21 protein-coding genes (1 of these 21 only partly in view) are annotated in these 44,938 nt (G+C 72.0%); 8 read left to right on the top strand and 13 right to left on the bottom strand.

The window, feature by feature from the left end:
- Both E0H26_RS20225 and E0H26_RS20220 read right to left on the bottom strand, forming a co-directional pair.
- A partial coding sequence (locus E0H26_RS20225) for a beta-ketoacyl synthase N-terminal-like domain-containing protein (RefSeq protein ID WP_476703378.1) occupies window positions 1–894 on the bottom strand: 894 nt, incomplete at its 3' end.
- On the bottom strand, window positions 854–14,155 hold the full coding sequence (locus E0H26_RS20220; protein WP_131305953.1) for a type I polyketide synthase: 13,302 nt from the start codon (window positions 14,153–14,155) through the stop codon (window positions 854–856). The genes E0H26_RS20220 and E0H26_RS20225, both read right to left, overlap by 41 nt.
- 219 nt (window positions 14,156–14,374) lie before the next feature.
- Between E0H26_RS20220 and E0H26_RS20215 the strand changes: the two genes are divergently transcribed.
- A complete protein-coding gene (locus tag E0H26_RS20215) occupies window positions 14,375–14,773 on the top strand; it encodes a YybH family protein (protein WP_240742277.1) in 399 nt (132 codons plus the stop codon).
- Between the two features lie 10 nt (window positions 14,774–14,783).
- Window positions 14,784–16,343 carry an aspartate aminotransferase family protein gene (locus tag E0H26_RS20210; RefSeq protein WP_131305950.1) on the top strand — a complete coding sequence of 520 codons (1,560 nt, stop codon included), beginning with the start codon at window positions 14,784–14,786 and terminating at the stop codon, window positions 16,341–16,343.
- A gap of 170 nt (window positions 16,344–16,513) precedes the next feature.
- Here E0H26_RS20210 and E0H26_RS20205 read toward each other — a convergent pair whose 3' ends face one another.
- The 8 genes from E0H26_RS20205 to E0H26_RS20170 all read right to left on the bottom strand — a co-directional run bounded on the left by E0H26_RS20205 (window position 16,514) and on the right by E0H26_RS20170 (window position 28,064).
- On the bottom strand, window positions 16,514–17,059 hold the full coding sequence (locus tag E0H26_RS20205) for a flavin reductase family protein (protein WP_131305946.1): 546 nt from the start codon (window positions 17,057–17,059) through the stop codon (window positions 16,514–16,516).
- Window positions 17,060–17,129: 70 nt separating this feature from the next.
- Entirely contained in the window at window positions 17,130–17,549 is a 420-nt protein-coding gene (locus tag E0H26_RS20200; protein ID WP_131305943.1) for a YybH family protein, read from the bottom strand.
- Between the two features lie 111 nt (window positions 17,550–17,660).
- Window positions 17,661–19,232, bottom strand: a complete 1,572-nt coding sequence (locus tag E0H26_RS20195; protein ID WP_131305941.1) for a GMC family oxidoreductase — start codon at window positions 19,230–19,232, stop codon at window positions 17,661–17,663.
- 50 nt (window positions 19,233–19,282) lie between these two features.
- Window positions 19,283–20,692 carry a flavin monoamine oxidase family protein gene (locus E0H26_RS20190; RefSeq protein ID WP_131305938.1) on the bottom strand — a complete coding sequence of 470 codons (1,410 nt, stop codon included), beginning with the start codon at window positions 20,690–20,692 and terminating at the stop codon, window positions 19,283–19,285.
- A 33-nt stretch (window positions 20,693–20,725) separates the two neighbouring features.
- Window positions 20,726–21,880: an acyl-CoA dehydrogenase family protein gene (locus tag E0H26_RS20185; protein ID WP_131305935.1), complete on the bottom strand. Its 1,155-nt coding sequence runs from the start codon at window positions 21,878–21,880 to the stop codon at window positions 20,726–20,728.
- Window positions 21,877–23,130 carry a cytochrome P450 family protein gene (locus tag E0H26_RS20180; RefSeq protein ID WP_131305933.1) on the bottom strand — a complete coding sequence of 418 codons (1,254 nt, stop codon included), beginning with the start codon at window positions 23,128–23,130 and terminating at the stop codon, window positions 21,877–21,879. The genes E0H26_RS20185 and E0H26_RS20180 overlap by 4 nt, the downstream gene beginning before the upstream one ends.
- A complete protein-coding gene (locus E0H26_RS20175; protein ID WP_165521930.1) occupies window positions 23,127–24,683 on the bottom strand; it encodes an aspartate aminotransferase family protein in 1,557 nt (518 codons plus the stop codon). The genes E0H26_RS20180 and E0H26_RS20175 overlap by 4 nt, the downstream gene beginning before the upstream one ends.
- A gap of 189 nt (window positions 24,684–24,872) precedes the next feature.
- Entirely contained in the window at window positions 24,873–28,064 is a 3,192-nt protein-coding gene (locus E0H26_RS20170; protein WP_131305930.1) for an AfsR/SARP family transcriptional regulator, read from the bottom strand.
- Window positions 28,065–28,251: 187 nt separating this feature from the next.
- On the opposite strand from E0H26_RS20170, the gene E0H26_RS20165 reads away from it, so the two are divergent.
- The 3 genes from E0H26_RS20165 to E0H26_RS20155 all read left to right on the top strand — a co-directional run bounded on the left by E0H26_RS20165 (window position 28,252) and on the right by E0H26_RS20155 (window position 33,082).
- On the top strand, window positions 28,252–29,148 hold the full coding sequence (locus E0H26_RS20165; RefSeq protein WP_131305927.1) for an NAD(P)-dependent oxidoreductase: 897 nt from the start codon (window positions 28,252–28,254) through the stop codon (window positions 29,146–29,148).
- Window positions 29,149–29,198: 50 nt separating this feature from the next.
- Window positions 29,199–30,713, top strand: coding sequence for an MFS transporter (locus E0H26_RS20160; protein ID WP_165521929.1), 1,515 nt, complete (start codon window positions 29,199–29,201; stop codon window positions 30,711–30,713).
- Between the two features lie 122 nt (window positions 30,714–30,835).
- Complete coding sequence (locus E0H26_RS20155; RefSeq protein WP_131305924.1) at window positions 30,836–33,082, top strand: ATP-binding protein; 2,247 nt, start codon at window positions 30,836–30,838, stop codon at window positions 33,080–33,082.
- A 402-nt stretch (window positions 33,083–33,484) separates the two neighbouring features.
- Here the strand turns inward: E0H26_RS20155 and E0H26_RS20150 are convergent, their stop codons facing one another.
- The 3 genes from E0H26_RS20150 to E0H26_RS20140 form a co-directional block, all read right to left on the bottom strand.
- Window positions 33,485–35,434, bottom strand: a complete 1,950-nt coding sequence (locus tag E0H26_RS20150; protein ID WP_131305921.1) for a WD40 repeat domain-containing protein — start codon at window positions 35,432–35,434, stop codon at window positions 33,485–33,487.
- Between the two features lie 771 nt (window positions 35,435–36,205).
- Window positions 36,206–36,592, bottom strand: a complete 387-nt coding sequence (locus E0H26_RS20145) for a hypothetical protein (protein ID WP_131305918.1) — start codon at window positions 36,590–36,592, stop codon at window positions 36,206–36,208.
- Window positions 36,593–36,885: 293 nt separating this feature from the next.
- The gene (locus E0H26_RS20140; protein ID WP_131305915.1) at window positions 36,886–38,166 is read right to left on the bottom strand and encodes a cytochrome P450; all 1,281 of its coding nucleotides are present in this window, start codon (window positions 38,164–38,166) and stop codon (window positions 36,886–36,888) included.
- Window positions 38,167–39,238: 1,072 nt separating this feature from the next.
- Here E0H26_RS20140 and E0H26_RS20135 point away from each other — a divergent pair.
- The 3 genes from E0H26_RS20135 to E0H26_RS20125 all read left to right on the top strand — a co-directional run.
- A complete protein-coding gene (locus E0H26_RS20135) occupies window positions 39,239–43,654 on the top strand; it encodes a golvesin C-terminal-like domain-containing protein (protein WP_131305912.1) in 4,416 nt (1,471 codons plus the stop codon).
- Window positions 43,655–43,736: 82 nt separating this feature from the next.
- Window positions 43,737–44,684 (top strand): RICIN domain-containing protein, encoded by a 948-nt coding sequence (locus E0H26_RS30700; RefSeq protein WP_131305909.1) that lies wholly within the window; start codon window positions 43,737–43,739, stop codon window positions 44,682–44,684.
- 229 nt (window positions 44,685–44,913) lie between these two features.
- On the top strand, window positions 44,914–44,938 hold the 5' portion of the coding sequence (locus E0H26_RS20125) for an XRE family transcriptional regulator (protein WP_165521927.1). The gene runs 986 nt beyond the window's last position; 25 of the gene's 1,011 nt are visible here — the first part of the coding sequence; its start codon is at window positions 44,914–44,916; its stop codon lies beyond the right edge, outside the window.

Here is a 44,938-nt window from a genome sequence, read left to right as displayed (position 1 = left end):
CGACAACCGCTCCACCAACAGCAACCCCACACCCTCAGCCCAACCAGTCCCCGCCGCACCCGCCCCAAACGACCGACACCGACCATCCACCGACAAACCACGCTGACGCGAAAACTCCACAAACGCGACCGGCGACGCCATCACCGTCACCCCGCCGACCAGCGCGGCCGAGCATTCGCCACGGCGCAGCGCACTCACCGCCAGGTGCAGGGCGACCAGCGACGACGAACACGCGGTGTCGACGGTCAGCGTCGGGCCCTCCAACCCGAACACGTACGCCAGGCGGCCGGAGGCGACGCTGCCCGCGCTGCCGCTGAACAGATAGCCCTCGGCCTCGCCGGGCAGTCGCGGCCGGGCGCCGTAGTCGTGGTACATGCTGCCGAGGAAGACGCCGGTGTCGGTGCCGCGCAACGACTCCGGGTCGATGCCGGCGTGTTCCGCGGTCTCCCACGCCACCTCCAGCAGCAACCGCTGCTGCGGGTCGATCGCCTCGGCCTCCCGGGGCGAGATGCCGAAGAAGTCCGCGTCGAACCGGTCGGCGTCGTACAGGAAGCCGCCCTCACCCGCGTACGACTTGCCCACCGCTTCGGGGTCCGGGTCGACCAGGTCGGCCGGCCAGCCCCGGTTTTGCGGGAACGGGCCGACCGCGTCGCGCTCGGCCAGCACCAGGTCCCACAGTTCGTCGGGTGAGGTGACGCCGCCCGGGTAGCGGCAGCCCATGCCGACGACCGCGATCGGTTCCCGATCCTGGTCCTCGGCGGCGCGCAGCCGGGCCCGCAGGTCCTGCGAGTCGGCGATGGCCCGCTTGAGGTACTCGCGCAGCTTCTGCTCGTCGGCCACGGTCGTCTCCCGCTCAGTCGAGGTCGTCGACCAGCGCGAACAGCGCTTCGTCACTGGCCGTGTCGAGGTCAACGGCGGCCGGGGATTCCGGCGCCGCCAGGGTGAGCAGCTGTCGCAGCCGGTCGGCGACCATTGCGTCGCCGGGTCCGCTGTCGCGCAGCAGGGCCTCCAGCCGGTCGAGTTCGGCGTGCACGCCGTCGTCCGGCGGACTGTCGGTCAGCAGGTCGTCCAGGTAGCGGACCAGCGCTGCCGGGGTGGGGTGGTCGAACGCCAGCGTCGCCGGCAGCCGGTGCCCGGTGGCCGTGCCGAGCCGGTTACGCAGCTCGACCGCGGTGAGCGAGTCGAATCCGAGGTCGGTCAGGGCGCGGTCCAGGTCGATGCCGTCCGGGTCGGTGCGGCCGAGCACACCGGCGACCTGTGCCCGTACCAGACCGGTAAGCAGGTCGCGGCGTTGTTCCGGGGAGCGGCCGGCCAGTTGTGCGGCGAGGGTGGGCCGGTCGGCGGCGACGGCCGCGGAGGCCACCGGCAGGGCGGGCGCGGCCAGGTCGCGCAGCACGGCTGGCGGGTCGGTGAGGCGGCGTACGTCGAAGCGGGTGACCGCGAACGCCGGGCCGCCGTCGGTGAGGGCGGCGTCGAACAGCCGCATCGCCTCCTCGCCGGCCAGTGGCCGCAGTCCCAGCCGGGCCACCCGCTGCCGGTCGGTGTCGGACAGGTGCCCGGACAGGGCGCTGGTCTGTGCCCACAGTCCCCAGGCAAGGGAGACGGCGGGCAGGCCGGCGGCGCGGCGGTGCTGCGCCAGCGCGTCGAGGAAGGCGTTGGCGGCGGCGTAGTTGCCCTGCCCGGCGGTGCCGAGGGTGCCGGCGACCGAGGAGTACAGCAGGAACAGCGCCGGTGGTCGGTCGGCGGTCAGCTCGTGCAGGTGCCAGGCGGCGTCCACCTTGGGCGCCAGCACCTGGTCGAGGTCGTCGCCGGTGAGTGCGGTGACGGTGCGGTCGCGGGTGGTGCCGGCCACGTGGGCAACCGCGGCGGGTGGCCGGTCGAGGCCGTCGAGCACGGCGGCGAGGGCGGCACGGTCGCTGACGTCGCAGGCGAGGGTGCGTACGGTGGCGCCGAGACCGGTCAGTTCCACCGCGAGCCGGTCGGCGTCGGGGGCGGCCGGTCCGCGCCGGCTGAGCAGCACCAGGTCGGTGGCGCCGTACGCGGTGACCAGGTGTCGGGCCAGAACCGCGCCGAGCGTGCCGGTGGCCCCGGTGACGAGCACCGGCCCGGTGGACAGGTCCGGCCGCGTTTCGGTGCCGGCCCGGGTGACCGGGGCCAGGCGGGGTGTCAGCAGCCGGCCGGCGCGGATCGCCGCCTGCGCTTCGGTGGTGGCGGCGACCTCGGCGAGGACGGCCCAGGAGGCGTCGGTGCCGTCCACGTCGACCAGCCGGAACCGGCCCGGCTGTTCGGCCTGCGCGGAACGGACGAGGCCCCACAGCGCGGCCTGGACCGGGTCGGGGTCGGCGTCGTCGGTGGTGGCGACCGCGTGCCGGGTCACCAGCACCAGTTCGGTGCCGGTGTCGTCGGCCAGCCAGCGGCGCAGCAGATCGAGGGTGCCGGTCAGACTCTGCCGCGCGCGTTGCGGTGCGGCTGCGGCCGGGTCGCCGTCGGGTGCGGCCACGAACACCACGGCTGTGGCGGGCAGGTCGCCGACCGTGGCGTAGCTGGGCAGCCCGGTGGTGTCCGGCAGTCCGACCGTGGCCGCCTTCACCGCCGCGCCGTGGGGTGTGGGCAGGGGACGCCAGGTGAGCCGGTGCAGCCCGTCCGGGACGGCGGCCGGGCCGGCGGTGCGGGGCAGCAGCCGCAGCCGGTCCACGGTGAGTACCGCGACGCCGGCCGGGTCGGTGGCGGTCAGCGACACCACGGTGCCGTCCTCGCCGGTGTCGTGGACGGTGAGGGCGACCCGCAGGGTGGACGCGCCGGTGGCGTGCAGCCGTACCCCGGTGAACGCGAACGGCAGCACCTCGGCGCCGACCTCGTCCGGCGCTGCGGCCACCAGGGGCAGCAGTGGGTGCAGCGCGGCGTCGAGGAGCGCCGGGTGCAGGGCGTAGCCGGCGGCCTCGGGTAGCTGGTCCTCGGCCAGGGTGACCTCGGCGAACCGTTCGCCGGGGCGGCGCCACACCCGGGTCATCCGCCGGAACGCCGGCCCGTAGTGGTAGCCGAGGCCGGCCAGCCGGTCGTAGACGTCGTCGAGGGCGACGGGTTCGGCGTCCGTCGGCGGCCATGGGCCCGGCGGCGGGGCGGGTGCCGCTGCGGGGGTGAGCAGGCCGTCGGCGTGCCGGGTCCACGGGTGTCCGGCGGGGGCGTCGGCCGGTCGGGCGTGCACGGCGGCCGTACGGCTGCCGTCGTCGGCTGGGGCGCCGACCACCACCTGCACGGCGACCGGTTCGCGCCCGTCGAACGGCAGCGGGGTGGTCAGGGTCAGCTCGGCCAACTGGTGGCAGCCGACCTGTGCGCCGGCCCGCAGCACCAGGTCGGTCAGCGCGCTGCCGGGCACCAGCGGGACGCCGCCGGGGCGGTGCTCGGCCAGCCAGCTGCCGCTGGCGGCGTCGAGCCGGCCGGTGAGCACGGCGGTGTCCGAGCCGGCCACGTCGACGGCCGCGCCGAGCAGCGGATGGGCGGTGTCGTGCTGCCCGGCTGCGGTCGGCCCGGCGCCGCGGGCGTCGAGCCAGTAGCGGCGGCGCTGGAAACGGTAGGTGGGCAGCGGCACCGGGCGGGCGTGGGGGTGCACCTGGTCCCAGTTCACCGGCAGTCCCCGCCCGTGCAGCAGGGCGAGCGCGGTGAGCATGGTTTCCGGTTCGTCCCGGCCGGCCCGCAGCACCGGGACGACGAGGCCGGGCAGGTCGCCCAGCGTGGCTGCGGCTAGTCCGTTCAGCACCGCGTCGGGGCCGATCTCGACCAGGTCGGTGACGCCGGTGCGGTGCAGGGTGCGGACCGCGTCGGCGAAACGCACCGGCTGCCGTACGTGCCGTACCCAGTAGTCGACGCTGCCGAGTTCGCTGGCGGTGGCCGGGTCGCCGGTGGTGTCGGAGATGACGGTCAGCGTGGGTTCGCGGAAGGTGATTGCGTCGATCGTCCGGCGGAACCGGTCCAGCACGTCGTCCATGTGGTGGGAGTGGAAGGCGTGGCTGACCGGCAGTGCGGTGGCCCGCCGGCCGTGGGAGCGCCAGTGACCGACGGCGTCCTGGGCGGCTGCACGGTCCCCGGCGACGACGATGGACCGGGGGGCGTTGACCGCGGCCACGGTCAGGTCGGTGCGGCCGGCCAACCAGTCGCGGACCTCGTCCTCGGTGGCGTCCAGTGCGACCATCCCGCCGTCGTCGCGGGCGGCCTGCATGGCGTGGCCACGGGCGGCGATCAGCCGGGCCGCGTCGGCCAGGTCGAACACGCCGGCGACGTGCGCGGCGGTGACGCCGCCGACGGAGTGGCCGAGGACGGTGTCCGGTCGTACCCCGCAGGCCTCCATGTGCCGGTAGAGGGCGACCTCGGTGGCGAACAGGGCGGCCTGGGTGAACACGGTCTGGCCGAGCAGGGCCGCGTCGGCGCTGTCGGGGTCGGCGAACAGGATGTCGCGCAGTGGCCGGTCGAGGCGCCCGTCCAGGTGCGCGCAGACGTCGTCGAGGGCGTGGCGGTACGCCGCCGACCGGTCGTACAGGGTGCGGCCCATGCCGGTGCGCTGGCTGCCCTGCCCGGTGAACAGGAACGCGAGCCGGCCACGCGGACCGGTGGGGCCGTGGGTCAGGCCGGCTGCGGATCCGCCGGTCGCCAGGGCGTCGAGGGCGGCGGCGCGGGTGTCCGGGTCGGTGGCGGTGACCACGGCCCAGCGGTCCAGGACGGTGCGGCGGGTCAGGGCGCGGGCGATCCCGGTCGGGTCCGGGGGTTCGGGGCCGGTGACCAGGTCGTGCAGTGCGCGGGCCTGGCCGCGCAGGGCGGCGGGGTGGTGCCCGGACACCACCCAGGCGACCGGGGTGCCCGGTTCCGGTTCGGCGGCCGGTTCGGGTGCGGTGGATGCCGGGGCCTGTTCGAGGATGACGTGGGCGTTGGTGCCGCTGATGCCGAACGACGACACGGCGGCGCGGCGGGGACGGCCGGTGTCCGGCCAGTCCTGCCGGGTGGACAGCAGGCGGACGGCGCCGGAGTCCCAGTCGACCATTGGCGACGGCTCATCACAATGCAACGAACGCGGCGCCACCCCAGCCCGCATCGCCTGCACCATCTTGATCACACCACCAACCCCCGCCGCCGCCTGCGCATGACCAATATTCGACTTCAACGACCCCAACAACACCGGCCCACCAGCAGTACGGGCGCCGTAGGTGGCCAACACCGCCTGCGCCTCGATCGGATCACCCAACGACGTACCCGTACCATGCGCCTCCACCACATCCACATCAGACAGAGACAAACCAGCAACACCCAACGCAGCACGAATCACCCGCTCCTGGGCGGGGCCGTTGGGGGCGGTCATGCCGTTGGAGGCGCCGTCGGAGTTGACCGCGCTTCCGCGGACCACGGCGAGGATCTGGTGGCCCTTCGCCTGGGCCACCGAGAGCCGCTCGACCAGCAGCAGACCCACGCCCTCGGCCCAGCCGGTGCCGGCGGCATCGGCGGCGAAGGATCGGCACCGGCCGTCCGGGGCCAGGCCGCGTTGGCGGGAGAACTCCACGAATGCCGTCGGCGACGCCATCACCGTCACCCCGCCGACCAGGGCGGCCGAGCATTCGCCACGGCGCAGCGCACTGACCGCCAGGTGCAGGGCGACCAGCGACGACGAGCAGGCGGTGTCGACGGTCAGCGTCGGGCCGTTGAGGCCGTACACGTAGGCGAGGCGGCCGGAGACCGCGCTGGCGGTGTTGCCGACCAGCAGGTAGCCCTCCAGGTCGGCGGGTGGGCGGGCGGCCCGGGCGGCATAGTCGTGGTACATGACGCCGGTGAAAACGCCGGTGTCGCTACCCCGCAACGACCGCGGATCGATCCCCGCATGCTCGAACGTCTCCCACGCCACCTCCAACAACAACCGCTGCTGCGGATCAGTAGCCAACGCCTCCCGCGGCGACATCCCGAAAAACTCCGCATCAAACCGATCCGCCTCATACAAAAAACCACCCTCACCGCAATACGAACGACCCACCGCCCCCGGATCCGGATCAACCAAATCCGCCGGCCAACCCCGATTCCCCGGAAACGGACCCACCGCATCCCGCTCCCCCAACACCAACTCCCACAACCCATCCGCCGACACCACCCCACCCGGAAAACGACAACCCATACCAACAATCACCACCGGATCACCGTCGACAACCACGATCGGAGCCGGGGCCGACTCGGCGGGCCGGCCGCCGACAGTTCCGGCCAGGTACTCGGCGACAGCAGTCGGGGTCGGGTGGTCGAACACCAGCGTGGCCGGCAGCGGCAGGCCGGTGACGCCGGAGAGGCGGTTACGCAGGTCCACCCCGGTCAGCGAGTCGAACCCGGCGTCGCGGAACGGCACCTCGGGCGCCACGCCGGCCGGACTGTCGTGGCCGAGTACGGCGGCGACAGCCTTCCGGACGGTGTCCAGCGCGTACGCGTGCCGGTCCGGCTCGTCCAGCCCGGCCGCATGCGTCGCCCAGTCGCCGGCCGGGATCGCCGCTACCCGGCGTGGGCGGGTCGGCGCCAGCGCACGCAGGGGTGCCGGTAGCGGATCGTCGGTGCGCAGCCGGGCCGGTTCCAGGGCCACCGGCACGAGAACCGGTTCGGGTGAGCGCAGCGCCCGGTCGAACAGGGCGAGGCCGTGCTCGGGGGTGAGCGGGTCGATGCCGAGCCGGGCCCAGCGGGCGATGTCGGTGTCGCGCAGCGCCGCGCCCATCCCGGTGGTGGTGTCCCACAGGCCCCAGGCCAGTGCGGTGGCGGGCAGCCCGGCGGCGTGCCGGTGCATGGCCAGCGCGTCGAGGGCGCAGTTGGCCGCCGCGTAGCCGGCCTGCCCGGCCGTGCCCAGTACCCCGGCGATCGAGGAGAACAGCACGAACGCGGTCAGCGGCCGGTCGGCGGTCAGGTCGTGCAGGTGCCGGGCGCCGTCCGCCTTGACCCGCCACACCCGGTCCAGCTGCTCGTCGGTGAGAGCGGCCACGGTGGCGTCATCCACCACCCCGGCCGCGTGCACGACCGCGGTGAGCGGGTGTGCGGCCGGGACGGCGGCCAGCACGGCGGCGACGGCGTCGCGGTCGGTGACGTCGGCGGCTACCACGTGGACCTCGGCACCGGCTTCGCGCAGCGCGACGGTGGTCGCGGTGGCCTCGGGGGCGTCCGGGCCGCGCCGGCTGACCAGGACGAGGTGGCGCACCCCGTACGTGGTGACCAGGTGCTCGGCGACCAGCCGGCCCAGCCCGCCGGTGCCGCCGGTGATCAGGACGGTGCCGGTGGGGTCGATCGCCGGCGACTGCCCGGCTGCGGGTGCCGGGCCGAGGCGGGGCGCCAGCAGTGCGCCGGCGCGGACGGCGACCTGCGGTTCGCCGGTGGCGACGGCGGCGGCCACCGCGTCGGGACCGGCGCCATCGTCGAGGTCGACCAGGGTGACGTCGGGATGTTCGGCCTGGACACTGCGGAGCAGGCCCCAGACGGCAGCGCCGGCCGGGTCGGGGGCAGGGTCGCCGGGTGTGCTGACCGCGTGGCGGGTCACCACGGTGAGGGGGCCGGTGAGTCGGTCGCGCACCGCGTGCAGGGCGGCGCGGACGGCGGGCAGTGGGTCGTCGCCGCCGAGGGTGATCGTCTCCCCGGGGTCGGCCGGGCTGGACGGGGCGGACAGTGGCTGCCAGCCGAGCGTCCAGAGCCCGCCGGTGCCGCCGGTGGCGGCGGCCAGGTCGCGGGTGTCCACCTCACGCAGGGTGAGCCCGCCGATCCGGCCGGCCGGGCGGCCGGTGTTGTCGGTGAGGGTGATGGTCACCGTGTCCGGGCCGGCCGGGGTGATGCGGGCCCGCAGTGCGCGGCCGGGTGTGCCGATCAGGTCGGCGTCGGTGACGGTGAAGGGCAGCCGGATGTGTCCCGGGGCGGTACGGGTCGCGGCGTGCCGTACCACCGGGTGCAGGGCGGCGTCGAGCAGCGCCGGGTGGATGCGGTAGCGGGTCGGGTCGGTGTCTTCGGGCAGTTCGAGCTCGGCGCAGATGTCGTCGCCGACGCGCCACAGCCGGCGAACCGCGGTGAAGTCGCCACGGTAGTCGTAGCCGGCCTCGGCGAGGCGGGTGTAGAGATCGCCGACGGATTCCTCGACCGCGCCCGGCGGCGGCCACGGCGCGTCCACCGGCCCGGCGTCGGTGACGCTGGCCGGGGTGAGTCGGCCGGTGACGCAGCGCCGCCAGGCGTCCGGGGCCGCGCCGTCCTCGGCCCGGGCGTGCACGGCGAACCGGCGAGCGCCGTCGGGGTCCGGCTCGGCCACGCTGACCTGTACGTGCAGGGCGCCCTGGGCGGGTACGGCGAGCGGCGCGACCAGGGTCAGTTCGTCCACCCGGGTCGCGCCGGCCCGCTCGCCGGCCATGCGGGCGATCTCCAGGAACGCGGTGGCGGGCACCAACGCGGCGCCGTTGATCACGTGGTCGGCCAGCCACGGCAGGTCCGACCGGGACAGCTCCCCGGCGAGGACCAGGCCGGCCCGGTCGGCCAGGTCCACCGTGGTGTGCAGCAGCGGGTGCGCGGTCGGGTCGGCGGAGGTACGCGGGGCCAGCCAGTAGCGGTCCAGGTGGAACGGGTACGTGGGCAGACCGGTCGGCGGCGATCCGGCGCCGAGCGGGGCCGGGTCGAGCGGGGCGCCGGCGGTGTGTGCGGCGGCCACGGCCAGGATCGCGGTTTCCGGTTCCGGACGGCCGGCGCGGCCGGTGGCGATCACTGTGGCGTCGGTGTCGCCCAGCGTTTCGCGGATCGCCGGGACCAGTGCGGTGTCCGGTCCCACCTCGACGAAGACGGTGGCCCCGAGGGTACGCAGGCTGGTCACGGCGTCGGCGAAGCGGACCGTTCCGCGTAGCTGGCCGGTCCAGTAGCCGGGGTCGGCCAGCCGGTCGTCAGGGAGCCGGTCGCCGGTGGCGGTGGACACGAACGGCAGTTGCGGCGCGGTGAACTCGCGGGCCGCGGCCACCTCGGCGAACTCGGTCAGGATCTCGTCCATATGGGCGCTGTGGAAGGCGTGGCTGACGCGCAACCGCCGGGTACGCCGGCCCCGGGCGGCCCAGTGCGCGGCCGCCTCCACGATCGGGTCGGGGTCGCCGGACAGCACCACCGACGTCGGCCCGTTGACCGCGGCCAGGCTCAGCTGCGGGTACGCGGCCAGGGTGGCCGCCACCTCCTGCTCGCTGGCCTGTACCGCCAGCATCGCCCCGCCGGCGCGGGCCCGGTCCATCAGCCGGCCTCGGGCGGCGACCAGGGCGGCCGCCTCGGGCAGGGTCAGCGCCCCTGCCACGTGTGCGGCGGCCACTTCGCCAACCGAGTGGCCGGCGACCAGGTCCGGCCGCAGGCCGTGGTGGGCCAGCAACCGGGCCAGGGCGACCTCGACGGCGAAGAGCGCCGGCTGGGCGTACCGGGTGCGGTGCACGTCCTCGGCCGCCAGCACGTCGGTCAGCGCGCGGTCCAGGTGCGGGTCCAGGGCGGCGGCCACCTCGTGCAGGGCGGCGGCGAAGACGGGGAACGTGTCGGCCAGTTCGGCGCCCATGCCGGGCCGCTGGGCGCCCTGGCCGGTGAACACGAACGCGACGCGGGCGGGCCGGTCGGCGTGGCCGCGGACCACCCGGGCGTCGTCGGTCCCCGCGGCCAGGTTGGCCAGGCCGGCGAGCAGGTCGCCGTGGGTGCTGCCGACGACCGCGGCGCGATGCGGGAACCGGGTCCGGCCGGCCAGCGCCCGGGCCACGGCGGCGGGGTGGGGTTCGTCGGCCGCGGTCAGCGCGGCGTGTAGCCGACCGGCCTGCCGGGCGATGCCGCCCGGGTCACGGGCGCTGATCAGCCAGGGTACGGGCGCGTCGGCGGAAGGTTGCGGGTCCGGGTCGTCAGGCGCCTGCTCCAGGATCAGGTGGGCGTTGGTGCCGCTTATGCCGAAGGAGGAGACGGCGGCCCGTCGGGTGGGGCGGGCCGGCCAGGGGCGGGCTTCGGTGAGCAGGCGCAGCGGGCCGGCCGCCCAGTCGACCCGGGGGGTCGGTTCGTCCACGTGCAGGGTGCGTGGCAGGGTGCCGGAGCGTATGGCCTGTACGAGTTTGATGACACCGGCGACGCCGGCGGCGGCCTGGGTGTGGCCGATGTTGGACTTCAGCGAGCCCAGCCAGAGCGGGCGGTCGCGGCCGGGCCCGTACGCGGCGGCCAGCGCCTCGGCCTCGATCGGGTCGCCGAGGGCGGTGCCGGTGCCGTGGGCCTCGATCGCGTCGACGTCGTGCGGGGCCAGCCCGGCGTCGGCGAGCGCGGCGTGGATCACCTGGCGCTGGGCCAGGCCGTTGGGGGCGGTCAGCCCGTTGGAGGCGCCGTCGGAGTTGACCGCGGAGCCGCGGATGACGGCCAGCACCGGGCGGCCGGCGCGGCGGGCGTCGCTGAGCCGTTGCAGGACCAGCAGTCCGGCGCCCTCGGCCCACGCGGTGCCGTCGGCGGCGGCGGCGAACGACTTGCACCGGGCGTCCGGGGCGAGGCCGCGCTGACGGGAGAATTCCAGGAACATGCCCGGGGTGGCGAGCACGGTGACGCCGCCGGCCAGGGCGGTGTGGGATTCTCCGCTGCGCAGTGACCGGACGGCCAGGTGCAGGGCGACCAGCGAGGACGAGCAGGCGGTGTCCACGGTGAGGGCCGGGCCGGCCAGGCCGAGGTGGTAGGCGATGCGCCCGGACATCACGCTGGGTGTGGTGCCGGTGAGGATGTGCCCTTCGCCGGCGGTGCCGCCGTCGTGCATTCGGGGGCCGTAGTCCCCGGCGGTGCCGCCGACGAACACTCCGGTGCGGCTGCCGCGCAGGGTTTCCGGGTCGATGCCGGCGCGTTCCAGGGCTTCCCAGGCGGTGAGCAGCAGCAGCCGTTGTTGTGGGTCCATGGCCAGCGCCTCGCGGGGCGAGATGCCGAAGAAGGCGGGGTCGAACGCGGCGGCCTCGGGCAGGAAGCCGCCCTCGCGTACGTAGCTGGTGCCGGGGTGTTCGGGGTCGGGGTGGAACAGGGTGGCGGGCCAGCCGCGGTCGGTGGGGAACGGGCCGATGGCGTCGCGTTCGTCGGCGACCAGCCGCCACAGCGCGTCCGGGGTGTCGGCGCCGCCCGGGTAGCGGCAGGCCATGCCGACGACGGCGATCGGCTCGTCGGCGACGGCCCGGACCTCGCTGCGCGCGGTAGCGGGGGTGGCAGTGGCACCGGCGAGGTGGGCGGCGAGGGCGTCCGGGGTGGGGTGGTCGAACAGCAGCCCGGTGGGGAGCGTGGTGCCGGTCGCGGCGGCCAGCGCGTCGCGCAGTTCGACGGCCATCAACGAGTCGACGCCGAGGTCACGGAAGGTCGCCTGCCGGTCGACCAGGTCGGGGTCGGGCACGCCGAGGACTGCCGCGACGTGTGCGGCCACCAGTGTCGGCGTGTCGAGCCCCGGTGTTCGGGCGGGTGCTGCCGTCGGGGTGGGCGGCGCAGCCGGGACGGCCGCGGGTACCGGCGCGGCGGCAGGGCCGGTGCCGAAGTCCTGCCGCTGGAAGGCGTACGTGGGTAGCCGTGGTCGCCGTCCGGTCGGCGGCGCCCAGCGGCTCGGGTCGGTGTGGACGCCGCGGACGTGTAGCCGGGCCAGTGCGGTGCGGGCCGAGCGGGTCTCGTCGGTTCCGGCGCGCAGCAGCGGCACCGCGACGGCCGTGCCGTCGTCGAGCCCGCAGCCGGGCACCAGGGCCGCGCAGACGCCGTCCGGGCCGGCTTCGATCATGGTGGGTGCGGCGTCGGCGGCGGCGCGGACGGCCGCGGCGAACAGCACGGGTTCGCGGACCTGGGCGACCCAGTGGTCCACGGTGGCCAGGTCGTCGGCGGCCAGTGCGCCGGTGCGGGTGGAGACCACCGGCAGTCGCGGCGGTCGCAGGGAGAGCCCGGCGACGACCTGGCCGAAGGTAGGCAGCATCGGCTCCATCAGCGGCGAGTGGAAGGCGTGGCTGACGGTGAGCCGTTTGACCCGGTGCCCAGCGGCGCGCAGGGCCTGGGCCGCCGCGTCGACCTGCGCGGCGGCGCCGGAGAGTACGGTGGCCCGTACCCCGTTGACCGCGGCGACGGCCAGCCGATCGGGGGCGGCGTCGGCGAACGGGCGCAGCCGGTCCGGCGGGGCGTCCACTGCGATCATGGCGCCGCCGGTGGGCAGGTCGCGCATCAGCGCGCCGCGGGCGGCGACCATGGTGCAGGCGTCGGGCAGCGACAGCACTCCGGCGACGTGGGCTGCGGCGATCTCGCCGATGGAGTGGCCGATCAGCCGGGTCGGGGTCACCCCCCAGGACTCGATCAGGCGGTAGGCGGCGACTTCGACGGCGAACAGGGCGGGCTGGGCGAGGTCGGTGCCGTCGAGCCCGTCGCCGGTGCGGATGATGTCGGCCAGTGGGCGGGGCAGCAGCGGGTCGAGGTGGGCGCAGACCTCGTCGAAGGCGGCGGCGTACGCGGGGAACGCGGCGCGTAGGCCGAGGCCCATCCCGGTGCGCTGGGCGCCCTGCCCGGTGAACAGTACGGCGGCGCCGGGGTGGACGGCGGTCTCGCCGGTGCTCACGTGGGCCGTGGGTGTGCCGTCGGCCAGGGCGGTGAGGGCGGCGGTCAGCTCGGTGTGGTCGGCGGCCCATATGGCGGCCCGGTGCCGGAAGGTGGTACGGCGGGTGGCCAGCGCGTGGGCGAGGTCGGCCGGGGTGGCGCCGGGGTGGCGGCGGGTGTGCCGGAGCAGCCGGGTGGCCTGGTCGCGCAGCGCCGGGGTGGTGCGGGCGGACAGGGTGACCAGCGCGGGATCGGCCGGGCTGGGCGCCGGCTCGGGCGTGGGCAGCGGCGGAGGTTCGCCGATCACCACGTGGCAGTTGGTGCCGCCCATGCCGAAGCTGCTCACGCCGGCGATCAGTGGCCGGTCGGGGTGCGGCCACGGGCGGTGGGTGGTGGCGACCCGCAGCCGTAGCTCGGACAGGGGGATGGCCGGGTTGGGTCGAGTGAAGTGCAGGCTGGGCGGCAGCATCCGGTGCCGGATGCTGAGTACGGCCTTGACCAGTCCGGCGATGCCGGCGGCGCCTTCCAGGTGGCCGATGTTGGTCTTCACCGAGCCGACCAGGAGTGGGTCGGCCGGGTCACGGCCGGCGGCGAAGACGGCGCCGAGTGCGGCCGCCTCGATCGGGTCGCCGACCGGGGTGCCGGTGCCGTGCAGTTCCACGTACTGCACGTCGGCGGCGCCGATGCCGGCGGCGGTGTGGGCGCGGGTCAGCATCCGTTGTTGGGCGTCGGCGCTGGGCACGGTCAGGCCGGGGGTGGCGCCGTCGTTGTTGACCGCGCTGCCGTGCAGGACGGCGAGGACGTCGTCGCCGTCGGCTCGGGCCTGTGCCAGGGGTTTGAGGACCACGACGGCGGCGCCCTCGCCACGGACGTACCCGTTGGCGCGCTCGTCGAAGGTGTGGCATCGGCCGTCCGGGGAGAGTCCGCCGAAGCGTTGGGCGGTGTGCACCCCGTCGGCCAGGAGGTTGAGGTTGACCCCGGCGGCGACGGCGAGCGGGACGGTGCCGGCACGGACGGCTTCGGCGGCCAGGTGCACGGCGACCAGTGAGGACGACTGGGCGGTGTCGACGACCATGCTGGGGCCGCGGAGGTCCAGTGTGTACGAGACGCGGTTGGCGATGAGTCCGCGGTGGGTGCCGGTGTTGGTGTGGCCGGTGACGGCGTCGGGTCCGGCCCGGTGGATGAGGCCGGCCCAGTCGTCGCGCAGTGCCCCCACGTAGACGGCGGTCTGCGTGCCGGCCAGTTCGGTGGGCACGATGCCGGCGTCCTCCAGGGCTTCCCAGACCAGTTCCAGGACGAGTCGCTGTTGCGGGTCGGTGGCGGCGGCCTCGCGTGGTGAGATGCCGAAGAATCGGGCGTCGAAGTCGCCGGGTCGGTCCAGGAAGCCGCCGCGCAGCGCGCCGGGGGTGTGGTCGTCGCCGGTGGGGCGGCGGTCGGCGGGTGCGTCGGTGACGGCGTCGCGGCCCTCGGTCAGCAGTTCCCAGAACGCGTCCGGGTCTGCCGCGCCGGGCAGGCGGCAGGAGAGGCCGACCACGGCCACCGGGGTGTCGCCGGTGTTCGGGGCGTCGGTGTTCGGGGGGTCGGCGTGCGTGTCGTGGGTCATCGCGTTCGGTTGCCCTTCGTCGCTTCCCCTGGGAACCGCAGTCGGCGGTTTGATCCGTTTCTATCAATGGATTGGTGGCGGACCGTCAGCGTTCAGTCACGCCGCAGTAGCCCGGTTCTCTCGATGACGCCGATGGGGCGGCGATTACCGCTGAGTGAGTGCACAGTCACGCAACGCCTCTACGTTGTGCCCAAAAGACCGGAAGGCAGGTGTGTACGCATGACCTCCTCAGTGGACGAAACCCAGCTGACCGACGACGCCCGGCAGGTGACCGCCCGGTACGTGAGCGCGATGAACTCCGGCGACGCGGAGACGGTGCTCAGCTTCTACACCGACGACGCGGTGACCATCTGGGAGCCCGGCAAGCAGTTGCGCGGCCAGGAGCACGTCGACGCGGTCCGCGAGTTCGTCGCGTCCCGCCCGTCGATGCGCGCCGAGCTGCGCGAGTCGTACGTGGCCGGCGACGCCGCGCTGCTCGTGGTGGACTGGGCCATCGATCAGCCGGACGGTGCGGGTGGCACCACGCACCTGACCGGGACCGGGCTGGACGTGCTGCGCCGGGGCGCCGACGGCAAGTGGCGCTACGCGGTCGACAACGCCTACGGCGACAGCGTCTGAGGTGGCCGCCGTGACCACCGAGCTCCCCGAGCTGGCCGAGGCGCATCTCGGCGGACTACTCGACCAGTTGGGCCTGGCCGTGCCCTACTCCCGGGCCAGCGGTGACACGCTCTACTTCACCGACGACACCGGCGCCGAGGTGGCGGTCGACGACTTCGTCGGCGGGTACGGGTCGCTGATCTTCGGCCATCACCATCCCGCCCTGACCGGGCTGCTGCACGACCTGGTGGACCGCCAGGTGCCGGTGCACGCGCAGTTCTCCCGGCACCCGTACGCCAACGACCTGGCCGCCGCGCTCAACCGGGTGCTGCACCGCGAGTTCGGCATCGAGGAGCCCTTCCGGGCGATCTTCGCGAACACCGGGGCCGAGGCGGCCGAGTGCGCGCTCAAGCACGCGGAAATGGAACGTGGGCGACGGGTCGCCGCACTGACCGCCGAGATCGACGAGCACCTGGACGCCGCCCGAACGGCCGCGGCGGCCGGCGCCGCCCTGCCCGGCGGCACGGCCACGGCCCGGCTGGGCGCGTTCACCGGTGTGGACGGACTGATCGCGGCGGTCCGGCAGCACAACGTGGCTCAGCTGGCCCGTGGACCGGTGTTCCTGACTCTGGAGAACTCCTTCCACGGCAAGCTCGCGGCCAGCGTGCAGCTCACCCACAACCCGGCCTACCGGTTGCCGTTCCGGACGCTGGCCGCGCCGGCCCGGTTCGTACCGGTGGACCGGCCCGGCGCGGTCGCCAAGGCGGTCGAGGCCGAGCGGGTCACGGTCTTCGACCTGGAGTCCGGCGACGGTGCGATCCGGCTGGTCGAACGGGATCTGCCGGTGATCGCCGCGCTCTTCGCCGAGCCGGTGCAGGGCGAGGGCGGCATCCGGCCGCTGGGCGCGGACCTCGCGGCCGAGCTGCGTCAGGCCGCCGAGGCCGGCGGGTTCCCCGTGGTGGTCGACGAGATCCAGACCGGCGTGGGCCGCACCGGCACCTTCTTCGCCGGCGCGCAGACCGGGCTGCTCGGCGACTACGTGCTGCTGGCCAAGAGCATCGGCGGCGGGCTGGTGAAGAACGCCGTGCTGCTGGTGCGGGACAGCCGCTACCAGCCCGAGTTCGAGCTGGTGCACAGTTCCACGTTCGCCAAGGACGCCCTGTCCTGCCACATCGGGCTGGCCGTCGTCGACCTGCTCGAGGCGGACGGCGGGCAGGCGTACCGGACCGTGCGGGAACGCGGCGACGCGCTGCGGGCGGCGTTGGACGCGGTGGCCGGCGCCAACCCGGACGTGGTGGCCGAGGTGCGGGGCCACGGGCTGATGCAGGGGCTGGAGTTCCGCGACCGGTCCGATGCTCCGGCCGGGGTGGTCCGCGATTTCGCCCGTAACGGTCTCTTCGGCTACCTGATCGCGGGGCGACTGCTGCGGGCACACCGGATCCGGGTGTTCCCGACCGCCAGCGCCCCGCACACGCTGCGTTTCCAGCCATCCCTCGCGGTGACCGACGAGGCGTTGGCCCGCCTGGTGACCGGGCTGACCGACGTGTGCGCGCTGCTGCGCGCCAACGACGCAGCCCTGCTGACCGGTTGATCTATCCCCCGGATCAGCCGGGGCGGCGGCCGTCGATCATCGCGATCGGCGGCCGCCGTCGGGTGTGCCCGGACCCGCCGACGAGGGGCCCGGGACGGCATCGTCCCGGGCCCCTCGTCATCGGCATTCCCGCACGGTGTACGTCGCCCCACAGACTCCGGCACCTCTCGTCAGGTGCTCTTCGTCGGGCTGCCGGCGGGGCCGTGAGGCCGGGCCGGGGTGGGGTGGAAGCCGCCATCGAAGAACAGCAGTCCGGCGCCGGAGCGGTGCCCGCAGCCGAGGACCCGGCCCAGGAAGACCGAGTGGTCACCGGCCTCGTGCACGTCGGTCAGCGCGCATTCCACCCAGGCCAGGCTGTCGGTGAGCAGCGGTGCGCCGGTGAGCGCCCCGGGGCTCCAGTCGCCCACCGCGAACTGTGCGCGGCCCAGCGGCCGGTCGCGGCTGGCGAAATGCCGGGCGTACGTCTCCTGTCCGGCGCGCAGTACCGAGGCCGCGAAGTGACCGGATCCGGTGATCGCCCGGTGCATCACCGCGTTCTTGCCGACGCAGCACAAGACCAGGGGCGGGTCCAGTGACACCGAACTGAAGGCATTGGCGGTCATGCCGTGCAGCTGGTCGCCGCCGACGGTGAGGACCACGACGCCGGTGGCGAACTGGGACATCGTCGAGCGCATCTGGGCCGCGCCGACCAGGGATGCGTTGGTGGCCGTATCCATGTGCGGTCCTTCCCGCCGTGGTGGGGCGGCTCCCGTCCGGGCGGGTGCCGGGACGGGAGCCGCCGCGGCCTCAGTCGCCGAGGGTCTCGGTGTGCTCGGCCACCGGGCGGTCCACCGCCATGATCCACTTGCCGTCGGGTTCGCGGACCAGCACGTCCGTGCAGCGGCCGGTGATCCGCTGCCGGGTGCCGTCCTCGCCGGTAACCTCCAGCTCGAAGCCGACGATGATGAGCGAGGTGTCGCCGGCCACGATGGAGTCGCGGACCACCGAGTGCAGTTTGGGGCGGGTGGCCAGCAGTGCGGTGATCGCCTCGGTGCGGGCGGCGCCGGTCAGCGGCCGGCCGGACAGGTTGGAGATCGCGTCCGAGCGGTAGAGCAGGTCGAACAGGTCGCCCCGGCCGGAGTTGAACGCGGCCAGGAAGACCGCGTTCTGGGTCTCCGGGTCGTCGGTCAGTTCCAGGCTCAGCTCGCTGACGTCGGTCTGGGTCATCGTGTCCTCACTTCCGGGTGGGGGTCGGTACGTTCGGCGCACTACGACAGATCTAACGGCATCAATTGGTACGGGTGGTAATCGACCTCTCACGCAACGCTCCGAGCGGGGCTATCGGGAGGCAACGGGACGCCCGTCGCTGGCCTCCTCCGCGCGCGGGTACGACGTCGCGGCCGCACGGATCAGATCGGCGGCGCGCTCGCCGATCATCACGGCGTGGGCGTGGGTGTGACCGCGCGGCGCCTTGGGGATCACCGACGCGTCGGCCACCCGCAACCCGGTCACCCCGCGCACCCGCAGGTCGGCGTCGACCACGTCACCGAAGCGACAACTGCCGACCGGGTGGAACAGCGTCTGCGCCCGCTGCCGGACGTACTCGGCCACCGTGTCGTCGGCCGGCCATGGGGCCACCGGTCCCTGGTGCAGGGTCCGCAGGGCCGCGGAGTCGAGGATCCGTTCGGCGAACCGGACGCCCGCCACGAACGTACGCACGTCGGCGTCGTCGGTGAGGTAGCCCGGGTCGATGCGGGGTACGGTGTCCGGATCGGCGGTGTCCAGGGTGAGCCGGCCCCGGCTGCGTGGGCGCAGCAGCACGACCCCGAGGGTGTACCCGGGGATCGGCGTGCCCGTGTCGTCGAACGCCATCGGAGACCAGATCAGTTCCACGTCCGGTGCGCCCGCCGCGCCGTCGGCACGCAGGAACGCCACCGCCTCACCGATGTTCGAGGTCAACGGGCCCATCCGGTCGCGCTGGTAGCGTTCCCGGCCGTCCTGCAGGAAGCGGGTCGCGTCGTCGGCTCGGACCGCCAGATCGAGGATCATGTGGTCGTGCAGGCCGCGTCCGACGGCGGGCAGGTCCACCCGCGGGCGCACCCCGGCCGCGCGCAGGTCCTCCGGGTCGCCGATGCCGGAGAGCAGCAGCAGGTGCGGCGAACCGACCGCCCCGGCGCTGAGCACGACCTCGCGGCGGGCGGCGACGGTCCGGTCGGCCAGTCGCACGCCGGTGGCGTGGTGACCGGCGTCGAGCAGCACCCGGTGTGCCTGGGCCCCGGTGAGCACGGTCAGGTTGGGGCGGTGCAGGGCCGGCCGTAGGTAACCGTCCGCGCTGCTCCACCGGGCACCGTCGCGCTGGGTGACCGGGGCCAGCGCGTACCCGCGGTTGTCCGGGCCGGCCAGCGTGTCACCGATCGGTGCGAGCCCGGCCTCGGCACACGCCCGCAGGAAGCGCAGGCTGCTGGGGTCCGGGTCGCGCTGCGGTGAGATCCACAGCGGACCGCCGAGACCGAGCGCTCCCCTGTCGTCGGCCGGGCCGGCCCAGTGCTCCGTCCGGCGGAACCACGGCCGGACCCGTTCCCACGACCAGGACGGCGGCCACGACGTGAAGTCCTCGGCGTGTCCGGGCACCCACATCTGGAAGTTGGTGGCCGACGAGCCGCCCAGCACCCGGCCGCGCGGCCAGCGCACCTCCCGTCCACCCAGGTGCGGCTGGGGCAGTGTGCCGAAGTCCCAGTCGACCTCGGACCCGATCAGGTCCAGGGCGCCCAGCGGGACCCGGATGTCCGGGTGGTCGTCGGGGCCGCCGGCTTCCAGCAGCGCCACGGTGACGGTCGGATCCTCGGACAGCCGGGCAGCCACGGCGCACCCGGCCGATCCCGCCCCCACCACCACGTAGTCGAATTCCACTGTTCCTCCTCGCGATGCGGTCGGCGCGGGCGGGACCGGCCGGGACGGGATCACCTGATCGCGTAACGCGTCACCTGTTCGGCCGCGCGAAGCCCGGACTCCATCGCCCCTTCCACGTAGCCGCTCCACCCGCTGGCGATGTCGCTGGTGGCGAACGAGATCCGGCCCTGCGGCAACTGGATCGCGTTGAGCAGCCCGGTCAGCTGGCCGGGCCGACGGAACGACCAGCCGCCGCGCGCGTACGGGTCGGTGCCCCAGTTCTGGCCCTTGACGGCCAGCACCCGCGCGTCCGGCACGACCAGTCGCACGGCCCGTTCGACCTGTGCCACGTTGTTGACGTCGAGCCGCTGGTCACCGCTGAACCCGACCATCAGCTGACTGTCGGCGAGCTGCTTGATCGGCACCAGGGTGTCCACGGGGTAGCCGTCGGGAGTGTGCACGTAGGTGTTGCCGAGCGAGGTCTGCAGCCGCAGCCACAGCTTCTGCGCGGTGGGCACGCCGAAGGTCTCGCTGGTTGCGCGCCGCCGTTGCGGGCTGAGGGCCGGACCGAACTCGATGGTCTTCCAGACGTTCACCGGGACGGCGACCACGACCGAGGAGGCGGTATACGTCGTGCCGGTCTTGGTGCGGACGGTCACCTCGCGGCCGTTGTCGGTGATGGACCGCACCGGCGAGTTGAGCCGCAGGTCGGCGGCCGCCTCGGTCAGGATGCCCTGTGCGAGGTCGGCCATGCCGCTGGCCGGCCGGTAGGTGTTGATGCCGTAGTACTGGTCGGCGTTGTAGTTGCACAGTGCCCACCAGTGCAGGAACTGCGTGTACGCGCCGCGGTCGGATCCTCCGCCGAGCCCGCCGGTGGCCCCGGTCAGCCACTTCTCGTCCAGGTCGGTCAGGCGCAGGGCGTTGAGGCGGTCGCGGATGGTCTGCGGATCGACGCGGCGCAGCAGGTCGACCCGGGCCAGCGGGTTCGTCGGGTCCGGGAACAGCTCGGGTGCCCGTTCGCAGAACCGGGTGAGCAGCTCGCCCTGCCGGCCGAACGCCTCCTCCAGGCTGAAGTACCCGAAGTCGGTGGTGGTCGGGAACAGGGTCCGGTCGGCCGCCGGGTCGGCGACGAGGCCGACGCCCTGGTGTTCGATCTCCTGCCACACGTGGGTCTGCATCGGGTCGACCCAGACGCCACCCATCTCGACCTGTTCGCCCTCGAACGTGGTGGTCCAGGTGCGCCCGCCGATCCGGTTGCGCGCCTCCAGGATCAGCACCTGCAGCCCCTTACGCCGCAGAGCCCTCGCCGCGGTGACGCCGGCGAAGCCGGCGCCGACCACGATGACGTCGTACACGTTGCGCGTACGGGCCGCCGAGGCCGGCGGTGGGCGCAGGACGGTGTGCGCGGCGGCGGCAGCCGTGACCGCGGTCAGGACGCCGCGCCGGGTTAACGGCAGGCCGGATATTGTGGTGTTACTCATCGTGTCGTCCTTGTGCGAATCGTCGGGATGGGTTCACAGGAAAGGTGTCTCGGGGTCGAGTCCGACGAGGACCCGGCCGTGCACCTCCAGACTCATGTCCGGGGACATGAGGCCGTGCGTGGTGAGACCGAGCAGGTCGCGGTGGAAACGCTGGAACGGCGCGAACTTGCTCAGCGCGGACGCCCCGGCGATGGTGTGCAGGTCCTGTACGGCCTCCTTGACCAGCTGGATCGCCGTGCCGGCCTGGCCGCGGACAGCGGCCTTCTCCGCCAAGGTGGGTTCCTCGCCGGCGTCGGCGCGACGTTGCAGCATGTCCACATAGGCGGCGGACAGCGCCTCGGCAGCGGCGATCTTGTTGGCGGCCAGCGCGACCCGGTGCTGGGTCAGCGGGTGCTGCCGCTGGTCGGTCCAGGACGTGTAGGCCAGGCCCCGTCCGGGCAGCCGCTCCAGGAACAGCTCCAGCGCCGCCTGGGCCATGCCGATGTAGGCGGCCGCCGACTCGGCCACCACGTAGCTGATCAGGCTGTAGGAGCGGCCCGGCGCGGTGGGGGTGCGGCCGGGCGCGCCGGTGGTCAGCGCCTCCTCGCCGGTGACGACACGGTGCGCGGGTACGAACAGGTCCCGGGCGGTGGTGGTCGACGACCCGGTGGCGGCGGCCGCGGTGACGTGCCAGTCGTCGGCGATGCTCAGGTCGGACATCGGCACCATCGCGAACACCTCGGTCTCGGTGCCGTCCGGCTGTTCGAGGATCGCGGCGAGCAGGTCCCAGTGGGCGCCCCGGCAGCCGGAGTTGAACCGCCACGAGCCGTTGAGCAGGTAGCCGCCGTCGGTCGGGACCGCCGTCGCGGTCGGGGTGAAGCCGCCGGAGATGCGTACCGAGCCGCCCGCGAAGATCTCCTCCTGCGTCTGGTCGGGGTAGAGCGTCGCCATCCAGGCGGTGGACACCCACGCCACGGCGGCCCAGGCGGTCGAGCCGCAGCCGCGGGCGATCTCGGTGAGCACGGCGACCTGCTCGGGCAGTGGTACGTCGAGGCCGCCGAACCGCTTCGGCACGGCCAGCCGGAACACGCCGGCCTTGTCGAGCAGTTCGGTGTTCTCGTCGAGGATCCAGCGCCGTTCCTCGGACTCCAGTCCGTTCTCGCGCAGCCTCGGCACGATGTTGCGGACCGCGTCCAGCACCTCGCTCATCGGGTGTCTCCTTCTTCTCGGGTCAGCAGTGCGGGCAACGTCTCGTGACCGTTGGAGATGAACGAGCCCAGCGGCCGCAGCTGGTCCACCGGTTGCGCGAGGCGCAGGTCCGGGAACCGGTCGAACAGGGCGGACAGGCCGATCGCCGCTTCCAGGCGGGCCAGCGGTGCGCCCAGGCAGCGGTGCACGCCGTGGCCGAATGCCAGGTGGTCGCGGCGGGTGGGCCGCAGCGGGTCGAACTCCGCGGCGGTGTCGCCGTACACGCCGGGGTCGCGGTTGCCCGCGCCGAAGGCGATGACGATCGGGTCGCCCTGGGCGATGAGGGCGTCGCCGAGGTCGATGTCGGTCACCGCGTAGCGCAGCGGCAGGTTGGGAAACGGGGTCTGCAGGCGCAGCGACTCCTCGATCACGTCCGCCCAGTCCAGGTCGCCGCGGCGCAGGGCGGCGCGTTGGTCGGGGTGGGTGAGCAGCAGGACGATGGTCTGGTCGAGCAGGTTCACCGTCGTCTCGTGGCCGGCGGTGAACATCAGCAGCACGGTGTCGACCAGCTCGCGTTCGCTGAGCCCGCCGCCGTCCTCGTCGTGTGCCTGGATGAGGCCGGTGGTGACGTCGTCGCCGGGGCGCCGACGTTTGATCTCGACCAGGTCGTGCAGCAGCCGGTAGAGCTCGACCTCGTTGGTCTTGGCCTGCTCAGGTGTGGCGGCGGTGTCCATGATCTCGTGCACCGTGCGCAGCAGCGCGCCGCGAATCTCGTCGGGGATGCCGAGCAGCGCGGAGATCACCTCCACCGGCAGCGGGTAGGCGAACCGTTCCCGCAGGTCGACCACCTGGCCGGGGGGCGTGCGGTCCAGGTCGGCCAGCAGGTCGGCGGTGACCGCCTCGATGCGCGGACGCATGGCCTCGGTGCGGCGTGCGGTGAACGCCCGGGCCACCAGCTTGCGCAGGCGCTTGTGGTCCGCGCCGTAGGCGGTGATCATGTTGCGGTCGGCCACCCACATCGCCAGTGACCAGGTGCGGGCCAGCTCGCTCTCGCCGCCACCCCAGGCCGGCCAGTGCTGGTAGGTGTCCCGGGAGACGCGGTCGTCGGTGAGCAGCTGCTTGATCAGCGCGTGGTCGGTGACCCACCACGCGGTCACGTCGCCGGGCAGCCTGACCTGGACGGCCCGGCCGAGGGCGCGCAGGCGCTCGCCCTCGCCGTGGATGTCACGTCCGGCCGTGTCGATGGCCGGGATGCTCAGCCGGCTGGTCATTCGAACCGGCTCGCGTCCTGGTCGCGCAAGATCTGGCAGATGTCGCGGAAGCCGGCGTCGACCCGCGCGATCTCCTCGTCGGACAGGTGGATGGACGGCTCGAAGCGCATCGTCTCCAGGTTGCTGGCCGTCGAGAAGATCCGGATCTGGTGCTTGCGTAGCAGGTGGCCGCCGATGACGAAGGCGAGGGCCTCGTGTTCGACCGCCTCGCGGATCTCCGGTGACGACGAGTCGGACTGGTCGTGCAGCTCGAAGCCGAGCATCAGGCCGACGCCGCGGACCTCCTTGACGACGTCGGGGTAGTCGGCCTTGATCGCCTCCATCATGGCCTTGGCCTTGGCGCCCCGCTCGGCGGCCAGCTGGTACGCCTTGCCGTCGTCGGCCTCCAGCATCTGCAGCACCTTCAGCGCGAGCCGGCTGGAGAAGCCGTCCCGGCCGTACGTGGAGGTGTGGATCAGTTCGATGTCCTTGCGGTAACGGTGTTCGTTGACCAGCACGACGCCGAGCTTGGCCACCCCACCGCCGAGGGCCTTGGCCAGGATGATGTAGTCGGGCTTGAGGCCGATCTGGGTGCCGGCGAGGAAGGTGCCCGAGCGGCCCATCCCCGACTGGATCTCGTCGGCGATCAGCGGCACGCCGAACGTGTCGCACGCCTCGCGCAGTGCGCCGGCCAGCTGCGCGGAAAGCGGGAAGATGCCCGCCTCGCCCATGATCGGCTCGATCAGGAACGCCGCGAAGATCGGGAAATCGCGCTCGACCAGGTCGACGACGCCGTCCTGGACCGTGACGTCGAGCAGGGTGCTCCGCTCGTCCTCGACGACCTTGGCGATCAGCTCGGGACGGTCGCGGGGGATGAAGCGGGCCTGCGCGGCGAGCGCCTTGAACGGGGCCCGGAACTCGTTGTTGTGGGTGAGCTGGACGCTGCTGACCAGCTTGCCGTGGAAGCCGCCCTCCAACGCCAGGAACAGCGGCGGGCGGGCCTCGGTCTGCGCGTTGCGCCGGGCCACCTCGGCGGCCAGGTGGTCGAAGTCGGTGCCGCCCACCACGGCGGCGGCGTCGGCAGACACCCGGGCGCCGTTGGCGACGGCGGTACGCGCCTGCTCGACGTGCGTGTCGATCTCCGCCTTCAGCTCGGCGATACGTGCGCCGCGGTCCATTTCGGCGTGCTTGATGCTGATTTCGACGGCCTCGGCGCCGGAGTTACCGAAAAGGGCGAAAAATTTGTCCTCGGTCTGCAACTCGCGCCGGATGACGGTGTTGAGTTCGGCGGCCAGGTTGAGCGCGAAGGAATAGCCGGAAAACTGCGCGTGCACCGGGGTCTGCTGGTCGAGCAGCCATTTCGCGTGCTCGACGATTTCCGGATTGTTGTGGCCGAACATGAGGGAGCCGAATCCGCTGGCCGCATCGAAGACCCCGACCTCGGTGCCGTCGTCGGCCAGGTAGTAGAGGGTGTTCCCACGGGCACGGACGTACTTCAGCGCAAGGCCGAACTCGGTCAGCACCTCGACCAGATAGGAGTCCGCGAATTCGGCTGCGCCAGGAGAAGAAGTCATCTTTACCGTCTCCGATCAGGAAAGGTTCCGGCGGATATCGAAGATCCGCGGCCCGCGCAGTTTCAGCGAGCGGCAGGTCTTGTATATCGTGAGTTCCTGTCGTGTCCGGTCATCGCCGGTTCACCCACCGGCGAATGGGCACGCGAAGGGCGGCCGATTACCGACGGATGAACGCCCTCCCGGCGGCGATCAGTCGTCGAAGACCAGCCGCCGGGCCTCGCTCAGCTCCATCAGCCGCCCGTCGCCGACGCGCTTGGCGAAGGCGTCGCCCACCGCGCTGGTACCGCGGGCGGCGATGCGGTCGACGTCGCCGCGCTCCGCCGGCGGCAGCGGCGCGCCCGCCGCCGCCCGAACCGCCTGCGCGGCGCCGGACAGCAGTGCCGCGCGTTCGTGGTCGCCGAGCAGCGAGTAGGTGCCCGCGACACCCTCCAGGGACAGCGCGATGGTCCGCGGGTCACCGGTCCCCCACGCCGCCACACTGCCCTCACGGTGCAGGCGCAGCGCGGCCTCGGCGTCTCCGCGCTGCTCGGCGACGAAGCCCAGTTCAGCCAGGATCAGCGCCACGCCGTACTCGCCGTCGAGCTGCCGGCACCAGCCGAGCCAGCGCCGCAGGTGCGTCTCGGCCGCGTCGAGGCGGCCCTCGCGGCGGGCGACCAGGCCCAGGCCGACCTCGGCGAACTGCTGCCCGAAGGTGTAGCTCTGCTCGGCGGCCAGCCGCAACGCCCGCTCATGCAGCTCACGCGCCTGCGGATAGTCGCCGCCGAGCAGGGCGATGCGGCCCAGCCCGGACATCTTGGTGGACGCCTCGTTCCACAGCCCCAGGGCCTCGGCCACCCGCAGCCCGTCGCGGTGCAGGCGGGCCGCCTCGTCGTAGCGGCCGAGCACCTCGGCCAGCGATGCCAGGGCATCGGTGGCCTGCAACCGACCCCAGCCGTCGCCGAGGTCGCGGAAGAGGGCGGCGCTCTCCTCGCCGTACTGGCGAGTGGCCTCAAGGTCCCCGCGCAGGATGCTGCGGGTGGCCAGCGCGGCCAGCGCCGCCGCGGTCCCCCAGGCGTAACCGAGGCTGCGGAACTCGCCCAGCGCGCGGTCCAGGTACTTCTCGGCGCTGTCCTGGCCGCCGAACCCGATCCGGGTGAACCCCAGGAACCACCGGACGATGGCCCGGTCCACCGGGTCGGCCACCTCGTTCTCCAGCTCGTCGAAGCGGTCCAGGTCGTAGCTGGCGTCTCCGGCCCGCAGCCCGAAACCCGCCTGCCAGGCCAGGGCGGTAGCGCGTGGGGAGCCGCCGTCGGACGGCGAGCCGTCGAGGGCGACGGTGAACGCCCGCTTCGCCTCGGCCAGCCGGCCCCGCAGGAACCAGTACCAAGCCAACGCGTTGACCATGCGCAAGGCCAGGCCGCCCGCGCCGAGCCGGGCCCCTGCGTCCAGTGCCGCCCGGAAGTTGGCCCGTTCGGCGTCCATCCGTTCCAGCCAGCGACGCTGGCTGGGCCCGCGCAGATGCGGCAGCACCCGTTCGGCCAGGTCCGCGTGGTAGCGGGCGTGCCGCAGCCGGACGTCGGCCTCCTCACCAGCCTCACGCAACCGCTCGGCGCTGTAGGCGGCGACGGACTCCAGCAGTCCGTAGCGGCGTACCCCGGCCACGTCGGTCACGGTGACCAGCGAACGATCCACCAGTCGGGCGACCAGGTCCAGCACGTCGGCGCGGCTGATCGGACCGCCGGCGCAGACGTCCTCGGCCATCTGCAGCGGGCATCCGCCGCTGAACACCGCCAGGCGTCGCAGTACCACCCGTTCCGGCTCGGTGAGCAACTCCCAGGTCCAGTCGAGGGCGGCGCGCAGAGTCCGATGTCGGGCCGGTGCACCCCGCATGCCCTGGGTCAGCAACGCGAACCGGTCCTCCAGCCGGGCCGCCAGTTCGTGCACGCCGAGGGCCCGCACCCGGGTCGCGGCCAGTTCCAGGGCGAGCGGTAGGCCGTCGAGGCGGCGGCAGATCGCGTCCACCGCCTCGACGGTGTTGTCGTCCAGCACGAACCCGGCCGAGGCGTCGGTCGCCCGGGCCACGAACAACTGCACCGCGCTGGACGTGGCCGCCTGCGCCAACGAGGTGGGCAGCGCCAGCGGCGGCACGGTCCACAACCGCTCCCCCGCGATGCCCAGCGGCTCCTGGCTGGTGGCCAGCACCCGCACCCCCGGCGCGGCCTGCAGGACCAGGCCCGCCAGCTGGGCGGCCGCGGCCACCACGTGTTCGCAGTTGTCCAGCACGAGCAACATCTGCTTGGCCCGCACGGCGCTGGTCAACCAGTCCTCGCGGGCGGTCGTCCGCACCCCCAGCGCGATGGCGACCTGATCGGCGACAGCGGAGAACGGGTCCGGCTCGTCGGGACCGGCGGCCACGATGGACAACTCCACCAGCCACACACCGTCCGGGTACTGGTCGGCGACCTGCCGGGCGGCGGCCAGCGCCAGGCTGGTCTTACCGACACCGCCAATGCCGTGCAGGGTCACCAGGCGGCTGGCCTCCAACAGTGCCCGTACCTGCACGACCGCGGCGTCCCGACCGATCAGGCCACTGACCGGCGCGGGCAGGTTGGTCACCGGACGCGCGGTGGTGGTGATCGGGGTGGGGGACGGCGCCAGCACCGGGTCGCGTTCCAGGATCGACTGCCGCAGCGTGACCAGTTCGGCCCCCGGATCCACCCCGAGTTCCTCGGCCAGCAGGTCGCGCAGTTCGTCGAACCCGGCCAGCGCCTCGCTCTGCCGGCCCGTGCCGTACAGGGCACGCATGTGCGCGGCGCGCAGCCGTTCCCGCAGCGGGTGGCGCACCACCAGGTCGGCCAGTTCGCTGACCAGCAGACTGTGCTCACCCAGTTCGAGCATCGCGTGAGCCCGGTCCTCCAGGGCGGTCAGCCGCTGTTCCTCCAAGCGGGCGATGGCCGGGCGGGCGAACTCGGCGTCGGTGAAGTCGGCCAGCGCCGGTCCGCGCCACTCGGCGAGCGCGTCGCCCAGGATCGACACGCGGTCGCGGGTGTCGGTGGCCGCGCGGGCCCGGTGCAGCCGGTACTCGAATCGGCGGGCGTCCACATCGTGGGCGGACACGTCGAGCAGGTAGCCCGGAGGGCGGGACACCACCCGGGTGCCCGCGCCGGACTCGGCCTTCTCCAGCGCGCGGCGCAGCTGCCACACGGTCGTGTGCAGGGCGCCGATCAGATTGCCGGGCGGCTCGTCGCCCCACAGCACATCGGCCAGCGCGTCGGCCGACACCGTCCGCCCCTCGTGCACCAACAGCACCGCGAGCAGCGTCCGGACCTTGTGACCGGGCAGGTGCGCCGGGCGGTCGTCCGCAGGCCACACGGCCAGGTTCCCGAGAATGCCGAAGCGCATAGACGCATACGATACGGGTTCTGGAGCGCACGCTGCGTCATGGGAGTTGCTCCGCGCAGAGGTCGGCCGGCGGCGTGAGAGCGGACCGAGAGAGTTCTTGGAGAGCCGACCGGCAGAGTGTCCGAAGAGCGGGATGGCCAGTTGTGCCCACCCCGCGGAACACCCGTTAAACAGGAGGGGATTCACCATGGCTGCGGACAGCCGCGCACCAGTCACCGTCATCGGCCTCGGCGCGATGGGTTCGGCCCTGGCCCGGGCCTTCCTCGCCGCCGGGCACCCGACGACGGTCTGGAACAGGTCACCCAACAAGGCGGACGAACTCGTCGTCCAGGGAGCGGTACGGGCCGCGACGGTCGCCGACGCGATGTCGGCCGGCAACCTGATCGTGATCTGCGTCCTCGACTACCGGGCGATGCGCGAGATCATCGACTCCACCGGCGACGCGTCGGCGGACCGGGTGATCGTGAACCTCACCTCGGGCACGCCGGGCGACGCCCGGGCCACCGCGGCCTGGGCGCGGGAACAGGGCATCGAGTACATCGACGGCGCGATCATGGCGGTGCCGTCGATGATCGGCTCGGACGAGACGCTGATCTTCTACGGCGGCCCGCAGGAGGTGTACGACGCGCACGCCGACACGCTGCGGTCCATCGCCGGCGCGGGCACCTACCTCGGGGAAGAGCCGGGACTGCCGTCGCTGTACGACGTGGCCCTGCTCGGCCTGATGTGGACCACCTGGGCCGGCTTCATGCACTCGGCGGCACTGCTGGCCTCGGAAAAGGTACCGGCAGCGGCGTTTTTGCCGTACGCGCAGGCGTGGTTCGAGCACGTCATCGCGCCGGAGGTGCCGAACCTGGCGAACCAGGTCGACACCGGCGCCTACCCGGACAACGACTCCACCCTCGGAATGCAGACGGTGGCCATCGAACACCTGGTCGACGCCAGCCGTACGCAGAGCGTGGACCCGGCCCTGCCGGAGTTCCTGCACGCCCGGGCCGAGCAGGCCATCCGACGCGGGCACGCGGGCGACGGGTTCGGCGCCGTGTTCGAGGTGCTGCGCGCACCCGTAGACCAGTCCCAGTAAGTGCCTGAGCGGCGGACACAGACCCGCCATCACGAGGGGAGGTACCAGGCGTGTCGGTAAGGACGGAAGCACGGGCCGGAGTGCGGGAATGGCTCGGCCTGGCAGTGCTCGCACTACCCACGCTGCTGTTGTCGGTAGACGCGACCGTGCTCTACCTCGCGTTGCCGCACCTGACGACGGATCTGTGGCCGACCGCAACGCAGACGCTGTGGATCGTCGACATCTACGGATTCATGATCGGAGGCTTCCTCATCACCATGGGCACCCTCGGCGACCGCATCGGCCGCCGACGGTTGCTCATGCTCGGCGCGCTCGCGTTCGGGGCGGCGTCGGTGCTGGCGGCGTACGCCACCGACCCCACCGTCCTGATCGCGGCGCGGGCCCTGCTCGGCGTCGCCGGGGCCACCCTGATGCCATCGACGCTGGCGCTGATCACCACCATGTTCCGGGACCCGGCCCAGCGCGGCATGGCGATCGGCGTGTGGGCCGCATGCTTCTCGGCCGGCCTGGCCGCCGGTCCGCTGATCGGCGGCGCGCTGCTGGAACTGTTCTGGTGGGGCTCGGTGTTCCTGCTGGCCGTACCGGTGATGGTGGTGCTGCTGGTGGCCGCGCCGATCCTGCTGCCCGAGGCAAAGGATCCACAGGCCGGCCGGATCGACCTGGTGAGCGTGGCACTGTCGCTGGCCGCGATGCTACCGGCCATCTACGGCCTCAAGGTGATCGCGACCGAGGGCACCGATGCCGGCGCGCTGGCCGCGCTGGTGGCAAGCGTGGTGTTCGGCGTGCTGTTCGTACGCCGGCAACGAGCCCTGGCCGACCCGCTGCTGGACATACGGCTGTTCACCCGGCCGTCGTTCCTCGGCGCCCTGCTCGCCCTCCTGGTGGGCCTGGCCGTGGTCGGCGTGGTCTACCTGTTCGCCACGCAGTACCTACAGATGGTGTCCGGCCTCTCACCGCTGCACGCCGGACTGTGGCTGCTGCCGTCGGCCGTGGCGATGATCGTGACCTCGATCGTCGCACCGATGCTGGCCCGCAAGATCGCGCCCGGGCTGCTGGTCGCGGCGTCGCTGGCCGTCTCGGCGGTGGGTTACCTGCTGCTGGCCTTCGTGGACGGACCGAACGGGTTGGCTCTGGTGGTCGCCGGGCTGATCGTGATCTACCTGGGCATCGGGCCGATGATGGCGCTCGGCACCGACCTGGTGGTGAGCCGAGCCCCAGCCGAGCGCGCCGGATCGGCGGCCGCGATGTCGGAAACCAGCATGGAGTTCGGGCTGGCGCTGGGCGTGGCCGTACTGGGCAGCCTGGGCGCCGCGGTGTACCGGTCGGAACTGCCCGGCGGCACACCGGCGGAGGCGACGGAGTCCCTGGCCGGCGCGCTCGCAGTCGGCGACGCGGACCTGGTGGCGGCGGCCCGCGACGCGTTCACGTCCGCCATGAACGCGGTCGGCTGGGCCGGCGCGGCCGCCGCCGTCCTGATCGCGGTCGTGACCGCCCTGCTGGTACGGGGTCCCCAGGCAGGGCCAACGCAACCAGTGTTGGAGGAGGCAGCAACCAGCCGCAGCTGACGCCCCTGCGGTCGTCGCACCAGATAACGAGAACAGACACACCCGGAGAGCACCGTCGCTCATCCGCGGGACGTGGCGGGGACGGAGCCGGAAGGCTCCGTCCCCGCCAGGATCAGGGGGAGATGATGTTCAGAGTTCTGGGCCCGCTGGAAGTTCTGATAGACGGCCGCCCGATTCGGCTCGGCGGTATCAAGCAACGCGCCACCCTCGCTTTCCTGCTGCTCAAGGCCAACCAAGTGGTGCCGACAAGCCAGCTGCTCGCCGCGCTTTGGCCGGACAAGGACCCGCCCACATCGGCACGCAAGGTCCTGCAGAACGCGGTGTGGAGCCTACGGACCGCACTGTCGGTGACCGAGGGATCGGACTCGCTGCGCCTGTCCACCCAGGCGCCGGGCTACATCCTGCAGGTCAACCCGGCCGACGTGGACCTGTTCCGCTTCTACCAACTGGCCGAGCGTGGCCGAGCCGAGAAGACGCAGCCAGAACGCGCCGCGGCCACACTGCGCGAGGCACTCGCCACCTGGCGCGGCACCGCCCTGTCCGATCTGGTGGAAAACGGCATCTCGTGGCCGGAACTAACGGTGGTCGAGAACGCCCGCCTGGACACCCAGCAGGACTGGTTCGACGCCGAACTCGCCTGCGGACGGCACCAATCGGTACTCGGCGAGCTGGAGGCCATGGTCGAGGCCCAGCCGCTGCGGGAGCGGGCCTGCGGCCAGCTCATGCTGGCCCTCTACCGCTGCGGGCGGCACGCCGACGCCCTCGCCGTCTACAGCGGCCTGCGCACGTCCCTGGTCGAGAACCTCGGGCTGGAGCCAGGCCCCGCGCTGCAGAAACTCCAGCACGCCATCCTCACCCACGACCCATCCCTCACCCTCGATCCGGCCTCCGTCCCGGCGCCTGCCCGCGACGTCGCCGTGGTGCGAAATCCGCTTCCGGTGCCGCCGATCCCGGCGCCCCGGGCGCCCTCCGACCCGCGACGGGCGCACCTGACGCTGGCCATGGTGCGGGTGCGCAGCTGCGCCGACGCCGCCGATCCGGTCCGCGTCGACTACGAGCTGGCAGCGGCGACCCGCATGGTGCGGTCAGGCATCGAGGAACTGGGCGGAACGGTGGCCACCTCCATTGGGTCGGCGACGCTCGCGGTGTTCGACGGGCCCCCCGCCCACGGCGGCGACGAGGAACGTGCGGTGCGGGCAGCGCTGACCCTGCGCGACTGCTTCACCGACGGGATGGGGCGCGATCTCGTCATGCAGGTCGCGGTGGCGACCGGTGAGACGCTGGTGCTGACCGAGCCGAACGCCCGGCTGACCCTGGGCGGCACCCTGGTCGACCGGTGCCACCAGATGCTGTCGGCCGTGCCGGAGGGAACGGTGTGGGCCTGCCCGCGCACCCGCGAGCTGACCGGCGACGCGTTCGACGCCGCGCCGGCCGCGGACGGGGCCTGGGAGATCCTCGGCGTTCGCGGCCACACCCCCGAGCACGACAGTGATCTGGCCCTGGTACGCGGACTGCTGGACCGTACGCTGCGGCGCAACACGCCGCACCTGGTGACCGTCCTCGGCGAGTCCGACGACCTGCTCGACCGGCTGGCCGGGATGGTGGACGGGCCCCGGGTGCTGGACGGCCGGATCGTCCCCCACGACCCGCTGCGCGCGGTGGCCGAACTGGTGACCGAGCTTTGCGGGCTCGCCCCGGACGACGCACCGGAGGTGATGCGCGAGCGGCTACGGACGTCGCTGGGGGCAGGTCGTCCGGCGACGTCCGAGCGACTGGTGTCGGCGCTGCTGCCGCTGCTCCGCCCCGGAGATCCGGCGCGGCCGGACACCCTGGCGGCGTGGAAGCTGCTACTCGAACAGGCGGCGCGGGCCCGGCCGCTGGTGGTGCTGCTGCGTGACCTGCACCTGGCCGGCGACGACCTGCTCGACGCCGTCGAGGACCTGGCCGATCTGGACGCGCCGTTGCCGCTGCTGGTGGTGGTGACGGCCGGGCCGGCGCTGCTGAGTCGCCGGCCGAGCTGGGGCGGCGGCAAGCCCCACGCGGCGTCCATCACGCTGGACCCGCCCGGAAACGGCACGGTCAACCGGCTGCGCCACCTGATGGCGTCCGCCTGCGGCGGCGGCCAGTTCGGCGGCGAGTTACCGGACCCATGCCTCACGCCGACGCCGCAGACCTCACCGTGGAACCTCGGCCGACCCGAGCGGCGCCTGGTGGAGCTGGAGGTGCACCCGCTGCTCCCTGAGGCCCGACCCAGCACGCCTGACCCGGCCCATGCACTTTGCCGCGCCGTGGCCCAGGACGTGGGCGATGGTGAGCTGGCTCTTGCCAGCGTGGTTCGCCTGGATGGGCCGTGTCCGCGCCTGCGGTGACACCGCCTCCAACAAGATCCTCTCCGGAGAGTGCACCGACATCACCGCCACCACCGACGAACCCACCAGCTGACCAGCACGCCGGAACGCCCCCGCCTGTCGGGGGCGTTCCGGCGTTGACGCCCGTCTCGTCGCACCAGCATCCGCCAGAGCCACGGCCCGGCCCTTCCGCCGAGTACGCCGATCGACTGCGTCAGCAGGATTCGGAAGGCCATCGGTGGCACTGGCGGACGGTGATGGCGTAACCGCGCTGGTCGTACAGACGAGCAGAGAACGGCAGGATGCGACGCCGGACGCGGGACTTCTCGGGGGCAACGGGCACGGCGATCGAGGACCTATCCCCTGTCCCAGGCCCGGCCCGGTTTCGGCGCGCATGTCGAATCGCCACGTCAACGGTCGGTTCTACCCGGCGAAGAGCTCGCCGCCACCGATAGCCTGCTCCTTGATCATCGACGACACGTCCCACGCCTTGACAAACCCGTCGCTACCACCAGTCAGCAACACCGGTCCGTCTGCCGCCAGCAGACCTGCGATAACGGCACAGCAGACCGCACCACGGTGTGCGGGAAGGACCCCGATCGGGCTGCCGTTGGCCAGGTTCCACAGTCGCACCGTGCCGTCGTGGTCGCCGCCGGAGACGGCGATGGCCCGGCCGTCCGGCAACGTCGTGGCCGCCACCGCCCGCACCTCGCCGGTATGGCCGGTGAGTGGTTTACCAATCGGCTTGCCGGTGGCCAGGTCCCACATGCGTAGTGTGCGGTCGTAGCTGCCGGAAACGGCGATGGCCTGGCCGTCCGGCAACGTCGTGGCCGCCACCGCCCGCACCCGGTCGGTGTGTCCGGTGATTGGTTTACCGATCGGCTTGCCGGTGGCCAGGTTCCACCTTCGCACTGTGCGGTCGTTGCCGCCTGAGACCGCGATGGCGCGGCCGTCGGGCAGCGTCGCTGTCGCCACCGCCCACACCGCGCCGGTGTGGCCGGTGAGTGGCTCGCCGATCGGTTTGCCGGTGGCCAGGTCCCACATACGAAGTGTGCGGTCGTAGCTGCCGGAGACGGCGATGGCCCGGCCGTCGGGCAGCGTCGCTACCGCTACCGCCACCGCCCCGCCGATGTGCCTGGTGATTGGTTCACCGATCAGGCTTTCGTTGGCCAGGTCCCACACCCACACCACGCCGTAGCCGCCGTCACCGGAGACGGCGACAGTTCGGCCGTCCGGCAATGTGGTGGCCGCCACCGCCAATCCCCCGCCGGTATGGCTGGTGAGTGGTTTACCGATCGGTTTACCGGTGGCCAGGTTCCACATTCGCACTGTGCGGTCGTTGCTGCCGGAGACGGCGATGGCGCGGCCATCGGGCAATGTCGTGGTCGCCACTGCCAACAGCTCGCCGGTGTGGCCGGTGAGTGGCTCGCCGATCGGTTCACCGGCGGCCAAGTCCCACACCCGCACCGTACCGTCGTCACCGCTGGAGACGGCGATGACGCGGCCGTCCGGCAGTGTCGTGGTCGCCACCGTCACCACCATCCGGGTATGGCCGGTGAGTGGCTCGCCGATCGGTTGACCGGCGGCCAAGTCCCACACCCGCACCGTACGGTCATCACCGCTGGAGACGGCGATGACGCGGCCGTCCGGCAACATCGTGGTCGCCACCGCCCGCACCCCGCCGATGTGGCCCGTGAGTGGTTCACCGATCGGTCCGCCGGTGGCCAGGTCCCACACCCGCACCGTGTCGCCGCTGCCGGCGACGCCGATGACCCGACCGTCGGGCAGCGTCGTGGTCGCCACCGCCCACACTGAGTTGAGGTGGCCGGTGAGTTCTCCGCCCACTGGTTCGCCGGTGGCCAGGTCCCACACCCGCGCTGTGTCGCTGCTGCCGGAAACCCCGATGGCCCGACCGTCGGGCAGCATCGTGGTCGCCACCGCCCACACTCCGCCGGCGAAGTCGATGAAGTCGGTGGGTGATTCGCCAAAGGGTGTGCCGGTGGTCAGGTCCCACACCCGCACCGTGCCATCGCTGCCGCTGCCGGAGACGGCGATAGCCCGGCCGTCCGGCAACGTCGTGGTCGCCACCGCGTCCACCCCGCCGGCATGGCCGGTGAGTGGATTACCGGACGCTTTGCCGGCGGCCAAATCCCACACCCGCACCGTACGGTCGTTGCTGCCGGAGACGGCGATGACCCGGCCGTCCGGCAACGTCGCGGTCGCCACCGCCCGCACCCCGCCGGAGTGGCCGGTGAGTGGTTCGCCGATCGGTGTGCCGGTCGCCAGGTCCCAGACCCGTACCGTGCCGTCGGCGCCGCCGGAGACGGCGATGACGCGGCCGTCCCGCAGTTGCCCGGTCGCGATGGCGCTCACCCAGCCAAAGGCGGCCGTGACTGACCAGCGAGCCCTCGGGCTACCGCTGGCGGAGCGAACAAGAGAACCAGTCACCAATCCTCCTGCGAAGCGGCGCCGCGACAGAATTCGAGCTGATTCTAGCCAGCCCGTAAGGGCTAACTAATGGGTCAAATCTAACGAGAAAGGTCGACTGTCTACCCGAATTGACCTCCAGATCAAGAAGCGCGCACGGCATTGAAGACTACCGACCAATAACGAATGGATCAGGAGTATGGGCACCTCCAGAGGAAGAGGATTTTCCTAGTCACCTCAGGTGGCGCCTGAACTGGAAGTCCGCAGCGTCGCGGACCGGTCGGAGGGTAACAGGACAGGCGCGACCTTATCGATGACCATGGAGCTACTGAGACAGCAGTTCACACCGACGTGGGCCACACCCGCGCATGTCATCATCACCGAGTGCGTCGCGACAGACCCCAGGGGTGTCGGCGACCGCCACTAAGCTTGATCTTTAAGCTGTGCGGCGTGGTCGGGGATTCGTCGATTTCTTCTCGTACGTTTTCCCCGCTTGCGGTGTCGCTGCTGGTGACGATGTGGACGTCGCGGCGGCGGGCGGCCTGGCGGTTGGGTCGTCCGGGTGGGCGGCCGGGTCCTGGGCCGCCCTTGCGGCCCAGGACCCGCCAGGCGCCCATCGACGCGGCATGGCCGCTCAGCAGCCAGGCTCGCAGCGCCTCGGCGTCCGCCACGATCAACTCAGCCAGTTCCGGCTCTCGCCACACCAGCTGGGCAATGTCATGGCCTGGTGTAGGTCAACGCGTAGCCGCCGTAGGTGGGACAGGTGCCTTCCGCGGTGACGCCGGGTGGGTTGAGATGGCGGATCTCGACGAACCCGCCCGAGCAGGCGACCCACAGCGTGGTGTCTTCCTTCTTGATGGTGCAGTCCAACCGGATCTTCTGGCCGTTGCGCGTCGGCACGCACGTCCCCCGGTCCGGCTCGTGCGGCGGAGGCAGCACCATGGCCTGCATCCCGGCCCGATTCCAGGAGATCTTGGCGGGAGCAGCCGACCCGCCGGCCGGCGCGGCCGAAACGGGAGCGGCCCAGACCGAAGCGACGGCGGCGGCCGTTGCGAACGCCGAGAACAAGCGGACCAGGCGGCGACGGTCAGCGCGGACACGCATCGGGGCACCTCCATGAGACAGACGAACGACACCACCAGGCTACATCGATGAACTTGGATGTTCAATCCTCGACACCTGTCGCTCGCTGCCACGCCAAGGCACCCGGGATCTTGGTACGAGTGCGCCCCTCAAGGGGCGCACTCGTACCAAGATCTCCCCGATGTGCGGGCTCGCGCTCTCGGCCTTGACGCCGCCCGGCTGAGAGCCCGAGGCATCGCCGGGCGCGATGCGTAGTGCCCGGTTGACGTCGGCACAGCAAGACCGCCGGCCACCAGCGGTCCGGGCGCCGGCCGCTAGGTACGCGGGACGAAGCGGGCGCGCAGGCCTGCCGGGGCGAGCCGGCCGAGGAACCTCGGGGCCGCCGTCGTGGCGTTCGGGGACTCGACGGTGAACCGTTGCGCCAGGCGGGAGGTGGCGAGGGTGAGCTGCCGCAGCGCCAGCGTCGAGCCCAGGCAGACCCGGGGGCCGGCCCCGAACGGCAGGTACGCCCGCCCTGGCACCGGGCAGCCGGCTGCCCACCGGCCGGGGTCGAACTCGTCGGGTCGCGACCACCACCGGGGGTCCCGCTGGATCAGGTACGGGTTCAGCAGCGCCTCGTCTCCGGGGCGCAGCGACCACCCGCCGACGGTGGCGTCGGCGTGGGCGGTGCGGGTCATCAGCCATACCGGCGGGTAGAGCCGGAGCACCTCCCGGACCACGGCCTCGGCCAACGGGAGCCGCGCGGTCGGCGGGGCGTCGCCGTCGCCCGGCTCGGCGCGCAGGTCGGCGAGGAGCCGGGGGCGCAGGGCGAGTTCCCGGACGACGGAGACCAGGGCGGCCGCGGGAATGCCGTGGCCGCCCATCAGGATGCCCCGCAGCGTCGCGGTTACCGTGTGGTCGGACAACGGCGGATCGACCGCCAGTAGCAGGGCGAGCAGGTCGCGGTCCGGCGGCCCGGAGGCGGCGCGACGGCGGCGGACGATCCCGGTCAGCGTCTCGACGGTACGCCGGTGCACGCGAAAGAAGCGGCGGTGCCGGGGGAGCGGGAACCACGCCGGGAACTGGAACGACGTTGCGGTGAAGGGTGCGGTGACGTCGAGGTTCTCGGCGAGCAGGGCGGGGATCCCGGCGGCGTCCGCGCCGAAGCAGTAGTCCGCGACGGCGTGGGCGGTGAAGTCGCGCATCACGGTCAGGACGTCGACCTCGCGGCCGGCGGTGGCGTCGGTGACGGTGTCGAACAACTCGACGGTACGGCGGTCGGCCGCACCGGCGGCGGCCCGGTTCAGCCCCGGCCAGACGGTACGGCGGGCCGACATCCAGGCCTCGGCCTCCTCGGCGGCCCGGTCGACGTCGGGTCGGTTGCCGAACGGGGCGAGTTCGGTGACGAAGCTGTGGTTGGTGCGGGCGAGCACCTCGTGGGCCAGGTCCGGGTCGGCGACGAAGACCGTCCGCTCGTCGAAGGAGAAGACGTCGCCGTACTCGCGGTGGCAGCGACGTAGGAAGCCGATCCGGTCGGCGTCGTACTCGGTGGTGTTGCCGGTCAGCCAGTGCCCGCGCGGGCCCGGCGGCCGGCCGGGTCGCTCGCCGTCTGCCATCCGCTCCCCCGGGAAGAAGAACACAGGACCCCGGGGCCGGGATCCTGTGCGCGTGTCGTCTACGGTCGCTGACGGACGTGGTGACGGGTACGGCTCACTGGTAGTTGTAGAACCAGTACGGGTAACGCCCGCTGACCCGCGTGCGGCCGGTCATCCAGGCCGCCGCGTAACGCAGTTTCCGCGCCATGGTTCACCTCCCCGATCGATCGATGACGATCTCGTGGGCGAGATCGTGTCACGGCGAGAACACATGGCGCAACGGCCGCCGGCCGGGCGCCGGGACGGTACCGGAACCGGCTCGGCGCGGACCCCGACGTGACCGGCCCCGACCAGCGACGACGGTGCCGCGCCCCGGCGCAGCCGGGGCGCTATCCGTTGATTCGGGTGATGTTCCGGATCTTGCTCGCCGCGTCCAAGGCGGCCACCCTGTACGCCTCGGCCAGGGCCGGGTAGATGAACACCGCGTCGACCAGGTAGTGGGATCAGCTTGCGCGGTGTCTTCGCCGCGTGCCAAGCGTCCGAACTTGATCTACCAGCCGGGGATCTTTCGGACCCGGCGGGCGCCCAGCGACCAATCCCGGCTGTCCGGGATCCTGTCCGAGCGATGTCTTGACCAGCATGGACAGGGCTGTCCTGTCCGGGACGCCGGCGATCACTTCCCTCGGTCCGGCCCGGCTCGTGACGATGTCTCCGATCCCCTGGAGGGCCGGGCAGGACACGGTCGTCCGACGCCACAGCCCGATCGGGGACCACTTTCAAGGGAGGAATCCGTATGGGACGTACGCCGTTGGCAGCCCGGACCATGGCGGCGCGCGGTGCCGGGTGGCGCCGAATCCTGGGGGCGCTGACGGCGTCGATCGTCATGTTGTCCACCGCCGCCCTGATTCGCGCGGCACCTGCACAGGCGGATCCGAAGGCACCACCACCGGCGCTCGACACCCCGGCTGCCGTAGCGGCGGACCCGTCTGAGGTGGCCCAGGGCAAGCGCGCCGCAATTCTGGGACCGGCATGGCGGACATCGAACGACCGGGCTTGGGTCACCTCCGGGGACGCGGACGGACTACACGTCTTGGTGGCCGACGCGCGGGAGGGCTACCGCTGGCGAACGGCGGCGACCTTGTCCGAGCCGGGCTTCGACACCGACCGATGGATCGGGAACGCGTGTGTGACCGGCTCCGGCCGGCGTCTCGTTGTGGCGTACGCGCCACGCACCTTCACCAACGAGGCCGACCTGTTCGACCGTGGGGCGTTCACCGCCGTGGTCGACCTGACCACGGGGGCGGTCGTGAAGCTGCCGGTGCTGTCGTCGCTGGCCTACTTCAGCCCGGCGTGCGGGGGCGGCGAGAGCGCCGTGTTGACCCAGGCACTGACGGATGCCCCGACCGGGGACACCGGCACCCGGACGCGACTGATCCGGGTGGACGCGGCCAGCGGAAGGACCGACCGGCCGCTGACCCTGGATGGTCAGGTGACCTCGGCGGTGCCGTCGGCCGACGGGCAGATCGTCGCCGCCGACGCCAACCGGCTCATCCGCATCGACGGTACGGGCCGGCGGGTGGCGGTCGTCGGCACGAGCGGCGTGCCGTTCCGGCTGGTCGCGGGTTCGGACGGGGGTGTGTCCTTCCTCGACCGAGAGGGCGACGTCGCTTCGGTACGGCGGGTGGAGGCGACGACGGTGACCCGGGCCAGGGCCGGTCAGCAGCGTCCCGCCGGGCCACTGCACACCCTCGCACAGGGCAAGCTCACCGAAATCGATCTGGTTGCGGGCGCCGGTGGACGGACGTTCGTCACCGGTGCGGCGCGGCGTACCGCCGACGCGGGTCCCGCTGGCCCGGTACGCCTGTTGCCCGTGCCGAAGGGCGCCGAGGTGTCCACCCTCGGCGAGGCGGCCATCGTCGCCAACTCCTGGACAGCCGATGGCGGCGGTGACGCCTCGGCGGCCCGTGCGGTCGCATTGACCATGACGATCACCACCACCGGCAGACAGGCCGCGTTCACCGTGGATCCCGGCACCCACCGGGCCGGGGCCGCCGGCCGGGACATGCACCCGTCACTGATCGAGGGGAAACCAGCCACCGCTCGCAAGCCGTCCCTGACCACGGCAGCCGGCTCCCCGAGCAATCCGGTCGAGGAGGAGAGGACCTGTTCGGGCCCCCGTAACGATCCGCGCAACCAGGCGCTTCAGCCCAAGCCACGCCAGGTGGAGTGGGCGGCGAACCAGGCGGTGATGAACGCCCTCACCGTGCAGCGGCCGGCGAACTGGAAGAACCTCGGCATGCCCGCGTACACGCCGCAGGGTCTGTTCCCACCGGTGCCGCTCGACGGCGGCGGCGCCGTACCCGCGCAGATCCTGCTGGGGATCGCCGCCCAGGAGTCGAACACCTGGCAGGCGTCGAGCAACACCGCGCCGGGGGTCACCGGCAATCCGCTGATCGGAAACTTCTACGGCCGCCAGGTCTACGACGACGACGCCGGAAACGACTGGGACGTGAACTTCTCCGACGCCGACTGCGGGTACGGGGTCATGCAGGTCACCGACCGGATGCGGCTGGCTGGTCGGGAACGACCCGGCGACGGGCCTGCCCTGCCGTACCAGACGCAGCGTGCCGTCGCGCTCGACTTCGCCGTCAACATCGCCGCCGGGATGTCGATCATCCAGGAGAAGTGGAACGAGACCCGGCGGGCCGGTCTGATCATCCATGGCGGCCAACCGAAGTTCCTGGAGAACTGGTTCTTCGCGTTGTGGGCGTACAACTCGGGGTTCCATCCGCAGAGCGCGGCGGCCCAGAACGACGGCGCCTGGGGTGTGGGGTGGATCAACAACCCGGCGAACCCGATCTACCCGGCGAACCGGCTGCCCTTCATGGATTCGACACCCGCCGACGCCGCCAACCCGCAGCGTTGGCCCTACCAGGAGAAGGTGCTGGGGTTCGCGGCTCATCCCAACGAGGTGTTGGAGGCCCCGAACGTACTCGTGGCGCAGTTCCGCCCGGCGCAGTGGAACGGCGGTCCCGTCGCAGGGCCGGTGAACCGGCGCGGAGTCAAGCCGCCGGTCAACCTCTTCTGCGATGCCACCAACAACTGCGAACCCGGCGCGCAGCACCAACCGACCGCGCCCAGCCTCGAAGATCAACCGCCGGGTCCGTGCGCCCACCGGAACGCCGCCGGTAAGTTCGACCTCAAGTGCTGGTACAACAAGGCGGTCAGCTGGAAGCCGAACTGCCTTGACACCTGCGGCTACGAGTTCATCCGCTTCGACGAGGGATACGCCTACCAGGAGGACGGCACCGCCTACCCGCCACGGTGCACCCGCGACGGTCTACCCGTCGGCGCGCTGGTCATCGACGACGTCCCGGCCGATGTCCCGGCAATCCGCCCGAACTGCCCGGGTACCGGCGCCCAGGCGGGCACCTTCACGCTGAACTTCGCGATGGACGCTGCCGGGTTGTTTCCTTCGAAGGTGGACTTCCACCAGCTGGGCAGCGGGTTCGGCGGTCATTTCTGGATGGCGCACACCCGGCACCGGGACATGCGCGACGGCAAACAGAAGGTCTCCGGCACCTGGGCGCTCAACCAGCCGATCCACGGTTGGACCCGGATCATGGTCCACCTGCCGCAGCAGGGTGCGTGGACCCGCCAGGCCGACTATGTCATCGACCTCGGGAACGGGCAGACCCGCCACCGGGTCGTGAACCAGGCCGTCCAGGCACTCACCTGGGTCGACCTCGGTGTGTTCCCGCTCGCCGGAGACGCGCGGGTGCGGCTGAGCACCGAAACCGTCGATGGTGACGGCGAGGACGCGGTGGCCTTCGACGCGGTCGCGTTCGTTCCCACCACCAAACCGTTGGCCAACTACGTGGCGATGGGTGACTCCTACTCGTCCGGTGAAGGCATCCCGCCGTACTTCACCAACAGTGACTACAAGCGTTCCAACGGCGACGTGAACGACTGCCACCGCTCCAGGACCGGTGCCTACCCCACCCAGGTGAAGCTGCCCGGCCACACCAAGACCATCGCGCAGCAGGCCGCGGAGGGGGCCGCCTCGTTCGGCTTCATCGCCTGCTCCGGTGCGATCTCACCGGAGGTCAGCCTCGACGCGGCCAACGACCCTCCCGCGCCCAGCGATGTCGCGGGGCACACGGTGTGGGGTGACGTCGGTGGTACCTGGGGACGGAGGTCACAGAAGAGCGGCGAAGCCATCCAGGTCGACCAGGGTTGGCTCGACGTCGATACCACCCTTGTGACACTCACCATCGGTGGCAACGACGCCCGGTTCGCCGAAATCATGCGCAGCTGCATCGCCTCCCAGGACTCCTGCTACTCGCCGTTGCACAAACTCACCCGAGGCAACGGCCGGGTCGATCCAGAAGCACTGAGCGTGTACGGGAAGAAGGTCATCCGGGACTGGCTGGGAGAACACCTCGAAGCCACCTACCGCGCCATCGCCACAAAGGCCCCCAACGCCCAGATCTTCGTCCTCGGATATCCGCAACTCTTCCCCGACAAGCCCGCGTCGAGCGGCTGCCTCGGCATCGAAAAAACCTCCCTGCATTTCCTCAACACCCTCGGCGACCTGCTCAATATCACCATTGCCAACACCGTCGAGAAGGTACGGCAGGACGGAGTGAAAATCCGATTTCTCAACTCGACCCAGACCTGGCGAGAGGGCGTGGCCCACTGGGCGTGCTCCTTCATGACCGTCGAGTGGAGCAACGGCGTCATCGCCACCGCCTCGCCGGGAAGCGGCCAGGAGGTGCCGGGCAGGGGCAGCTTCCATCCCACCGCCGAAGGACAACAGCAACTCGCCGCGATCGTCAACAAGCAACTGAACGGGGTGAGCACGGCGGCGACCGTACAGCAGCGGATCCTCGACTACGTCGCCACGCGTACGCCGGATGGCCAGCGATGGCTGGTCGATGCCGCCCAGGCGCTCCACGCCGCCGAGACGTGCCTGCAACTCAGCGCCCATGGAGGAGTCGTCGGCGACCCGTGCAGGGACCTTCCCCTGATTTTCCCCACGACCGGAGACGCGTCCGGTGCCGCCATAAACGACCTGGAGGCGCTCGTCGCCAACCCGCCCTGGGTCCACCTCAACTTTGTTAATAACAAGGAAATGAAGAAGGTTCGGAAGCGGTCGTGGATGGACGACGCGCCATATGTTCAGAGCACCTGCCAGACGCCGCGCGTGCCCACCGGGCACCATTGCGACGAGTATCCCTTCTACTCCAGCGAGCTCGCCGCCGCATGGGACTTCATCGAGGGCGGAGCGTCACCCAGCTCGTCGAAGCTGAAGATGATCCCGGCGGCGGAGAACATGGCCGAGGGCAACGCGCTGCGTCAATTCTATCGCACCTGCAGCATACCGACCGGAACCTATGTCGGTCCCGCGAATGGTAGCCAACCCGTGACGGTCGGCGGCGGCTATCTGACCATACCGATCGTCACCGACCCACCCACCCAGGCACCGTTCACCTTCTACGTCTGCTGACCTAGCCACCGACGCCCCATCCACGACAGATTCTGACCATCCCGGTGATTATCGAGCCAGCGTCAAGTCCTCAGTCAAATTTATGTCTGCTGATCAATCAACCACAGGAGAGAGCGTCGTGTTCGAAGCCTTCCGAAGAGTCGTGGCAGTGCTCACGCTAGTAGTCGCCACGGTGGTCACCGGCCTGGCGGTGACGCCATCCACCGCCTCCGCAGCCGAATGGGATCTGACGTTCCCGTCAGACTGGAGCCGGCGTGGGCTGTTCGCCGGAGCGGCGGGTACACCGACGATACTGCGCTTGGACGTGCAGTACGGGGGTGGACATGGGACGCCTGTCCACCTGTGGGATTCCAACAGCGAGCCGACCCAGGTCTGGGTGCAGGAGTCGGCCGACCAAGGTGGTTTCTACCTTCACCCCGCATATAACCGTTGGCTCTGCCTCGACTTCAACGGCGAACGAGCCGCCGGAGCAACCCTCAGGGTCAACAACTGCAACGGGTCCGCGTCCCAACGCTGGTTCGAGGGTCTCCACTCCGGCCACGCCTTTTCCTTGGTCACGCATAGTGACAACCGATACTGTGTCGATGTCCCGTACAGCAACTTCTCGACCGGGCAGATTCTGCAGATCTGGGACTGCAATCAAACCAACGCTCAGCGGGTCTATAGCGCTGGCTGTTACGCGGACAACTGTACGGGACATAGCCCGGTGGTCATGGGATGCGATTTCGGCACGATCGTTCGAGTTGACTTCACTGTCGCAGGCAGTCGGGTCACCATGGTCTATTCACCTAAGTGTGAGTCCGTTTGGGGTCGAATGACAGCCGCCCCGGGAGTCCAGATCAGCAGAACGGTCGTCCTGCAGCGATTCTTGAGCAACGTGTACCACGACAGTTACTCATCAAAACCCCTCAGTGCGGGTGCGACCGGCTGGACCCAGATGTACGGTCGGGGTCCTAGTCGGAGATTCCAGGTGTGCTACGACGCCACGTTGAGCGGCGCTCCGATCGAGTGCAGCGAACTGGTGCGATAGACCCTGGGTGGGGTGATCAGGATGGCCGGGCGCCCGGTCGGGAAGAAGCTTCCGATCACGCCTCAGGTCGCCGCGGCGGCCCCTCGCCAGGAGTGACGTTGGCGAGGGGCCGCCCTTGCTGGAAGGCCGCCGCCTGACTGACCCACGGGAAGGCGACCATCGGCTAGAGTCCTCGATGACATCCAGGATTGCGATCCCGATGCCGAGGAGCCGAAGGCCCGATGTGGAGATGAGTCCACCCAGCCCTGACGACG

The organism is Micromonospora zingiberis (genome assembly GCF_004331455.1).
GTDB lineage: Bacteria > Actinomycetota > Actinomycetes > Mycobacteriales > Micromonosporaceae > Micromonospora > Micromonospora zingiberis.
Note: the sequence above shows the minus strand (reverse complement) of the source record. Positions and strands in the feature narration are given on the sequence as shown.

Coding starts and splice junctions, on each gene's coding strand:
- E0H26_RS20220 (WP_131305953.1), bottom strand. CDS start 14,155: ATGACCCACGACACGCACGCCGACCCCCCGAACACCGACGCCCCGAAC.
- E0H26_RS20215 (WP_240742277.1), top strand. CDS start 14,375: ATGACCTCCTCAGTGGACGAAACCCAGCTGACCGACGACGCCCGGCAG.
- E0H26_RS20205 (WP_131305946.1), bottom strand. CDS start 17,059: ATGGATACGGCCACCAACGCATCCCTGGTCGGCGCGGCCCAGATGCGC.
- E0H26_RS20200 (WP_131305943.1), bottom strand. CDS start 17,549: ATGACCCAGACCGACGTCAGCGAGCTGAGCCTGGAACTGACCGACGAC.
- E0H26_RS20190 (WP_131305938.1), bottom strand. CDS start 20,692: ATGAGTAACACCACAATATCCGGCCTGCCGTTAACCCGGCGCGGCGTC.
- E0H26_RS20185 (WP_131305935.1), bottom strand. CDS start 21,880: ATGAGCGAGGTGCTGGACGCGGTCCGCAACATCGTGCCGAGGCTGCGC.
- E0H26_RS20180 (WP_131305933.1), bottom strand. CDS start 23,130: ATGACCAGCCGGCTGAGCATCCCGGCCATCGACACGGCCGGACGTGAC.
- E0H26_RS20175 (WP_165521930.1), bottom strand. CDS start 24,683: ATGACTTCTTCTCCTGGCGCAGCCGAATTCGCGGACTCCTATCTGGTC.
- E0H26_RS20170 (WP_131305930.1), bottom strand. CDS start 28,064: ATGCGCTTCGGCATTCTCGGGAACCTGGCCGTGTGGCCTGCGGACGAC.
- E0H26_RS20165 (WP_131305927.1), top strand. CDS start 28,252: ATGGCTGCGGACAGCCGCGCACCAGTCACCGTCATCGGCCTCGGCGCG.
- E0H26_RS20155 (WP_131305924.1), top strand. CDS start 30,836: ATGATGTTCAGAGTTCTGGGCCCGCTGGAAGTTCTGATAGACGGCCGC.
- E0H26_RS20145 (WP_131305918.1), bottom strand. CDS start 36,592: ATGCGTGTCCGCGCTGACCGTCGCCGCCTGGTCCGCTTGTTCTCGGCG.
- E0H26_RS20140 (WP_131305915.1), bottom strand. CDS start 38,166: ATGGCAGACGGCGAGCGACCCGGCCGGCCGCCGGGCCCGCGCGGGCAC.
- E0H26_RS30700 (WP_131305909.1), top strand. CDS start 43,737: ATGTCTGCTGATCAATCAACCACAGGAGAGAGCGTCGTGTTCGAAGCC.